Origin of the sequence: Ectopseudomonas oleovorans, from assembly GCF_003052605.1 — a bacterium.
In the GTDB taxonomy this organism is placed as follows: domain Bacteria; phylum Pseudomonadota; class Gammaproteobacteria; order Pseudomonadales; family Pseudomonadaceae; genus Aquipseudomonas; species Aquipseudomonas oleovorans_A.
In genome coordinates this window covers 1-50,823 of the sequence record NZ_QASO01000018.1, presented here as the reverse complement: position 1 = coordinate 50,823, position 50,823 = coordinate 1, and the positions used below count along the sequence as shown (strand labels likewise).

Sequence of the window (50,823 nt, the reverse complement as noted above, 5' to 3'; positions counted from 1 at the left end):
CGGGCTTTGGCGATTATGGCCACCTCACCCCGCTGCGCCGCCTCATCCGCTTCCTGTTCGTCAGGCCAGCATTTTGCCTCGGGCTTCCTTCAGATTCGCAGTCGCCCGCGACACCCTTGCCTTCAGCTAACACTTCCCCTTGCCGGGTGTGTAGAGGACTTTCACCTCCAAGTCGCCAGGCTCACCACCACAGTGAACCCGACAGCGCCAGTCACGGCGCTACGCGCCATGCCTGGCGCACCATAAAAAAACGGGAGACGAAGCTCCCGTTTTTGCGACCTTGACGCTTAGCGCGGGAAGGCCGGCGGGTTGACCCCGGCCATGTCCTCCATCACGCGCACCACCTGGCAGCTGTAACCGAACTCGTTGTCGTACCAGACGTACAGCACAACGCGGTTATCGTTGGCGATGGTGGCTTCGGCATCGACCACGCCGGCATGGCGCGAACCGACGAAGTCGGTCGATACCACTTCCTGAGAGCTGACGAAGTCGATCTGCTTCTGCAGATCCGAGTGCATGGCCATCTGGCGCAGGTACTCGTTGATCTCTTCGCGGGTGGTGGCCTTCTCCAGGTTCAGATTGAGGATGGCCATGGACACGTTCGGCGTCGGCACACGAATGGCGTTGCCGGTCAGCTTACCCTTCAGAACCGGCAGTGCCTTGGCCGCAGCGGTAGCCGCGCCGGTTTCGGTGATGACCATGTTCAACGCAGCGCTACGACCACGACGACTGCCTTTGTGGAAGTTGTCGATCAGGTTCTGGTCGTTGGTGTAGGAGTGAACGGTCTCGACGTGACCGTTGACGATGCCGTACTGATCATTGACCGCCTTGAGCACCGGCACGATGGCGTTGGTGGTGCAGGAAGCCGCGGAGATGATCTTGTCCTCAGCGGTGATTTCGCTGTGGTTGATGCCGTGCACGATGTTCTTCAGCGCGCCCTTGCCAGGTGCGGTGAGAACAACGCGATCAACGCCCGGGCAGGCCAGGTGCTGACCCAGACCCTCGGCGTCACGCCATACACCGGTGTTGTCCACCAGCAGTGCGTTCTTGATGCCGTACTGGGTGTAGTCGACTTCCTTCGGGTCCTTGGCGTAGATCACCTGGATCAGGTTGCCGTTGGCCGTCAGGGTGTTGTTCTCTTCATCGATGGTGATGGTGCCGTTGAACTTGCCGTGCACCGAGTCACGACGCAGCAGACTGGCACGCTTAACCAGGTCATTGCTAGCGCCCTTGCGCACGACGATGGCACGCAGACGCAGGCCGTCACCGCCACCGGTCTTCTCGATCAGGATGCGCGCCAGCAGGCGGCCGATGCGACCGAAGCCGTACAGCACCACATCAGTGCCTTCACGGGCCGAACCATTCTGCTTGCCAACCACATCGGCCAGCTCGTCCTTGACGAACTGCTCGACGCCGCGACCTGCGCCTTCAGCCTTGAACTTGGCAACCAGCTTGCCCAGATCCACGGAGGCAGCGCCCAGCTTGAGCTCGCTCATGGCCTTGAGCATGGGGAAGGTGTCGTGCACCGACAGCTCGGCTTCGTCAGCCAGGCGGTGACGGGCAAAACGGTGAGCCTTGAGGATGTCGATGACCGAACGGTTGATCAGGCCACGGCCGTAGATCGAGGTCACCACATTGTTGTTGCGATAGAGCTGACCAATCAGCGGAATCATTGCTTCCGCAAGGGCTTCACGATCGATCCATTCACCGAGACACTGGTCGGGCTTCTGAGTCACGGGCAGTACCTTCCACATGTAGGGGCTGAAAAAAGGGGCTACATTATGACGGTGCGCGCGAGCATGAGCAATGCGCGCCTGTCGCGACTGACATTGACCAACAAGCCCCGCTACAATTCACGGCCTTCCTTCACGACCGTGAGCCGCCCGTGTCCGTACTGCGTCTTCCGTCTCTGCCGGCCAACGCCGGCAAACAGCAATGGGGCAACTTGCCCGGTGCTGCCCTGTCCTTGGCCATCGCCGAAGCAGCCAGCAATGCCGGGCGTTTCACCCTGGTTCTGACCGAGGGCAGCCAGAGCGCGGAACGCCTGCAGGAAGAGCTGGCCTTCTTTGCCCCGAACCTGCCCGTACTGCATTTTCCCGACTGGGAAACCCTGCCCTACGACGTGTTCTCGCCACACCAGGACATCATCTCCCAACGCATCGCGGCCCTTTACCAACTGCCGCAACTGAGCCGTGGCATTCTCGTAGTGCCCATCGCCACGGCCCTACACCGCCTGGCGCCGAAACGCTTTCTGCTCGGCAGCAGCCTGGTGCTGGATGTCGGCCAGACGCTTGATGTGGAACAGATGCGCACGCGCCTGGAAGCGGCCGGCTATCGCTGCGTCGATACGGTGTACGAGCACGGTGAGTTCGCCGTACGCGGCGCGCTGATCGACCTGTTCCCAATGGGCAGCGACACGCCCTACCGCATCGACCTGTTCGATGACGAGATCGAAACCCTGCGCACCTTCGACCCGGAAACCCAGCGCTCGGTGGACAAGGTGGAGTCGATACGCCTGCTGCCGGCACGCGAGTTCCCCCTTGAGAAGAAGGCCGTCACCGATTTCCGCGGGCGCTTTCGCGAGCGCTTCGACGTGGATTTCCGCCGCTGCCCGATCTATCAGGACCTTTCCACCGGTATCACCCCGGCCGGCATCGAGTACTACCTGCCGCTGTTTTTCGAGGAAACCGGCACCCTGTTCGACTACCTGCCGGGCGATACCCAGGTGTTCTCCCTGCCCGGCATCGAGAAGGCCGCCGAGCAGTTCTGGCAGGATGCGCGCAACCGTTATGAAGACCGCCGAGTTGACCCCGAGCGTCCGCTGCTGCCACCTGCGGATATTTTTCTGCCGGTGGAAGACTGCTTCGCCCGCCTGAAGAGCTGGCCGCGTGTGGTGGTCAATCAGGCGGATATCGAGCCAGGCGTCGGCCAGACCCGCTTCGAGGCACGCGCCTTGCCCGACCTGGCGATCCAGGCCAAGGCCGGCGAGCCGCTGGCGGCGTTGCGCCGCTTTATCGAGGACTACCAGGGCCGCGTGCTGTTCTGTGCGGAATCCGCCGGTCGCCGCGAAGTGCTACTGGAACTACTCGCCCGCCTCAAGCTCAAGCCGAAGGAAGTCGACGGCTGGCCGGCGTTCGTCGAAAGCAGCGAACGCCTGAACATCTGCATCGCGCCCCTGGATGAAGGCCTGCTGCTCGATGACCTGGCGCTCATCCCGGAAAACCCGCTGTTCGGCCAGCGCGTGATGCAGCGTCGTCGGCGCGAGAAGGGTCGTGACGGCGGCGACAACGTGATCAAGAACCTCACCGAACTGCGCGAAGGCGCACCGGTGGTGCATATCGATCACGGTGTCGGCCGCTACCTGGGCCTGGTGACCATGGAGTTCGACGGCCAGGCCGCCGAATTCCTGACCCTGCAGTACGCCGACGAGGCCAAGCTCTACGTGCCGGTAGCCAGCCTGCACCTGATCGCCCGCTACAGCGGCAGCGACGATGCCCTGGCTCCACTGCACCGCCTCGGTTCGGAAGTCTGGCAGAAGGCCAAACGCAAGGCCGCCGAGCAGGTGCGCGACGTCGCCGCCGAACTGCTCGATATCTACGCCCGCCGCGCCGCCCGCGAAGGCTTCGCCTTCCAGGACCCGGCCGTGGACTACGCCACCTTCAGTGCCGGCTTCCCCTTCGAGGAAACCCCGGACCAGCAGGCCGCCATCGATGCCGTGCGCAGCGACATGCTGGCCGGCAAGCCGATGGATCGCCTGGTGTGCGGCGACGTCGGTTTCGGCAAGACCGAGGTGGCCATGCGTGCCGCCTTCATTGCCGTGCACAGCGGCAAGCAGGTGGCGGTGCTGGTGCCCACCACCCTGCTCGCCCAGCAGCACTACAACAGCTTCCGCGACCGCTTCGCCGACTGGCCGGTGAAGGTCGAGGTGATGAGCCGCTTCAAGAGCGCCAAGGAAGTCGAGGGCGCCGTGCAGCAACTGGCTGAAGGCAAGGTGGATATCGTCATCGGCACGCACAAGCTGCTGCAGGAGGACGTCAAGTTCCACAACCTGGGCCTGGTGATCATCGACGAAGAACACCGTTTCGGCGTGCGCCAGAAGGAGCAGCTCAAGGCGCTGCGCAGCGAGGTGGATATCCTCACCCTCACCGCCACGCCGATCCCACGCACCCTGAACATGGCCGTGGCCGGCATGCGCGACCTGTCGATCATCGCCACGCCACCGGCGCGGCGCCTGTCGGTGCGCACCTTCGTCATGGAGGAGAACAAGCCGACCATCAAGGAAGCGCTGCTGCGCGAGCTATTGCGTGGCGGCCAGGTGTATTACCTGCACAACGACGTGAAGACCATCGAGAAATGCGCCGCCGATCTGGCCGAACTGGTGCCCGAGGCGCGCATTGGCATTGGCCACGGGCAGATGCGCGAACGCGATCTCGAACAGGTGATGAGCGACTTCTACCACAAGCGTTTCAACGTGCTGGTGGCCTCGACCATCATCGAAACCGGTATCGACGTGCCCAGCGCCAACACCATCATCATCGAGCGCGCCGACAAGTTCGGCCTGGCCCAGTTGCACCAACTGCGCGGCCGCGTCGGCCGTAGCCACCACCAAGCCTACGCTTACCTGCTCACGCCGCCACGCAAGAGCATGACCGAAGATGCACAGAAGCGCCTGGAGGCGATTGCCGGCGCGCAGGATCTCGGCGCCGGCTTCATCCTCGCCACCCATGACCTGGAAATCCGCGGCGCCGGCGAATTGCTCGGTGACGGCCAGAGCGGGCAGATCCAGGCCGTCGGCTTCACCCTGTACATGGAAATGCTCGAGCGCGCGGTCAAGGCCATTCAGAAAGGCGAACAACCCAACCTCGACCAGCCGCTGGGCGGCGGCCCGGAGATCAACCTGCGCGTGCCGGCACTGATCCCCGAGGACTACCTGCCCGACGTGCATGCGCGCCTGATTCTCTACAAACGCATCGCCAACGCCAGCGACGAGGAGGGCCTGAAGGAGCTGCAGGTCGAGATGATCGACCGCTTCGGCTTGCTGCCGGAGCCAACCAAAAACCTGATGCGCCTGACCCTGCTCAAGCTGCAGGCGGACAAGCTGGGCATCACCAAGGTCGACGCCGGCCCGCAGGGCGGGCGCATCGAGTTCGCCGCAGAAACCTGCGTCGACCCGCTGACGCTGATCAAGCTGATCCAGGCCCAGCCGAAACGCTACAAGTTCGAAGGCGCCACCGTCTTCAAGATCCAGGTACCGATGGAGCGCGCGGAAGAACGCTTCAACACCCTGGAAGCCCTGTTCGAGCGCCTCGCGCCCACCACCTGAAGGACTCTCCCATGACGCGCCCATTGCACCTGATCGCCCTGCTGCTTTGCCTGCTCGCCCCGAGCGCCTTCGCCGAACGCCTGTACCAGGTCGAACTGCTGGTATTCCGCCAGGCCGGCGAACCCGTCTTCGCCCCCAAGGTGGCACCGGACGACTGGGCGGGCACGGCATTGCCGATCACCGGCAACGAACGCCCGACAACGCTCGATGGCGAGGCGGCCAAGCTCAATCCGGGCAGCGGTTATCAGGTATTGCTGCACAAGGCCTGGAGCCAGACCATCGGCAGCTCGCCGAGCCGAGTGGCCGTCAGCAGCGGTGAAGAGCGCTTCGGCCATCATGTGATCGAAGGCACCCTGAGCTTTACTCAGGAGCGCTTTGCCGACCTGGACCTGGAGCTGTGGATCAACCAATTCAGCGGCGACGGCCTGCTCGAGAGCAGCGAGCACATGAAAGTGGCCCAGCGCCTGAAGGACAACAGCCTGACCTACCTGGACCATGGCAGCCTGGGCGCACTGGTACGCATCAGCCCGCTCTGAGCGGAAACCTGATGCCGCCAGCCTTTCGTAGGAGCCCCAGGGCGAAGTTTTTCAAGTGCGCGCCGCCCTGATTCGCGGCGGGGCGCTGCTCCTACAGATTCGGCGCGTCGACGCCTGACTGACGGGCATTGAGCGCTGTCTTTGTAGAGCAGCTAGTTACTCAGCACGCGTGCCAACACCGCCTTGACCGTCCCCATGCCCTGCTCGATCACTCGCTCGATCTCGGCCATGGTGATCAAGGCGCTGGATTTACCCGCCGCCGGATTCACCACCAGCGCCAGGCAGGCATAGGGCAGCGCCAATTCGCGCGCCAATACCGCTTCGGGCATGCCGGTCATGCCTACCAGGTCGCAGCCATCGCGCTCCATGCGGGCGATTTCCGCCGCCGTTTCCAGTCGCGGCCCCTGAGTGCAGCCATAGATTCCGTGATCGCTGAATGCCGCATTTTCGGCCCGCAGCGCCGCCACCAACGCCTCGCGCAGTTGCTTGTCGTACGGCTGGCTGAAATCGACGTGGGTCACGTGCTCCAGATCGCCTTCGTAAAAGGTGTGCGCACGCCCGGAGGTGTAATCGATGATCTGATGTGGCACGCAGAAATGCCCATCGCCCATGGCAGCATGAATCCCCCCCACCGCATTGACCGCGACAATGGCCTTGGCGCCGGCCTGCTTGAGCGCCCAGAGGTTGGCCCGGTAGTTCACCTGATGCGGTGGAATCCGGTGCGGCTGGCCATGGCGGGCGAGAAACAGCACTTCGCGCCCGGCGTAACTGCCCCGCAGGATATCGGCGGAGGGCGCCCCGTAGGGGGTATCCAGCGGCAGCGCTTCGTGAATCGTCAACCCTTCTAGCTGAGTCAGGCCGGTGCCGCCGATAATGGCGTAGACAGTCATAGGCAGGTCCTCAGTCGAGCAACTGGGCAGCTCTCAGGGCCGCCACAGCAGTAAGCCAGCGTGGCGCCTGGCGGTATTCGGTAGTGGCGTGACCACGGCCACGCATGCGCTCGAGGCGCGCAGGCGCTGTCACTCGCAGACGCTGCAAGGCGCTGAGCGCCAGCTCGGCCGAAGCGCGGTCATTGCACACCAGCCCCATATCGCACCCCGCAGCCAGTGCGGCCTCAATACGCTTGCCGGCATCGCCGACCACATGGGCGCCGGCCATGGACAGATCGTCGCTGAAAATCACACCCTCGAAGCCCAGCTCACCGCGCAAGATGTCCTGCAGCCAGCGACGGGAGAAGCCAGCCGGGTGCTGGTCAACCTGAGAATAGATGACATGCGCCGGCATCACTGCATCGAGCTCGTGCACCAGATGCTTGAACGGCTGCATGTCGCAAGCGCGGATATCATCGAGACAGCGCTCGTCGAGCGGGATGGCGACATGAGAGTCCGCCTCGGCCCAGCCGTGCCCGGGGAAGTGTTTGCCGGTAGCGGCCATCCCCGCCTGATGCATGCCGCGGATGAAAGCGGCCGCCAGCGTGGCGGCCCGCTGCGGATCACCCTCGAAGGCGCGACTGCCAACCACCGCACTGCGCTGGTGGTCGAGATCCAGTACCGGCGCGAAACTCAGATCCAGGCCAACCGCCAACACCTCGGTGGCCATCAGCCAGCCGCAATGCTCGGCGAGCACCTCGGCATTGTCGTTGTCGGCGATGGCGCGCATCGCCGGCAGACGCAGAAAGCCCTGGCGCAGACGCTGTACCCGGCCACCTTCCTGATCCACCGCCAGCAGCAGATCCGGGCGCAGGGCACGGATACTCTGGCATAGCTCGCGAACCTGGCGCGGCGATTCGATATTGCGGGCAAAAATGATCAGACCGCCCACTTCGGGCTGGCGCAGCATCTGGCGATCCTCGGCGGTCAACCAGGTGCCAGCGATGTCCATCATCAAAGAGCCTTGCATGAGAGTATTTCCTTACGTGAAGTCTTGGTCTGCAGCCCACTGCGGGCAGGGCGCCTCATCGATACGTACCTTGCAGTGCGGCGGTACGCGCTCGAAAAGCGCCAGCATGTCGGCGTTACGCAAACGAATGCAGCCATGGGACAACGGCGTCCCCATGGGTTCCGTATCCGGCGTGCCATGCAGATAAATGTAACGGCGAAAGGTATCGACCTCGCCCAGGCGATTGCGCCCCGGCTCAAGACCGCTTAGCCAGAGAATACGGGTGAGAATCCAGTCGCGGCCAGGAAACTGCTCGTGCAGCTCAGGTGACCACACCTCCCCTGTCCAGCGACGACCGCGCAATACGGCGGCCAGAGGCAAACCTGCGCCGATCTTCGCGCGTACCTGATGCAGCCCGCGCGGCGTACAGCCTGAACCGTTAAGTTCACCCACCCCATTGAACGCCGTGGAGACAGGCAAGCTCAGCAGCAGCCGCCCAGCACGAAAGCCGTAAAGCGCCTGGTCGGCAATGGAGATATGGAGTAAATCGAGATCGGACATGGGCCGCTAGCTTAGCAGGCCGCAGGGCGAAGCCAAGCCCACCTGCCGTCAGGTCAAACCTTGGGCGCGGCGCTCGGTGTCTTGCTGCGCGGTTTGAGTTGCGCGCCAGCCAAGGCGGGGTCGGCAACCCCAGTCTCAGAACGCATGCCTGCAGCCAGGAACGGCACCATCATGCGCATCACCTGCTCGATCGAGGTGTTGACGCCGAAATCGGTCTCGGCCATCGCCCGCAGCGCCTTGATACCGGACATACTGAACGCAGCGGCGCCGAGCATGAAGTGCACGCGCCAGAACAGCTCAAGCGGCGGAATGCGCGGCGCAGCCTCATGCACCAGCAGCATGTAACGACGGAAAACCTTGCCGTAGACCTCTTCCAAGTACTTGCGCAGGTGTCCCTGACTCTGACTGAAGGCCAAACCGAGCAGGCGCATGAAGATGGACAGGTCATTGCCGCTGCGCGGCTTAACGGCCAGGGCCTGCTCGACCAGCAATTCGAGCAGCTCTTCCAGGGAAACCTGGGTTTCGGACTTGGCCTGACGGCGATCAAGTTCCTTTTCCAGACTGGCACAGAACGGCCCGAGGAAACGCGAGAAGACCGCCTGAATCAGCGCCTTCTTCGAACCGAAGTGGTAATTGACGGCAGCCAGGTTGACCCCGGCCTTGCTGGTGATAAGACGCAGGGATGTCTCGGCGAAGCCTTTTTCCGCGAACAGCTGTTCCGCAGCATCGAGAATGCGTTCAACGGTTTCCGACTGAGCCATGAGTGATCACCTGACAAACACTTGTTTGAAACATACGTTTCATCCCACTGAATTGTCAAGCCGCATGAGCCGTCTTTTGGCCGGCTGGTCACAGCTTACAACAAGCAGAGACGCAGATTACCCGGCATGGGTAACAAGCCGGACGGCAGTCATTCAAAAAATGGACATTGCCAAGACTCGATTACTGTATATAATTCCAGTCACTGTATAAAAAGACAGAGCCCAGCCATGCTGAAACTGACGCCACGCCAAGCCGAGATTCTCGCCTTCATCAAACGCTGCCTGGAAGACAACGGCTACCCACCCACCCGCGCGGAAATCGCTCAGGAACTGGGGTTCAAATCGCCCAACGCCGCAGAAGAGCACCTCAAGGCCCTCGCCCGCAAGGGGGCTATCGAGATGACTCCAGGCGCTTCACGCGGCATTCGCATTCCCGGCTTCGAGGCAGGTGCCGCGAACGAGGATGCGGGCCTCCCGGTAATCGGCCGTGTCGCCGCCGGCGCACCAATCCTTGCGCAGCAACATGTCGAGGAATCCTGCCAGATCAATCCGGCGTTCTTTCAGCCCAAAGCCGACTATCTACTGCGTGTACGCGGCATGAGCATGAAAGACATCGGCATCTTCGATGGCGATCTGCTCGCCGTGCACACCACCCGTGAAGCCCGCAACGGCCAGATTGTCGTCGCCCGCATCGACGATGAAGTGACGGTCAAACGCTTCAAGCGCGAGGGCAACAAGGTCTGGCTGATTGCCGAAAATCCTGAGTTTGCCCCGATCGAAGTGGATCTGGAACACCAGGATCTGGTCATCGAAGGTTTGAGCGTCGGTGTAATCCGCCGCTGAGGAGACACCATGTACGTGCAGCAGTCGTTCGAGCGCCCACAACTCCCTCTTTTCGACGCGTTCCTTGGCCGAACGCCTGAAGAGCCGCTGCTAGCCACAAATCATATCCCGCGTGGCGAGGATGATCAGACGTTCAGTGAACTGGCTCTGCGTGGTGCCGCCGGCCACTGCCTGCACCTGCTGGCGCCGATTCTGCGTGAGCTGAGCCAGAATCAGGATGCACGCTGGCTGACTCTGGTAGCACCGCCGGCCAGCCTCACGCAAAGCTGGCTGCGCGATGCCGGGCTGAACCGTGAACGAATCCTGCTGCTGCATCCGCGACAAGGGCAGAATGCCGTGGAGCTGGCCGAAGAAGCTCTCAAGCTGGGGCGTAGCCATACCGTGATCAGTTGGTTGCATCCGGTCGAGAGCAGCACTCGTCAGCGCCTTGCACAGGCCGCCAACACCGGTGGCGCGCAGAGCCTGAACATCAGCCTGGGTTGAACTCGCCACGATTTCATCTGCACAAATGAAAACGGGGCGCCAATGGAGCCCCGTTTTCGTCGAGTCGTAGCGACTCAGTGGAGAACGCGCGAGCCTTCTTCTTCACCACTGAAATCACCCTCAGCCATTCGGCCAGCCATCTGCACACCAACATTGAGCATGGCCTTGGCCACCTCGATGTGTTGCCCCTGCAGGAAAGCCTTGGCATCAGCGGAGAAATCCAGGGTCACCAACGCCTCTTCATCCTCTGCGCGACGCAGGGCAATGCGCCCATCGGGCAGTTCGACGATTTCCAGGAAGGATGTAGGCATGGCTCAGTCTCTGTGTAAAAACACGACATTGTAACAGCCAGCCGGGATCATCCCCAGCCCACTGGTCCAGTTAAACCCAATCAGCACTCGCTCAGGCCTTCGCGGAAACGCAGCACCAGCGCCTTGAGCTGCTGCCGCCAGGCATCGACATCATCGATGCTCAGCTCGGCCGGCTCCTCGCCAACACTGACGGCGGTGATCAACGGCATGGACGGATCGACCTTGGCCTTGCGCTCCTCACGCGGCGGCTGGAACAACGCAGCATAGGCCGCCAGCAACTCGGCCAGCCAGGTTTCGCGCTGCTGCGCCAATTCGACCAACTCGGCCAACTCAGGGCTGGGCGAGCCGTCGAGCACCGCCTGCTGTACGAATGAGTCGACACGCGAAGGCGTAACGTCGTTCATGCGGTAATAGCCGGCAATCTCATGACACAGCCCGAGCAGTCCACCGTACAGGTGAAACAGCGCGGCTTCTCGCTCGGCCTGCACCAGCGCCTGCACATTGAACGCGGAGGACGCTTCGGCCTTGCGCCAGTTATCCAGGGCAATACCGGCGAAGAAAATCTTCTGGTTGGTACGGGTATAGATTTCTTTGGCCATTACGGCGACCTCCACAGCAGATCGGGTCATGATACGCGCGTCAGCCCTGCCTGACGCGCATCTCGTCAGGCATTCAGGGCGCCGCAGTTACGCCGCCTGGCCGACGCGCGGCAGATCGTGACCAAACGCTAGCGCTTGTCCTCGACCTTCCATTTGCCGCCATCGTAGAACGCGCGCCAGCCGGTGGGTTTGCCATCGACCTCGGACTGCACGTACTGCTCCTTGGTCTTGCGGCTGTAGCGAATCACGGCCGGACGCCCATCCGGATCCTTCTGCGGGGCATCGCAGAGGAAGTGGTACTTGGGATCGATCTCATGCTTGTGCGGGAGGATTTCCAGTACCAGCGGCGCACGCGTCTCACGGTTCTTCGGGAACTGGCTGGCAGCGAGGAACAGGCCCGATGCGCCGTCGCGCAGCACGTAGGTGTCGTCCACCTTCTCGCATCTGAGTTCGGGCATCTCCACCTTGTCCATCTTCGGCGGCGCCGCTTCACCGTTCTTGAGCAACTTGCGGGTGTTCTTGCAGCTGGCATTGGTGCAACCGAAGAACTTGCCGAAACGGCCGGTCTTGAGCTGCATCTGGCTGCCGCACTTGTCGCACTCCAGGCTCGGCCCTTCATAGCCCTTGATGCGGTACTGGCCCTGCTCGATCTCGTAGCCGGTGCAATCGGGGTTATTGCCGCAGATGTGCAACTTGCGGGTTTCATCCAGCAGGTAGGCATCCATGGCCGTGGAACAGATCGGGCAGCGATGCTTGCCGAGCAGTACCAGAGACTCGGACTCACCCTCGACATCGGCGGCGATCTCATCGCCCGGCACCAGGTTGATGGTGGCCTTGCAGCGCTCCTTCGGCGGCAGCGCATAGCCGGAACAGCCGAGGAACACGCCAGTGGAGGCGGTGCGGATCATCATCGGCCGACCGCAGTCACGGCAGGGAATGTCGGTCAGGGTCGGCTGGTTGGCGCGCATGCCGCCCTCGCCTGCTTCGGCAGCCTCAAGCTTCTTCTTGAAGTCGCCGTAGAACTCATCGAGCAGGTGCTTCCACTCACGCTCGCCTTGGGCCACATCATCGAGATGCTCCTCCATGGTGGCGGTGAAGCTGTAGTCCATCAGGTTGGCGAAGCTCTCGTCGAGACGCTCGGTGACGATCTCGCCCATTTTCTCGGCATAGAAACGGCGGTTGTGCACCGTGACGTAGCCGCGATCCTGGATGGTGGAGATGATCGCCGCGTAGGTGGACGGGCGACCGATGCCGCGCTTTTCCAGTTCCTTGACCAGGCTGGCTTCGGAGTAGCGCGCCGGCGGCTTGGTGAAGTGCTGGCTGGGGTCGAGCTGGATCAGCTTGAGGCCCTCGCCTTCCTTCATTTCCGGCAGGACGTCGTCCTCGCCTGGCTTGCTCTGCTGCGGCAGCACGCGGGTGTAACCGTCGAACTTGAGGATGCGCCCCTTGGCGCGCAGCTCGAAATCGCCCGCGGCCACGGTGACACTGGTGGACAGGTATTCGGCCGGTGGCATCTGGCAAGCGACGAACTGGCGCCAGATCAGGTCATACAGGCGCTCGGCATCACGCTCCATACCGGACAGCTGGGTCGGACGCAGGTTGACGTCGGACGGACGAATCGCTTCGTGCGCCTCCTGGGCGCCTTCCTTGCTCGAATACAGGTTGGGCTTGCCCGGCAGGTACTTGTCGCCGTACTCGCTGCCGATGAAGCCACGCACCATCTCTACCGCGTCGTTCGACAGGTTGGTCGAGTCGGTACGCATGTAGGTGATGTAGCCCGCTTCGTACAAACGCTGAGCCATCATCATGGTTTTCTTCACCCCGAAGCCCAGGCGGTTGCTCGCTGCCTGCTGCAGGGTGGAGGTAATGAAGGGCGCCGAGGGTTTGCTGCTGGTCGGGCGGTCTTCGCGCTTGACCACGCTGTAGCTGGAAGCCTTGAGCTTCTCCAGCGCGGCCATGGCCTGCGCTTCATTGACCGGCTTGAAGGCTGCGCCACTTTCGCGCACTACCTCGAAACGCACCTTGGCGTTCTTCGCGGTGCCGAGGTCAGCGTGCACTTCCCAGTATTCTTCCGGGACGAAGGCGCGAATCTCTTTCTCGCGTGCAACGACCAGCTTCACGGCCACCGACTGCACACGACCGGCAGACAGGCCACGGGCGATCTTGGCCCACAGCAGCGGCGAGACCATGTAGCCCACCACGCGGTCGAGGAAGCGCCGCGCCTGCTGGGCATTGACGCGGTTGATGTCCAGCTCGCCCGGCTTGGAGAAGGCTTCCTGAATCGCCTTCTTGGTGATCTCGTTGAACACCACGCGCTTGTAGCGGCTGTCATCACCACCGATGGATTCGCGCAGGTGCCAGGCAATGGCTTCCCCTTCGCGATCCAAGTCGGTTGCGAGATAGATGGTGTCGGCATCCTTGGCCAGGCGGCGCAGTTCTTCGATCACCTTTTCCTTGCCGGGCAGGATCTCGTACTTGGCCTTCCAGCCGTGCTCGGGGTCGACGCCCATACGGGTGAACAGCTGGCGTTTGGCCTTTTCCTTGGGCGACAGCGCAGGCGCTTCACCAGCAGCAGCCTTGCCGCGCTTGGCAGGCTCCTTGGTGGCACTTGCCGAGCCGCTGGTAGGCAGGTCACGGATGTGGCCGATGCTCGACTTCACCACGTACTGGCTGCCCAGATACTTGTTGATGGTCTTGGCCTTGGCCGGGGATTCCACGATGACCAGCGATTTGCCCATGGATCAGAAAATTCCTGAATTGCGAAATATAGAAGGCACGAAGCCGGAGGTGTTTACAAAGCAGCGAGCGAAGGTCAGGCAAGGCGAAAACAGTCGAAAAAGCGCGCTGTACGAGCTGTACATGAGCATTTTGAGGCTGGTTTCAACGCAGCATGGCCGAGAGCAGCAATTTGTAGACGCCCTCTAAGGCCCCGCTATATATAGTGGCGACCAAGCGAAGGTCAAGCGCAGGGAGCTGCGCAGTCAGACTTGCGAAGCGCCGATGGGGCTGACTTCGGCCTGAATCAAAGCAAAGCGTGGAACGCGCTCGCCGTCCACTTCGATCTCTTCACAGAACATGCTCAGCGGTCTTACCCACAAGCCAAACTCGCCGTACAGCGCCTGGTAGACGACCACCTCTTCCTCGCTCTCGGAATGGCGTGCCACACCGAATACACGGTACTGCGGGCCTTTGTAGTGACGATAAAGTCCTGGCTGCAACTGCATGAGCGGTTCCCGAAATAAAAAGCCGTAAAAAGCAAAACCGGGGCACGGGGCCCCGGTTTCTGTCCGCTAACGCTTAAACGCGCTCGAAGACGGTGGTGATGCCTTGGCCAAGGCCCACGCACATGGTGGAAACACCCAAGGTGCCGCCGTTCTGTTTCATGACGTTGAGCAGGGTACCGGAGATACGGGCACCGGAACAACCGAAGGGGTGACCCAGGGCGATCGCGCCGCCGTGCAGGTTGACCTTCTCTTCCATCTTGTCGAGCAGTTTCAGGTCCTTCAGCACAGGCAGGGCCTGGGCGGCGAAGGCTTCGTTGAGCTCGACGAAATCGATGTCAGCCATGCTCAGACCTGCACGCTTGAGCGCCTTCTGAGTGGACGGTACCGGGCCGTAACCCATGATCGCCGGATCGACACCGGCAACGGCCATGGCGCGAACCACCGCCATCGGCTGGATGCCCAGATCCTGGGCGCGCTGGGCGCTCATGACGATCATGCAGGAGGCGCCGTCGGTGATCTGCGAGGAAGTACCTGCAGTCACGGTGCCGCCTTTCGGGTTGAACGCAGGTTTCAGCGCAGCCAGGCTCTCGAGGGTGGTTTCCGGACGAATGGTTTCGTCGAAGTCGTACACCTTGAGGAAGCCGTTCTCGTCGTAGCCTTGCATCGGGATGATTTCATCCTTGAACTTGCCTTCGACGGTGGCCTTGTGCGCCAGACGGTGCGAGCGCTCACCGAAGGCGTCCTGCGCCTCACGGCTGATGCCATGCATCTTGCCCAGCATTTCTGCGGTCAGGCCCATCATGCCGGACGCCTTGGCGGCGTACAGCGACAGGTGCGGGTTCGGGTCGACACCATGCATCATGCCGACGTGGCCCATGTGTTCCACACCGCCGACGACGAACACGTCACCGTTGCCGGTCTGGATCGCCTGCACGGCAGTGTGCAGGGCGCTCATCGACGAACCGCACAGACGGCTGACGGTCTGGCCGGCACTGGTGTGCGGGATCTGGGTCATCAGCGACGCCATGCGCGCGATGTTCCAGCCCTGCTCCAGGGTCTGGTTGACGCAGCCCCAGATCACGTCCTCGACTTCAGCCGGGTCGATCTTGGCGTTGCGCTCCAGCACTTTGCTGATCAGGTGCGCGGACATGGTCTCGGCGCGGGTATTGCGGTGCATGCCGCCCTTGGAACGACCCATCGGGGTACGACCGAAGTCGACGATCACTGCATCTCTAGGATTCAGGCTCATATTTCTACTCTCGCTCTGTTCGCTGCACGATTAACCGAAGAACTTCTGGCCCTTGGCGGCCATCTCGCGAAGTTTTGCGGTCGGGTGGTACAGGGCGCCCAGCTCGGCATATTTGTCAGCCAGGGCGACGAATTCAGCCACACCGATGGAATCGATGTAGCGCAGCGCACCGCCACGGAAGGGAGGGAAGCCGATACCGTAGATCAGGCCCATGTCGGCCTCGGCTGCGGTTTCGACGATGCCGTCTTCCAGGCAACGAACGGTTTCCATGCACAGCGGGATCATCATGAAGTTGATGATGTCCTCGTCGGTGACTTCGCGCTCTTCGACCACGATGGACTTGAGCAGCTCATAAGCCGCCGGGTCGGAGACCTTCTTCGGCTTGCCGCGCTTGTCGGTTTCGTAGGCGTAGAAGCCTTTGCCATTCTTCTGGCCCAGGCGGTTGGCTTCGTACATCACGTCGACGGCGGTCTTGCCTTCCACGGCCATGCGATCCGGGAAGCCTTCGGCCATCACGTCACGGCCGTGGTGGCCGGTGTCGATGCCGACCACGTCGGAGAGGTAAGCCGGGCCCATGGGCCAGCCGAACTTCTCCATGACCTTGTCGATGCGCACGAAGTCGACGCCGAAGCCCAGCAGTTTGGAGAAGCCGCCGAAGTACGGGAACAGCACGCGGTTGACCAAAAAGCCCGGGCAGTCGTTGACCACGATCGGGTTCTTGCCCATTTTCTTGGCGTAGGCAACGGTGGTGGCCACGGCCACTTCGCTGGACTTCTCGCCACGGATGACTTCCACCAGCGGCATCATGTGTACCGGGTTGAAGAAGTGCATGCCGACGAAGTTTTCCGGACGCTTGAGCGCCTGGGCCAGCAGGGAGATGGAGATGGTCGAGGTGTTGGAGGCCAGGATGGCGTCTTCACGCACGACTTCTTCCACTTCGGCCAGCACGATCTGCTTGACCTTGGGGTTCTCGACCACGGCTTCGACGACGATGTCGACGTTGCCGAAATCACCGTAGGACATGGTCGGACGGATGGCGTTGAGCGCCTCGGCCATCTTCGCCGGGGTCATGCGACCCTTCTCGACGCGCTTGCCGAGCAGCTTGGAAGCCTCGTTCAAGCCCATCTGGATACCCTCTTCACGGATATCCTTCATCAGGATCGGCGTACCTTTGGAGGCCGACTGGTAGGCAATACCACCGCCCATGATGCCGGCGCCGAGCACGGCAGCCAGTTTCACGTCACGGGCGATTTCGTCGTGCTGCTTGGCTTTCTTCTTCAGCTCCTGATCGTTGAGGAACAGACCGATCAGGCTTTCAGCGACCGAGGTCTTGGCCAGCTTGACGAAGCCGGCGGCCTCGACTTCCAGCGCCTTGTCGCGACCGAAGTTGGCGGCTTTCTGAATGGTCTTGATCGCCTCGACCGGAGCCGGGTAGTTCGGGCCGGCCTGGCCAGCGACGAAGCCCTTGGCGGTCTCGAAGCACATCATCTGCTCGATGGCGTTGAGCTTGAGCTTTTCCAGCTTGGGCTGACGCTTGGCCTTGTAGTCCAGCTCACCGGAGATGGCGCGTTTGACCAGATCCAGCGCGGCGGCCTGCAGTTTATCTGCGCTGACCACGGCATCGACGGCGCCCACTTTCAGGGCTTCATCGGCACGGTTTTCCTTGCCCGAAGCGATCCACTCGACGGCGTTATCGGTACCGATAACGCGCGGCAGGCGCACGGTGCCGCCGAAGCCCGGGTAGATGCCCAGTTTGACTTCCGGCAGGCCGATCTTGGCACTGGCGCTCATCACGCGATAGTCGGCGGCCAGGCACATCTCGAAACCGCCACCCAGGGCGATGCCGTTGATGGCGACGACGGTCGGCACGGCGAGGTCTTCGAAATCACTGAAGATCTTGTTGGCTTCCAGGTTGCCAGCCACCAGCTCTGCGTCGGGCAGTTTGAAGTTGTCGACGAACTCGGTGATATCGGCGCCGACGATGAACACGTCCTTGCCACTGGTGACAATCACGCCCTTGATCGAACCGTCAGCCTTGATCGCGTCGACGGAGGCGCGCAGCTCGTTGAGGGTAAGACGGTTGAATTTGTTGACGGACTCACCCTTGAGGTCGAACTTCAATTCGACGATGCCGCTCTCAAGAGCCTTAACCGTGATGGCTTTACCTTCGTAAATCATCAACTGATCTCCACGGTATGGAAGCTGAACAGTACACATCGGAGCCAACCGGCAGGCCAGCCCGCGGCAGCGCCGCACGAGCATAGCCCCAATCGGTACGACACACCCACCGACGCGATATTCGGGCTGCATATGGCGCGCCTAACAAGGCAAACGCTCAATTCATACGCCCGTTTGATTTGGGTGTGCACACCTTCACGGAAAAGCCTGCACTTGTCAATTGGCCTCTTTTCGTCGATTTCCCGACGATTTCTGCAGGCCTGGTCATTCGTGGCTTCCAGCCGGCTCCGATAAACAGCGTCAATAACGCACCATTGCGAGGGTTTTCCTGCTTGGTATAGACACGCCGAGGCGCCTAGCCAAATCGCCCCGCTGCGGGTACAGTCGTCTCACTTTCAGCTGGCACAGCGCCACCTGAGGGCAATACAAAAACAAATCGAGCCCCACGATGGGCCACACGGAGTCGCCAATGTCGAGCCGCCGTTCGCTTGCATTTCCCCTGAGCGCCCTGCTCCTTTTCGTCTTCACGTCGCTCTCCTCCTCCTTGCTCAGCGCTGCGCCAGCCGATGATCTGCTGCGTCTGCACCAGCTGCGCCTGGCAACCCAGAAAAGTCTGGGCGACTTCTACATGTATAACGGCATGGAAGGCGATCAGCGCTACGCGCGAATGATTGGCGAGTCCCTTCAGGAAGGCCAAGCGCACCTGGACGGCCTGGGCGAAATGCCCGGCGATGCAAGCAAGGCGCTACGCGCGCAGCTGCAAACCAATTGGCAAAGTTACCGCAGCGGGCTCCAGGCACTGATGGAAGCCATGCGCAGCCAGGGTTTCACCGACCTGCAACCCGTCGCCGATCTGGCTGAGAACAACCAACGCATCATGGCCATTGGTCAGGAGCTGTATCAGAAGATTCAGCAAGAAAGCGGTTTCAGCGTACCGCAGCTGACGCAGAAGAGCCGTGAGCAGAGCCTGCTGATGCAGAACATCGCTCTGGACTACGCTTCACGCAGTGCCTCGGTCGGCGCCAGCTTCTTCGGCGGCGGCGAAGAACGCGCCATCGACGAGCTTGCTGGCGAATTCGCCAGCAAGCTGAACAACCTCAGCGCCGCCCAGCAGAACACCCCGGAGATCAATGCGGCCCTGAACTCCATCGGCACCAAATGGCGTTACATCGAGAAATCCCTGCGCAACTACAACGAAAACACCGTACCTTTCCTGATCAGCAAGTATTCCGACAGCATCATCGAAGGCCTGGAAGCCGTTGCCGCCCAGTACGCCACCAGCCAACACTGATGCTCCATGTTTCCGGCCTGCCTGGCCCAACTCTTGCCCGGTGCTAGCACCGGGCTTTTCTTTGCCTTTTTCACGACCAGTCGCCCTATCCCACACAATGGGGCCATACTTGAGACAGAGCCATTTGCCCCCCTTTAAGGAGGATTTCACCATGCCCTACCAGCACATTCTGGTCGCCGTCGACCTGACCGAGGAATGCGACCCTGTCGTGACACGTGCGCAGAAGCTGGCGAAGGCCAGTGGCGCCAAGATGTCTCTGGTGCATATCGTCGAACCCATGGCCATGGCCTTCGGTGGTGACGTGCCGATGGATCTGTCGATGCTGCAGCAACAACAGTTCGAGCAGGCACGCGAGCGCCTGGACAGCTTTACCGGCAAGTACCCGGAACTCACCGCTGATCAGCGTCACCTGGCCTACGGGCAACCGCGCCAGGAAATTCACCGACTGGCCGAAGAACAGGGTTGCGACCTGATCGTGGTCGGCAGCCATGGCCGCCACGGCCTGGCGCTGTTGCTGGGCTCGACTGCCAATGACGTACTGCACGGCGCGCCCTGCGATGTACTCGCAGTGCGCCTGAAGAAAGGCGAAAAAGGCGCTTGAGATCGCGTCGCGGCTGAAGCCCCTCCCACAGTAGCCGCGTTGGCTCTGCCCGCGGGAGGCGCTTCAGCGGCGAGCTTTTTTGGCTTCAGCCCTACTCGAACGAATCGCCCGCGCTCATGACCAGCGGGCGAATCTTCTGCAGCTGGGTCTCCAGCGACACCGTCATGCTCGATGACATCGAGAAGAAGGTGAGGAAGGCCTTGAGGTTGGAGTCGCCTTCACAGGTGTCGTGAATGCGCTGCCAGAAAGCCTGATTGACCAGCTTCAGTTGCTGGAACAGGCGCACCAGCCCTTTCAGCTCCCAATCGGCCAGACGCCCCTCGCGCATGTTGAAATACTGCCGCGTCAGGTACAGCGATACCGCGCGCAGGATGAATTCCTGATTGTTGGCAAAGGGCAGATGGTGCTGCGCCATGGGTTTCAGGCGCGCCAGCACCGGGCAGGCGCTGGTGGCCATGATCACCCCGAGCAGCGCACGCAGGCCCTCCTCCAGGCCGACCTGCTTGGTGTACTCACGCTCCGGTGTGCGCACCCAGACGCTGGCCTTCTTGAAGGCTGGCAGGCCACGAAAATCCTCGATCACCCGATGCAGATCGACCGCTGCCGGACAATGGCTGAACTGCTCGCGACTCAGCGGACAATTGCTGCATTGCTGATGTTCAAGGCGCGTCCAGGCGGGGGCCTGTTGCGCCTGGACGGGGTCATATTCGCGGTTCAGCTCGATCCGGTAGCTGAACTGATGATTGTCGTCGAGAGTAATACGGTACTCGATGGCCATTGTCCGTTCCTTCGTCAGCCTTCCAGCTCTGCCCAGCGCTCGAGCAACTCGTCCATTTCCTTCTGCAAGCCCTCGAGACGCGCCAATACTTCCGTGGTGACCTGCACCGGCTGCTGGTAGAAGGCAGGATCGGATACCTGCTCCTGTACCGCGGCCATTTCCTGCTCCAGGGCATCGATCTGCCCGGGAATCGCTTCCAGCTCGCGCTGTAGCTTGTAGCTTAGTTTCTTCTTCGCCGGCTCGACGCTCTCTTGCACGGCAGTCACTGCGGCCGCGGCCGGCGCTTCGACGATGGCCGTGGCCAGTTCGGCCTTGCCGGACTTGCTTTCACCCACACCGAGCAGGCGCGGTGAGCCGCCCTGGCGCAGCCAATCCTGGTAGCCGCCGACGTACTCGCGCACCTTGCCTTCACCCTCGAACACCAGGGTGCTGGTCACCACGTTGTCGAGGAAGGCACGGTCGTGGCTGACCATCAGCACGGTGCCAGGGAAGTTGAGCAGTACTTCTTCGAGCAGTTCCAGGGTTTCTACGTCCAGGTCGTTGGTCGGTTCGTCGAGCACCAGCAGGTTGGCCGGCTTGCTGAACAACTTGGCGAGCAACAGTCGTGCCCGTTCGCCGCCCGATAGCGCTTTGACGGGCGTACGGGCACGTTGCGGGCTGAACAGGAAGTCGCCCAGATAGCTCAGTACATGACGGTTCTGGCCGTCGATAGTGATGAAATCGCGGCCTTCGGCGACGTTGTCGATTACCGTCTTCTCCGGCTCGAGCTGGTGACGTAATTGGTCGAAATACGCCACTTCCAGTTTGGTGCCGACCTCGATCTTGCCGCTGCTCGGTTGCAGGTCGCTGAGTAACAGCTTGAGCAGAGTGGTCTTGCCGGTACCGTTGGCGCCAAGCAGGCCGATACGGTCACCGCGCTGCAGGACCATGGAGAAATCCTTGACCAGGAAGGGTCCGCCGGCATGGGCGAAACTGACGTTCTCCGCCACCATCACCTGCTTGCCGGACTTGTCCGCAGTATCGAGCTGGATATTCGCCTTGCCCTGGCGCTCGCGTCGCTCGCTGCGTTCGGCACGCATCGCCTTGAGCGCACGTACACGCCCTTCGTTACGGGTGCGACGGGCCTTGATGCCCTGACGAATCCACACCTCTTCCTGGGCCAGGCGCTTGTCGAACAGCGCATTGGCGGTTTCCTCGGCAGCCAGTTGCTGCTCTTTGTGTACCAGGAAGCTGGCGTAGTCGCCGTTCCAGTCGATCAGGCCGCCACGGTCCAGTTCGAGGATGCGCGTGGCCAGGTTCTGCAGGAAGGAGCGGTCGTGGGTAATGAAGAGTACGGCGCCGCCAAAGTCTTTCAGCGCCTCTTCCAGCCAGGCGATGGCGCCGATGTCCAGGTGGTTGGTCGGCTCATCGAGCAGCAGCAGATCCGGCTCGGACACCAGTGCCTGCGCCAGCAGTACGCGACGACGCCAGCCCCCGGAGAGCTCGGCCAGGGTCTTGTCGGCCGGCAACTGCAGGCGGCTCAGGGTGCTGTCGACCAGTTGCTGCAGGCGCCAGCCGTCTTTGGCTTCCAGCTCCTGCTGCACGTGCATCAGTTGCTCGAGGTCGTCGTCGCCGTGAATGTTCTGCGCCAGATGGTGATAACGCGCCAACAATTCGCCAACGCCGGCAAGGCCTTCGGCGACCACATCGAACACCGTGCGCTCGTCGGCGCGCGGCAGCTCCTGCGGCAGCTCGCCGATCTTCAGCCCTGGTGCACGCCAGATTTCGCCGTCGTCGGGCATCTGGTCGCCCTTGACCAGACGCAGCATGCTCGATTTGCCGGTGCCGTTGCGGCCGATGATGCACACACGCTCGCCCCGCGCGATCTGCCAGGACACTCCATCGAGCAGGGGCATGGCGCCATAGGCGAGGGATACGTCGGCAAACTTGAGCAGGGTCATGGGCATCTCCAGAAACAGGGGGCGCATTCTACCCGAGTTGCCGGCCGGCTGTTGCCGTTTCCACAGACGCAACAGATGCCACCCCTGCTCATCATCTGGCGCAGGCAAAGCGCATCTTTGCTACATGTGTCCATCTGGCCCGACGGCATTCACCGCACCCCGATGAAGCGCTAAGCTAGAGCCATGCAACGACACGGATCGTGTTGCCCCATACCTCTGCTTCTCCTGGAAATGCCATGCGCAGTCGCTTTCTCTCTGTAGTTTCCTGTCTGATTCTCACCGCCACCGGCATCGCCAGTGTCGAAGCTGCCAGCCTCACCCAGCAGCGCCAGTACTATGATGAGGCCAAGCGGGCCTTGGCCAAGGGCGACAGTGGCCCTTATCGCCAGTACGCCAGCGCGCTACGCGATTACCCTCTGACACCTTATCTGGCCTATGACGAGCTGACTAACCGACTCAAGTCGGCCAGCAATGCCGAGATCGAGAAATTTCTCGCCGAGCACGGTGACCTGCCCCAGGCCAGCTGGATGAAACTGCGCTGGTTGCGCTGGCTGGCCGAGCGTGGCGACTGGAAGCCCTTCCTCGATCACTACGATGCCAAGCTCAACTTCACCGAACTGGACTGCCTCTACGGCCAATACCAGCTCAGCCACGGCCTGACCGCCGAAGGCAACGCCACTGCCGAGAAGCTCTGGCTGGTGGGCAAATCCCAACCCAACGCCTGTGACCCACTGTTCGAGCGCTGGGCCGCCAATGGCCAGCTCACCGAGCAGCGTCGCTGGCAGCGCACCAAGCTGGCGGTGGAAAGCGGCAACTACGGCCTGGCCAACTTCCTGATCAAAGGCATGCCAACGCTCGGCGAGCGCGGCAAGCTGATGGTCGAAGTGGCGCAGAAACCGCAGCTATTGAAAAACACCGCGCGCTTCGCCCCCGCCGATGACGCCATGAGCGACGTGGTCGGCCTCGGCTTGCGTCGCCTGGCTCGGCAGAGCCCGGAAGATGCCCTGGCCCTGCTCGACGGCTACGCCCAACGCATGAAGTTCTCCGCCGACGAGCAGGTCGCCATCGCCCGGCAGATCGGCCTGCGCCTGGCACAACGCTTCGACCTGCGCGGTCTGCAGGTCATGGCCAAGTACGACCCGCAACTGCGTGACAACACCGTCAGCGAATGGCGTGCGCGTCTGCTGCTGCGTCACGGCCGCTGGGAAGAGGCCTACCAGCTGACCCAGAACATGCCGTCCGACCTGGCCAGCAGCAACCGCTGGCGCTACTGGAATGCGCGCAGCCTGCAATTGGCGCAACCCAACAGCCAGCAACCGGCGGTGCTGTTCCAGGCATTGGCGAAGGAACGCGACTTCTATGGTTTCATGGCCGCTGATCAGGTCAAGGCGCCTTACGCCCTGAATAACCAGCCGCTGGCGCTCGATCCCAAGGTGGTGCAGAAGGTACGCAATACCGCCGGTATCAAGCGCGCCATGGAGTTCCATGCTCGTGGCCAGATCGTCGACGGTCGCCGCGAGTGGTATCACGTCAGCCGCCTGTTCAGCCGTGATGAACTGGTGGCCCAGGCGCGCCTGGCCTACGAAATGGAATGGTACTTCCCGGCCATCCGCACCATCAGCCAGGCCCAGTACTGGGACGACCTGGAAGTGCGCTTCCCCATGGCGCATCGCAACGAGTTGGTACGCGAAGCCAAGCGCCGTGACCTGCATTCGAGCTGGGTGTTTGCAATTACCCGCCAGGAAAGCGCGTTCATGGCCGACGCCCGCTCCCACGCCGGCGCCATGGGCCTGATGCAACTGATGCCGGCCACTGCCAAGGAAACCGCGCGCAAGTTCGGCATTCCCCTGGCTTCACCGCAGCAGGTACTCAACCCGGATACCAATATCCAGCTGGGCGCTGCGTACCTGAGCCAGGTTTATGGCCAGTTCAACGGCAACCGCGTACTTGCGTCGGCCGCCTATAACGCCGGCCCCGGCCGCGTGCGCCAGTGGCTGCGCGGCGCCAATCACCTCAGTTATGACGTCTGGGTGGAGAACATTCCGTTCGATGAGACCCGCCAGTACGTGCAGAACGTGCTGTCCTACTCGGTGATCTACGGCCAGAAACTCAACGCGCCGCACCCGCTGGTGGCGTGGAACGAGCGTTTCTTCGACGATCAGTAAAACTGCGTTAAGTGTTGGGGATTGGTGCAAAGACCCGTAGGGTGGGCCGGGCGGTGCTCCGTTTTAGCCCACCACCGACGGTCTACGTGAGCTAAAGCCCACCCTACAAAGCTCCGAGCCTTCCCGGAACTGCTTGACAACAGATAACGCAGACATAGCCAGCATCATAGGGACGCAGGGCAGCACTACGCTTTAACGCTGGGCTCAGCCCACTGCAGACACGAAGATTGCAGCGCGCACCCTACTCCAGCACTTCGACCGTCATTCCGACCTGCAGCTCACCAACGCCTCGTGGCAGCAGATTCTGTCCGAAGTACACATCGCCATCACGTTCCCGATAAGTTTTGAGCGTTGCCAGCGGTTCGCGCAGTGCGTTGCGCTCGCCGCTCTGCGGATCGATGGTGGTGAGAATGCAGCGCGAACAACCCTTGGCTACCTCGAACTCCACTTCACCGATGCGAATGCGCTGCCAGTTGTCTTCGGCATAGGGCTCGGTGCCGGTGACGACCAAATTGGGGCGAAAACGCAGCATTGACAGCGGCTGACCCACACGCTGAGACAGATCGTCCAGCGAGGCCTGGCTGATCAGCAGCAACGGGAAGCCATCGGCAAAGGCCACGCGGTCACCGGGCCGGGCATAGGCAGTATCGACCTGGCGGGTACGCCCTTCCGGCACCTGCACCAAGCGACAGGGCTTGCCGAGCAGAGCGCTGAGCCACTCAGCTGCTTCATCACCGGCATCCGGTACGCGCAGGGTGTCGCGCCAGACGATGACGCCACGCAGGTTTTGCTCGGGGTCAGGCAGCGCCACGGACAAATCGTCACGGCCAGGTGCGCTGAGCGTCAGGCCACCACGCGCATCGTACAGGGCGCTCAACTGGCTCATCTGCGGCAACAGGCGTTGGGTGATGAAACGGCCGTTGTCGGCGTCGACCAGCATCCAGCGCCGATCGCCATGCAGCCCTAGTCCGTCGACCGCGCTACGCTGCAAGGCCTCGCCGCGGCCGGACTTGAGCGGGTAACGGTACAGCCCCGAGAGCCTCAGCATGGGTCAGCTTCCTGTCGGCAAAACGCCGTTATACGAGCTGACGGCGATGCTCACAAGCACCGAAACCCAGGAAATATGCTGCGGTTCGACGGCAACGCCCGCCAGGTTTCACCCGCCCTGCAGCGACTTTAGCGAGGTTCGTCCAACTCAAGACGTTGACGAATCACATCGACCAGCTTGTCCGGCTGGAACTTGGAAAGGAAATTGTCGCAGCCGACCTTCTTCACCATCGCCTCGTTGAAGCTACCCGACAGCGACGTGTGCAGCACTACGTAGAGATCCTTGAGGCGCGGGTCATTGCGAATTTCGCTGGTGAGACGATAGCCGTCCATTTCCGGCATCTCGGCATCGGTGAAGATCATCAGCAGCTTGTCGGTCATCACCTCGCCGGTGTCAGCCCACTTCTTCAGCAGGTTGAGGGCCTTCAGGCCGTCGCTGGCCATATGCAGGCGAATTCCTAGTTGCGACAGGGTATCGCGCAGTTGGCTTAGCGCGACGCTGGAGTCGTCCACCAAAAGCACCTCGCGTCCACGCGCCTTTTCCAGCAGTGGATCGGCGAGCTTTTCTGCGGAGACCTTGGTGCTCATCGGCACGATCTCGGCGAGCACCTTTTCCACGTCGATGACCTCGACGATCTGCTCGTCGACCTTGGTGATGGCGGTCAGGTAATGCTGACGGCCGGCGCCACCGGGCGGTGGCTGGATCGACTCCCAGTTGAGGTTGAGAATGCGATCGACGCTGCCGACCAGGAAAGCCTGTACCGAGCGGTTGTACTCGGTGACGATGATGGTGCTGCGCTCATCCGGCACCAGCGGACGCATGCCGATGGCCTGGGACAGGTCGATCACCGGCAGAGTCTGACCACGCAGGTTGACCACGCCGCAGACGAAGCGATGGCGCTGCGGCATCAACGTCAGCTTGGGCAGTTGCAAGACTTCCTGCACCTTGAACACGTTGATGGCGAACAGTTGTCGACCGGCCAGCCGGAACATGAGGATTTCCAGGCGGTTCTCGCCGACCAGTTGCGTGCGTTGATCTACTGAATCGAGGATGCCGGCCATCATGTGCTCCGAGGGATATAGGGTGATTCTAGTCTGCCGTTTCGGGTTATCGGCGGACTGCCGGCAGACTGAAGCATTGCTGGCGCGCAGCCATCATGCCTTAGCCCTGTGTACCTGACCAGCGAGCAGCGACGAATGCTTGGGCAGATGCAGACGCAGGGCGCCGGGTTCGGCACGAAAACGCAGACCTGTACTTTCCATCGGTTCGCCGTCGAGATTCAGGTCCAAGCCCTCCAGCGCTTCCACCTCCAGCCAGGGCAGCCGTGCGCTGACCGCAACGCTCTGCAGGCCAAGAATGCCCCCGGACAACAACGTGCCCAAGGTGCCGACGACATCCTGCGCCGCCGGCACGATGCAGACATCGAGCAGACCATCGTTGATGCTCGCCTCCGGACAAAGCAGATGCCCGCCACCGGCCTGTCGCCCGTTACCGATGCCCAGAGCCAGAAACTCGCCCTGCCATTGGAAATCCGGCCCATGAAAACGACCGGCTGCCGCGCGCACTTCGGAAAAACGACTGAGCCCGGTGAGTAGATAGGCGGCGCCACCCAGGACTTTCTTGAGTTCTTCCGGAGTATTGGCGGTGACGTTGGAGCCAAAACCACCGGTGGCCATGTTCAGAAACGCCCGCTCGCCCGCCATGCCCACGTCCACAACCACCGGCTCGCACTCGAGCAGGGCCAACGCCGCAGCAGGTGTCAACGGAATACCGGCTGCGTGGGCGAAATCATTGGCCGTACCCAGCGGCAGCAGAGCCAGGCTGGCATCGCTTTGCGCCTTGACCAGCGCCTCGACCACATCGCGCAGGGTGCCATCGCCACCGCCAGCGATCAGCGTTGAATAACCGGCGGCCAATCCTTCCCCGACCAGCCGCTCGGCGTCGCCACCTTCCCAGGTCAGGCGCACGGCCAGATCCCAGCCGCGCTCACGCAGGCCGTTCACCGCTGCCCTCACCTCTTCGTTCAACGCCTGCTTGCCATGCAGGATCAACCAGGCCTTGCGTTCGCGCATTGCGCGTCCTCCTTGAAAGGATCAGCGAAAGCCTAGTGCCTGGCCCTCGTGAAAATTAATCAAATTAATCGATATCAAAACTGTATAAATTGCGCTTTTAAATCGATCAATCCAAATGGATCATTCACCCATCAACGCTGCACGGGACTGAACTCGTGCATGACTGGAGGATTGACCATGATCGATGTACGTCCGTTCGAACAACTCGGTGGTGCTCACCATGGCTGGCTCAACGCCCGTCACCACTTTTCCTTCGCCGAATACTACGACGCCGAGCGGATGAACTGGGGCCGCCTGCGCGTGTGGAACGACGACGAGATCGCTCCACATTCAGGCTTCCCGCCGCACCCACATCGCGACATGGAGATCATCACCTACGTTCGCGAAGGTGCCATCAGCCATGAGGACAACCTGGGCAACAAAGGTCGTACCGAGGCCGGCGACGTGCAGGTAATGAGCGCCGGTACCGGCATCGCCCACAGCGAGTACAACCTGGAGAATGAAACCACCAAGATCTTCCAGATCTGGATTCAGCCGAACCAGGCCGGCCTGCCGCCATCCTGGGGCGCCAAGCCTTTCCCCAAAGGCGACCGCTCCGGAGCCTTCGTCACCCTGGCCAGCGGTTACGAGGACGATGTCGACGCCCTGCGCATCCGTACCGACGCGCGCCTGGTGGCTGCCACGGTCAAGGCGGGAGAGAGCGCCGAATACGCCCTGCAACCGGGTCGCAAGGCCTATCTGGTGGGCGCGACTGGTGTCTTCAGCGTCAACGGTGTGGCCGTCAAGGCACGTGATGGCGTGGCCATCGCCGATGAAACGCTGATCCGCATCGAGGCGCAGGCAGACAGCGAGATCGTGCTGGTGGATGTCGCCTGATGCACAAACCATCGCCCTCCACTACGGAGGGCGATCTTTTTTGTAGGAGCCGGCTTGCTGGCGATCATTGATTAACGGCATCGCCAGTGACGTAGGGCGTACTCGGCTTTGGCTTCCTGCGTCGCTCTACCTCCTGCATCCATGCAGTTGTCGCGAAGCAGTACGCCGCTGGACTTGTGTAGCACCGAGGAACGGCGGACTGTTCGCTGGCGCTATGAGCGGCCGGCGTCCCGGTCCGCCCTACGCCACCATGCCCTACGCCGGATAACCGGTAATCTTGCGAATGCGATGGTACAGCGGCTTGAGCTGGCGGTACATGCGCTGATAGACCTGCCCGTAGAGCTGCTGGTAAACGCGCTGGGCCTCCGGGTTCGGCTGGAACACCTGACCAACCCGAGTCATGGCGGCGATGGCGCTCGGGTAATCAGGGTGCAAACCCAGACCTACCGCGCAATTGATCGCCGCGCCCAGGCCGCTGGTTTCGTACAGGTGCGGACGCTCGGCCGGCAGGCCAAAAATGTCGGCGGTCAGTTGCATCGCCGCATCGCTCTGCGAACCGCCACCGGACACGCGCAGGCGCTCGATACGGGTGCCGGAGCGCTTTTCGATACGTTCCTTGCCCTGACGCAGGGCGTAGGCCAAACCCTCCAGAATCGCCCGATACAGATGCGCGCGGGTGTGTACGTCGCCAAAGCCGATGATCGACCCCTTGGCCTCCAATCCCGGCTCGCGAATGCCCGGCGTCCAGTACGGCTGCAGCATCAGGCCCATGGAACCCGGCGGTACGGCGTTGACCAGCTCGTCGAACAGCGCCTCGGGGGACACGCCCAGCGCCTCGGCCCGCTGCATCTCGCGCAGGCCGAATTCGCGTTTGAACCAGCTGACCATCCAGAAGCCGCGATAGATCATCACCTCGGTGTTGAAGTGATCCGGCAGCGCCGCCGGATAGGGCGGAATCAGGCGTACGGTTTCCAGATAACGGCTGCGTGTGGTGTTGATGGTCGCCGTGGTGCCATAGGACAGGCACGCCGTGCTGGGCTCCAGCGCACCGGAACCCAGCACCTCGCAGGCCTTGTCGGCGCCAGCAGCAATCAGCGGCAGGCCTTCCGGAATACCGGTATGGCGGCTGGCCTCGGCGCTGATCTGGCCCAGTCGCTCACCCGGCTTGAACAGCTCAGGCAGTTGCTCACGGCGCACCTTCAGCGCCTGCCACTTCCAGTCGCCAGGGGAGGCCCAACGCAGGCGCTTGTAGTCGAACGGCAGGTAGGCCACGCAACTGCTGGTGGAATCGACGAAGCGGCCGCACAGGCGATGGGTGAGAAAACCCGAAAGCAACAGCACCTTGTGCGTGCGCGCTGCTATCTCCGGCTGGTGCTGGGCGACCCAGTTGACCTCGGCCTGGCCACGAAAGTGATCGACCGCCTCTTCGGCGCGCACCAGCTTGAACAGCCAGCCCCACAGGCCCTTTATCCGCCCGGCTACTTCGGCACGACGCTGATCGAGCCAGAGAATCGCCGGGCGCAGGGGCGTGCCCTGCTCATCGACATGAATGATGCTGCCGCGCTGGGTGGTCACGGCGACGCCGCGGATCAGGCTGCGGTCGATGTCCACCTGCTGCCACAACAGGCGGAAGGCCTCGCCGAGGCTGGCCCAGTAGTACTCGGGGTCCTGCTCGGCCCAGCCTGGTTGGCTGGAGAAATAGGGATCCAGCTCGACCTTGCCCTTGGCCAGCAGGTTGCCCTGAGTATCGAACAGCAGCGCCCGCACGCTCTGGGTGCCGTTGTCGATGCTCAGCAGGTAGCTTGGTTCGCTCAAGGTGTGATCCTTCTTGTTATGTCTCCCCTCTCCCATTTATGGGAGAGGGGCCGGGGGAGAGGGTGGTTCGTCTGGCGCAGAGTGGCCGGCAGATAAACGCTTTCCCTCTCCCCAGCCCTCTCCCGCAAGCGGGAGAGGGGGTTGTTCAACCACCGTTCCCGGCAGGCTGTAACAGCGCTGCCACAGAGCCAGATAATCCGTCTCTTCCTGCTGCCAGCGTGCATCGCTCCAACCCAGGCGCGGCTGGCATAGTGCGCGGATACGCGGCAGCTCGGCGCGGCCGCCGCCAGCCAGTAGCAGGCCCAGGCGCGTGCGCCTTAGCAGCAAGTCGTCCAGGTGCAACACCAGCTCGCCTTCGGCAGCCCAGGCCAGTTCGGCCCACAGGGTGTTCGTACCCGCGACGCAATCGCTGCCCACCTCGTCGATAAGACGCAGCACCTCGCCCAGCTGGCGGCCATGGCGACCGGCCAGACGGCGTTGCTGCGCCGGGCTCAATGCCGGCATCGGTGTCGGCGTATTCGAAGCGAAGACCGCGCCGCCCTGATCATCCACTGGCTTGCCGACGAAACCCGCGCACGCACGCAGCACCTCCAGCGCCAGCAGGCGGAAGGTGGTCAACTTGCCGCCGGCCAGCGTCACGCTGCCCGGCTCGATCCACAGAGCATGCTCGCGCTTCTCGTCGGAGGGTTTCAGTGCGCTGCCACCATCGCTCACCACCGGGCGCACGCCGGCCCAGGTCGACAGCACGTCGGCACGGCTCACCTGGGCGGTCGGGAACTGCTGGGCGCAGGCGGCCAGCAAGTAGTCGACCTCCTCGTTACTGATCGTCGCCTCGGCGTCCAGATCGTCCGCATGATCCAGATCGGTGGTGCCGATCACCGTTGCGCCTTCCCAGGGGAAGACGAACACCGGCCGGCCATCGGCCGAGTGCATAAAGCTGAAGGCATGCGCCACCGGCAGGCGCCAGCTCGGCAGTAGCAGGTGACTACCACGCAGCGGACGGATGCGACCATTGCCAGGCTGGCGCAGGCGATCGGCCCAGACACCAGTGGCTTGTGCCACGGCTCGGCTGCGCAGGCGGTAGCGGTTGCCCGTTTCCACATCCTCGGCGAGCACACCGACCACCTGCCCCGCCTCACGCAGCAGCTCGACCACGCGCATGCCATTTAGCGCCTCACCACCTTCGGCGCGCGCCTCGCCCAGCACGCGCTGAACCAGGCGGGCATCGTCGGTCACCGCATCGAAAAAGCGCGTGCCACCGAGCAGGCCGTCCTCGCGAATGCCCGGCGCCAGGTAACGCAGTTGCTGCAGCGGGTAGAACAGGTGATTGCGTTTGCCGGCCAGGGCGTCGTACAGGCTGAGCAGGCAGCCGAATACCTTCGGCCCGGGAAAGCCGCCGCGATAGTGCGGCATGACGAAGCTCAACGACTCCACCAGCCCCGGCGCCTCGCCGAGCAGGCGCCGGCGCTCGCGCACCGAGTCGCGAGTCAGCCCCAACTGGCCCTTGGCGACGTAGCGCAGGCCACCGTGCACCATCTTCGACGAGCGGCTGGAGGTGCCCCAGGCGAAGTCACGTTGCTCCAGCAGCAGGCAGCGCCAGCCGCGCCGCGCCGCCTCACGCAGGATGCCAGCGCCGCAGATGCCGCCGCCGATCACCAGCAGATCCCAGTCGCGCGCGGCCAGTTCAGGCAGCGCGTGCGTGCGCCAGGTGGCGTTCCAGGGTTTCATGCTCAGTCCTGCAGCAACACGCCAGGCGCCAGGCGCTGGTCAGGGTCGAAATGCGTGGCCAGGCTGCGTAGCGTGGCCATGCCCAGCTCGCCCTTCTCTGCCGCCAGATAAGGTGCGTGGTCACGACCGACGCCGTGCTGGTGGCTGATGGTGCCGCGATTCTCTGCGATGGTGCGGCTGGTCGCTGCTTTCAAGCGTTGCCAGCGCGCCATGGCCTCGGCGTAGTCGCTGCCGGGGCGGAATACGTAGGTGGTGTAGATGCTCGAACCTTCGCCGTAGACGTGCGACAGGTGGGTGAACACGTGCACCCGCTCGCCCTCGCCGACCAGCTCGTCACGCAGGCTGGCTTCGACCTTGTTCAACAGGTTGTCGACGTTGGACCAGTCGGTGGCGGTCTCCAGGGTGTCCACCAGGTAGCCGCGCTCCCACAGACCATGACGCAGGTAGGGGAAGCGGAAACGGTTCTGCTCCCACTTCTTGCCCAGCAGGGTGCCGGTGAACACACCGTCAAAACCTTTCAGCAAGCGCCGTGCCTGTTTCAGCGAGGCGGCGTTCTGCACCCGGCTGCCGGTAACGCCGAAGGTCAGCATGCACTTGCCGTCGCGGGCGCCGCGCAGAGCCAGGTATTTCTCCAGCAGAGCAATCTGCTGCGGGTGACCGGCCAGGGCCAGTTGGGTACGGGTTTCGATGGCGTTGGACAGGCGCAGCATGGACAGCGGCACGCGCGCCTGGGCCAGGCTGCGAATGGCGCTCAGCGCCTGCTGCCAGTTGGGCAGGAACACCGCGTAGAAACGCTCCTGCTCGGCCAGGCGACTGATGCGCACGCGCACCTCGGAGATCACCCCGAAGCGCCCTTCCGACCCCATCACCAGCTCGCGCAGATCAGGCCCGGCGGCCGAGGCCGGAAAGGTTGGAATCTCCAGGGTACCGGCGAAAGTTTCCAGCTTGCCGCCGGCGAACAATTGCTCGATGCGCCCGTAGCGCAGCGACTGCTGGCCGCTGGAGCGACTGGCGACCCAACCGCCAAGCGTCGACAGCTCCCAGGACTGCGGAAAATGGCCCAGCGTGTAGCCACGGGCGCGCAGTTGGCTTTCGACTTGCGGGCCATTGGCGCCAGGGCCGAAGGTGGCGATCAGGCTGTCCTCGTCGATATCCAGCAGACGCGTCATGCGCTCCAGCGACAGGGTCAGCACCGGGCGCTGGCCGGCCTGCGGGTTGATGTGGCCGGCCACCGAGGTGCCGCCGCCGTATGGGATCAGGGTGACGTCATGCTGTTGCGCCCAGGCCAGCAGCTCGCGGATCTGCTCGGCGCTTTCCGGGCAGGCGACGCCATCGGGAAACAGGCCGAACTCGCCGGAGCGCATGGCCAGCCAGTCCGGCAGGCTCTGGCCACGGGCGTGACGCACTCGTACCTCGGCGTCCTGGCTGATCAGCGGGTTGGGAGCCAGACGTGAGGCCGGCACACGCGCCAGCACGTCTTGCAGGCTGGCGTCGACCAGACGCTGGCCCGGCCCGACCAGTTCAGCGAGAAAGGCCTCGCCATGGGCCGGCAGTTCAACCTCGGTCGCTTCGTCACCCCATCCGTTCCAGCGTCGCATCGCATCCCCCATTCCGATCAGCACTTATGGCTGCCTATACTAGCCAGCCGCCGATTTCCGTCACTGTCGAATCGGGACAAGCGCTATCGCCAATCAAGACAGGCATCGCAGAACAAGAATAATCCATGGAAAACCTCGGCTATACCTCGGTTCCCGCCCTGCTCAAGTACCTGCGCCAGGCCGAACAGCTCGGTCTGGATATCGACCGTGCGCTCGCGGCAGCCGGTGTCCAGGCGCAGGATCTGGCCGACAATGGCAAGCGGATGCCCAGCGAGGTGCATGAGCGCCTGCTGGCGCATCTGATCGAGGTGTCCGGCGACCCCCTGTTCGGCCTGCACTCGGCGCGTTTCGTCCAGCCCGGCTCGTGGAGCGTGCTCGGCTACATCGCCATGAACTGCGCCACCCTGGGCGAAGCCATGGGCCGCATCGTGCCCTACGAGAAACTGGTGGGCGACATGGGCACCAGCCGTATCGAGGCGGCTGAGGATCACGTGCGGCTGATCTGGAGCTGCCGCCATCAGGCGCCGGACGTGCGCCGCCATATGGTCGAGAACGTGCTCGCCTCCTGGCTGCTGTATGCCCGCTGGATCGCCGACTCCGAGCATTCACCGCGTGAGGTGTGGTTCGAACACGCGCAACCGGCCGCCACCGACCTGGCCGAATACCAGCAGCTGTTCGGCTGCCCGGTGCGGTTCGAACAGCCCTGCAACGCCCTGCTGGTGCCGCTGGACTACCTTGGCGTGCCGCTGCGCCAGGCCGATGCCAACCTGCTGCGCACCCTGGAAGAACATGCCCTTACCCTGATGGCCGGGCTGGACGACAACGAGCCGCTGCCGCGCCGGGTGAAGAACGCCCTGCGCCTGCTGCTCAAGGACGGCCTGCCGCGCAAGGAACGGGTGGCGGAGAAATTCGACATGACCGTGCGCACCCTGCAGCGCCACCTGCAGCAGGCCGGCACCAGCTATCAGCAGATACTCGACGAGCTGCGTCAGGAACTGGCCGAGCATTACCTGCTGCGCAGCGACCTGGCGATTCAGGACATTGCCTGTTATCTCGGTTTCACCGAATCACGCTCGTTCCACCGCAGTTTCAAGAGCTGGACCGGGCAGACGCCGGGCGAGTTTCGCGAGAGCCGGCGCCGGGATAATCCGCTGGGCTAGCGCGATATGGCCGGAAACGCCGTGCCAGCCAGTAGTCGAGACTCAACCATCGCCCTGCCCCGCTGATGAAAAGCGCCACGGCGCAGCCACGGCCGGCACCGGTGAGGTTTGCCAATGGCATATCAGTCCTCCCGGCGCCCTTACTCGTTCTTATCGCCACTGCACGTGCCTTCAATACGGGAGCCTTCCTGCGCCTTCTCGGCAGCGGTCAGGCTGTAGCCGCCGGCCAGTTCCTGCTCAGCGAAGGGGATGCTGGTGGCGTGGGCAGTGAACGCCATGTAACTCGGCAGTGCAGCGCCCTAGGGTCTGTTGCCGTTTCGCGCACGGCCGCGTCGAAACGGCAAAAGACCCTAGGTGGCAGTCAGGGTATTGGCATCTCTCCATCGGTTTCGAATACGGCGCCAGGTTGGCGCCCTCGCAGCAATGGACGAGGCAGGGATGCGGGCGTTACAGCGGGCCAATAAGATTTCTCGTAGCCCATATCCGGATGAAATCCGGGGGCGCTTTGCTCGCCAGCAATCGCGGCTACGACTGCATGGACGCAGGAGGTAGAGCGAAGCAGGATGCCAGAGCAGAAAGCCTCTCCCACAGACACAGAAACATCCACCGCACGGTAGGAGGTGATTCAAATGATCAGGCATCTCCTCTGGTTGGACTGCATGGCCGCTGCGAGCGCGGGCGTTGTGGTTCTGTTGCTGGCCCCCTGGTTGAGCGGCTGGTATGCCCTGCCCGGCGAGCTGCTGAGCTTCATCGGCGCGGTCAATATCGCCTACGCCTGCTTTTCCATTTCGCTGGCGATTCGCCTGCGACGCGCCGAAGCGCTAATCAAGCTGCTGGCAGTGGCCAACGGACTCTGGGCGTTGGCATGCCTTGGCATCGCTACGATCTTTGCCCCGCTCATGACGCTACCGGGGCTTTGTCATGTGCTCGGCGAGGCTGCATCCGTCGCAGGCCTGGGCATGCTGGAGTGGAAATGGCGCAGGCAGCTGCTGGTGGCTGGCGAACAGGGCGTTTCGACTCAGCTTGTCGCGGTCCAGTAACCGTCACAGGTATTCAGGCGAAGATCCGGCGATGGCCGTTCAGGCCATCATCAGCCCTATCCTTCAGCCCTGTGAAAGCGGTTCTTGCCCGCGTGCTTGGCCGCGTACATGGCCTGGTCCGCACGTTTCAGCAGGTCCTGGCCGCCTTCAGCGTGCAGCGGAAACAGAGCGGCGCCCACGCTCGCCGATATCCGCACCATGCAGCCGTCCAGATCGAACGGCTTGGCCAGCACATCCAGAACCTTGAGCGCCACGGTCTCGCACTCCTGACTGCCGTGCAGATTGCCGAGGACGATGCCGAACTCATCACCGCCGAAGCGTGCGACCGTGTCGGTGCTGCGCACACAACCTTCCAGCCGCCTGGCGGCCATCTGCAGCAGGCTATCGCCGGCCGTATGACCGTGGCGGTCGTTGATTTCCTTGAATCCATCCAGGTCGATATAGAGCACGGCGCACAGCTGCTGGTCGCGCACGGACTCCAGCGCCTGGTCGAGTCGCTGGTGGAACCTGACGCGGTTGGCCAACCCGGTGAGGGCGTCATGCTCGGCGTCATGACATAGGCGCGCTTCCAGGTGCTTGCGCTCGGTGATGTCCTGCGTGACCAGCACCAGGAACTCCGGGTGACCATGGCGGTTGCGGACGACGCTCGAGGCCTCGCATACCCAGATCAGCGAGCCATCCTCACGCCGATAGGTTTTCTCGATTTCCGGGGAAAGCGCACGAGCCTCGCTGACCAGTTGCTCACTCAGAAAGCTGCGGGCGGCGGCAGCTACTTCGGCGTCGCTCAGGTCGAAAATGTTGGCGCCTTGCAGCGCCTCGGGCGGGCGCCCCAGCATGCGCGCGAATTTCTCGTTGACCCGCAGTATCCGACCCTCGGGGCTGATGTGGGCGATACCCATGGCCGCCTGGTGAAAGGTGGCGCGAAACAGCGCTTCGCTGCCTTGCAGGGCATCGGTGGCCGCACGTTGGCGAACCAGCATCAGCGCCAGCAGGCCAACGAACAGCATGACCACCAGGGTGACGCCGACTGCGGCCATCAGGTAGGTGGAGCGCCGCTGCAAGGTCGTGCCCATCTCCTCGTCATAGGCGGTGGCCACGGTAATCATCAGTGGATAACCGGTCATGGTGCGGTAGCTGACGATACGGGCGACGCCATCGAGCCCCTCGCCACTGTCGTGGAAATCATCGGCGCCGTGCAGCTTTTGCCGCTGGAACCAGGCCAGCGACTCGGCACCCAGGCCAAATTCGCTACGTGCGCCGATCTTGCGCGCACGTATCACGCCGTCGAGGCCGGCAAGCTCCAACAGCCCCTGCGGGCCCAGATCGACCTGCTGGAAGAAACGCGTGACGTCCTCTGGACGCACGGCCATCACCACGACGCCGGCGAAGCTGCCGTCATCGCGCTCGATACGCAGCGACATGGGGATCAGCCAACGCCCGGAAACCCGCCCGAGTACCGGCTGATTGATGAACAGGTGATCGATACGGGCATCGCGCTGCGCCGTGAAGAACTCGCGGTCGGCGTAGTTGACCGGGCCAGTGTCCTGGCTACTGCTGACGATATCGCCCTGCTCGTCCACCACGCTGACGATGGTGAACATCTCCTCGCGGATTATGCCCTCCTCGACCCAGCGGCGCAGGTCGATGGCCTTACCCTGCCGGCGGTACTGCTCGCGCACGAAAGCCGCCACCTGCTCGGCCGCCTTCAGCGCGCGGAACACCTGCTGCTCGAAAGCGATGGCCAGACTGGAGTTGGCTTTCATTTCCGCAGTCAGCGCCTGCTCACGTTCGAAGGCGATGCGTTGCAGGGTGATCAGCCAGACAACGGCAACGAATACACTCGCCAGAACGATAAGCAGGTTCAAGGGTGTTGCGATTCGAGGGTGTCGAGCGACGGCGTCATGCGCGTCAATCGGCGTGCTGGGCGGGGTCATCGCCTTGTTCTCCAAGCCTTTCACGGGCGGGCTGTTTTCTAGCTGTCGGGGCCAGGGTCTGTTGCCCTTTGGTTCAGCGTCGCAGAGCGTGATCCATCGCCTTGCGTTGAATCATAGGCATTGTTGCGCCACTGTGCTGCCATCATGCGGTAACGGGTTTTGGCCGAAAATCGAGCTTGCGCCAGACTGACGACCGACACGGCGCCTCAGCCACGTCACGTCGAGTCGAGCGGCATCCGCACGGCTCCTGCTCAATTTCTTCGATAACCGCCTGTCTTCGAGGCCCGCCTTGGAAACCACGGTCTTTCTCGCCGTCATCGCCGCCGCTGCCCTGCATGCCGGCTGGAACGCTCTGCTCAAGATTGGTCTGGATCGCTTCCTCACCGCCACGCTGATCCAGATCGGTGCTGGCCTGGTGGCGCTCTGCGCCCTGCCGCTGGTGGCGCTGCCGCAAGCCTCGGCCTGGCCGTGGATCGCGCTGTCGGCGTTGCTGCATATCGGCTACAACTTCTTTCTCGCCCGCGCCTACCAGTACGGCGACCTGGGCCAGGTCTATCCGATTGCGCGGGGCAGCTCGCCGCTGATGGTCGCCTTGCTGTCACTGCTGTTATTGCATGACGGGCTCGGTGCCCTGCAGTTGCTGGGTTTGCTGGTGTTGGTGCTGGGCATCTGGCTGATGGCGCTGCGCGGCGGGCAGCACAAGGCGCCGCAAGGGGCGATGCTGGGCTGTGCGTTGATGACGGCGCTGTTCATCGCCGGCTACACCCTCAGCGATGCCATGGGCGCGCGTAGCAATGGCGATGCGCTGAGTTATTCGCTGTGGCTGTTCACCGTCAACGGCGTGGTGATGGCGGTGGTATTGGCCATCAGCCGTGGGCCGCGCGCCTTCCTGCAGCTGGGCCCGCACTGGCGTGGCGGGCTGGCTGGCGGGGCGATGTCGATGGCAGCCTACACCATCGTTATCTGGGCCATGACCCAGGCGCCGGTGGCATTGGTTTCGGCCCTGCGCGAGACCAGCGTGGTGTTTGCCGTGCTGCTGGGGGTGGTGTTGCTCAAGGAGAGGTTGCGACCGATTCGCCTCGTGGCGTGCGCGGTGATCGCGGCCGGTGTGGTGGTGATGAAGTTGGCGTGAGGGGTTCGCGTTGCAGCAAGTGGATTGCGAAATCACAACTTGGTGGGCTGAAGCCCACCCTACAACGCTGAAGCGGATCGCCGCCCGCCCACCGTACAAGGACATCTGTAGGAGCGAGCTCTGCTCGCGAATCCTCAAGCACAAAAGCTTCGCGAGCAGAGCTCGCTCCTACCCGGTACACCAACGCAACCAGCAGGTCAGGAGGCGATCCGCACCATCGGGTCAGTCTGACTCGGCATTCTGATCGGGAACCCGAGACCCGCTTTACGGTTCTGTTGATCAACGGGTGCTGAGTCATCGACCGTTTTTTCGTCATACGCTGCCTGCATGCTGGCCGGGCTGACCGCCTGGACGCGAGAGTTTTTGTGTCCTGCCATCCATGGCGGCCACCTCAAGGGCCGTCGCGGAGCGACGTCAAAAACTTCTCCCGGAAGTTTTTTGCCCGCCATATGCGGCTTGCGGCACACTAGCGCCCTTCCCGAGCATCCGCTCGTTTAACTGTTCAAGAGTCCGTATGACCCGCTCCCCCTTCCGCCGCATGGCCTTTAGCGCGCTGCGCCGCCTGCTGTACCTCTGGGTACGCTCGGAAACCATCAACCAGTCCGCCTTCACCCTCAAGCTAGACCGCAGCAAGCCGGTGTTCTACGTGCTGCAGCAGCCGTCGGTGAGCGACCTGGCGGTGGTCGACCGCGAGTGCACCAAGGCCGGCCTGCCGCGCCCGGTGCTGCCGGTGGCGGTGGGGGAACATGTCGAGCCGGCGGCCTTCTTCTACCTGACGCCGGAGCCGGACTGGTTCGGCCGCCAGGACAAGCGCGGCATCTCGCCGACCCTGGATCGGGTGATCGCCGTCCTCTCCCGCCACGCGGTGGACGATGCGCAGATCGTGCCGGTCAGCGTGTTCTGGGGCCAGTCGCCGGATCGCGAGACCAGCCCCTGGAAACTGCTGTTCGCCGACAGCTGGGCGGTGACCGGACGCCTGCGCCGGCTGGTGAGCATCCTGATTCTCGGGCGCAAGACCCGCGTGCAGTTCTCCACGCCGATTCACCTGCGCGAGCTGGTCGAGCAGGACAAGGGCCAGGAGCGCACCCTGCGCATGGTCCATCGCATCCTGCGCGTGCATTTCCGCAACCAGAAGGCGGCGGTGATCGGCCCGGACGTGTCGCACCGGCGCAACCTGGTCAAGGGCCTGGTGCACGCCCCGCTGGTGCGCCAGGCGATTGCCGAGGAAGCCGAGCGCGAGAAGATCAGCCTGGAGAAGGCCGAAGCCCAGGCGCTGCGCTACGGCAACGAGATCGCCTCGGACTACACCTACACGGTGATCCGCTTCCTCGAACTGGTCTTGAGCTGGTTCTGGAACAAGATCTACGACGGCATCAAGGTGCACAACATCGAAGGCGTGCGCGATATCGCCCAGGGTCACGAGGTGATCTACGTGCCCTGCCACCGCAGCCATATCGACTACCTGCTGCTGTCCTATCTGCTGTTCACCAACGGCCTGACGCCGCCGCATATCGCCGCCGGCATCAACCTCAACATGCCGCTGATTGGCGGCCTGCTGCGCCGTGGCGGCGCCTTCTTCATGCGCCGCACCTTCAAGGGCAACCCGCTGTATACGGCGGTGTTCAACGAATACCTGCACACCCTGTTCAGTAAGGGCTTCCCGGTCGAATACTTCGTCGAGGGCGGGCGCTCGCGTACCGGGCGCATGCTGCGGCCGAAGACCGGCATGCTGGCCATCACTCTGCGCAGCTTCCTGCGCAGCAACCGCCTGCCCATCGTCTTCGTTCCGGTGTACATCGGCTACGAGCGGGTGCTGGAGGGCCGCACCTACCTGGGCGAGCTGCGCGGCGCGAGCAAGAAGAAGGAATCGATCTTCGACCTGTTCAAGGTGCTCGGCGCGCTCAAGCAGCGCTTCGGCCAGGTCTCGGTGAACTTCGGCGAGCCGATCAAACTGGCGGAATTCCTTGACCAGCAGCAGCCCGGCTGGCGTGAGCAGGAGTTGGCCCCGCAGTACCGCCCGGCCTGGCTCAACGACACCACCAACCGCCTCGGCGAGCGGGTGGCGCGCCACCTCAACGAGGCGGCCTCAATCAACCCGGTCAACCTGGTGGCCCTGGCGCTGCTGTCCACCAGCAAGCTGGCCCTGGATGACCGCGCCCTGGCGCGGGTGCTCGACCTGTACCTGGCCCTGCTGCGCGCGGTGCCCTACTCGCCGCACACTACCTTGCCGGACGGCGACGGCGCGGCGCTGATCGAGCACGTCAAGGGCATGGACCTGCTGGCCGAGCAGAAGGATGCGCTGGGCAAGATTCTCTATCTGGACGAGCAGAACGCCGTCCTGATGACCTACTACCGCAACAACGTGCTGCACATCTTCGCCTTGCCGGCGCTGCTGGCCAGCTTCTTCCAGAGCAGCGCGCGGATCAGCCGCGAGCAGATCCTGCGCTACGCCGGTGCGCTGTATCCCTATCTGCAGTCCGAGCTGTTCATCCGCTGGGAGCAGAGCGAGCTGGAAGGCGTGATCGACCAATGGCTGACGGCCTTCGTCGAACAGGGCCTGCTCAAGGTCGAGGGCGACGTGTACCTGCGCCCGGCGCCGAGCTCGCGCCAGTTCGTGCTGCTGACGTTGCTGTCACGCTCGGTGGCGCAGACCCTGCAGCGCTTCTACATGGCCATCGCCCTGCTGCTCAACGCCGGGCAGAACGCGATCAGCGCCGAGGATCTGGAAGACCTGTGCACGGTCATGGCCCAGCGCCTGTCGATCCTGCATGGCCTGAATGCGCCGGAGTTCTTCGACAAGAGCCTGTTCCGCCACTTCATCCAGAGCCTGCTGGATCAGGGCGTGCTGCGCCAGGACGAGGCCGGCAAGCTCAGCCATCATCCGCTGCTTAGCGAACTGGCCGAAGGCGCCGCCAAGCGCGTGCTGCCGGCCGAGATTCGCCTGTCGATTCGCCAGGTGGCGCTGGATCGCAACGAGGACCAGCCGGCCGCGCCGTGATGTGTTTAGGGTGCGCTGTGCGCACCTTCGAATCACCGTAGTCACCGGTGCGCACAGCGCACCCTACCGTCCCCGCCACTGCCTCGGATGGATGTCGCGTGTTACATCCACCGCGGCGCAGGCTCGATGCAACCAGACGAACCTGTCACGGCTTTGGTAGTCAGTCGATAAGTCACACACCGGCAGGAGGCCCTGGCATGATCGATTCCCTGATGTTGAGTGCTGCACGCATCACCACGCTGGCGACTGGGCAGGTACTGACCAATGCCAGTGGTTTCTTCTTCCGCCGGGATCAACGGCTGTTCCTCGTCACCAGCCGTCACGTGATGCTCGACGAGCCGAGCGGCCATCAGCCTGCAGATCGAGTTGCATACCGACGCAGACAACCTGGCCAGCACCGTCAGCTTTTCCATCCCGCTGTATGACGGCGACCAGCACCTGTGGCGGCAAGGTATGGATGGCGCGGGCGAGATCGACGTGGCGGTGATCGAGCTGGATCAGGCTGCCCTGCCCGACAACGGCGCTTACCAGGCCTTCACCCCGCTGCACCTGCTGCAAGCCGACGAGCATGTTGAAATCGGCTCGACGCTGCTGGTGATGGGCTTCCCACTGGGTTTTCAGGACACCCTGCACCGCATGCCGGTGGCACGCTATGCCGGGCTGGCGTCGTCCTTCGGTTTGCGCTTCCACGGGCTCGGCTACTTTCTCACCGACGGGCGCACCCATCGCGGCCTCAGTGGCGCGCCGGTGGTCAAACGCGCCAGCGTCGAGGGTGAACTGCCCTGGCATCTGCTCGGCATCCATTCCACGCGCCTGTTGGGCAATCGAGACGAGGATCAGGACGAGGCCCTCGGTCTGAACTGCACCTGGTATGCCGATATTCTGATGACGCTGACGGAGTGATAGCCCGGCGTCATCGCCTGGGATGATTGCCAGGCTCGCCGGCAAGCCGGCTCCTACAGAACAAACCACGCCCCGTAGGAGCCCGCTTGCGGGCGATAATCAATGAGTAGCCCGGATGAAATCCGGGGAACCACTCAATGTCCAGTCGCGGCTAAAGCCCCTCCCACAGAACCCATCGTGCCGGTGGGAGGGGCTTTAGCCGCGACAGCTTTTTCTGGCGCTCGAACGGCCCCGGATTTCATCCGAGCTACGAAACGTGGATGCCGGGGCGTACCAGAACATCGCGGCTAAAGCCGCTCCTACAGGTATTCACCTGTCCCGTAGGAGCGGCTGGGCGGCATTGCGCTTCAGCCGCGATAAGCCTGGCCATGTGCTCGAACTACAGCCCCTCCCACAGTTCCACGTGGGCTTGTGGGAGGGGCTTTAGCCGCGACAGCGTTGTCAGGTGCGCGAACTGCCCCCGGATTTCATTGGGCTACGATTCTGGTGGCCCATTCGCCGCGGGGCGCGGCTCCTACACGGATATCTGTAGGAGCCCCGCCTCGGGGCGAAGCGCTAGCGCAGCGGCGCGAGGAAGGTGCTCTTGGTGCTCACATGGCTCTGCGAATCGGCCTGGTCGCGTACCTCGAAACGCAGGGTCTGCGGCCCGGCAGCGTTGTGCGTGGCCGTCAGCGCGACGCTTACCGGCAGATCGCGAATCTCGCCCGGGGCCAGGTTCAGTGTGCGCGGGCCGTGCAGTTCGAAGTCGCTGGCGTCGACCAGGGCGATGGCGTAGCTGCGCGCTTGCTGGGTCTTGTTGATGATCTTCAGGCTGTAGATGTTCTCGATCTGGCCCAGGGCATTCTCGCGGAACAGGCCACGGTCACGGGTCACGTCCAGGGAGATCAGCGGGCGCTCGGCCAGGGCCCAGACGAAGGCGCCGATCATCACCGCCAGCATCGCCGCATAGCCGATCAGGCGCGGGCGCAGCCAGTGGGTCTTGCCGCCGGCCAGCTCATTCTCGGAGCTGTAGCGCACCAGGCCGCGGGCATAGCCGAGCTTGTCCATCACGCTGTCGCAGGCATCGATGCAGGCGCCGCAGCCGATGCATTCCAGTTGCAGACCATCGCGAATGTCGATGCCGGTGGGGCAGACCTGTACGCACATGGTGCAGTCGATGCAGTCGCCCAGACCTTCGGCCTTGTAGTCGGCGTCCTTGCGGCGCGGGCCACGGTTTTCGCCACGGGCGGCGTCGTAGGAGATGACCAGCGTATCGCTGTCGAACATCACACTCTGAAAGCGCGAGTAGGGGCACATGTCGCGGCACACCTTTTCACGCAGCCAGCCGGCGTTGATGTAGGTGGCAGCGGTGAACGACAGCACCCAGAACGCGGTGGTCGCGCCCATCTCCAGGGTCAGCAGGTCGCTGGTCAACTGACGCACTGGGGTGAAGTAGCCGACGAAGGCCAGTGCCGTGACCAGGCTCACCACCAGCCACAGGCCGTGCTTGGCGCTGCGCCGGGCCAGCTTCTGCAGCGACCAGGGCGCGGCGTCGAGCTTGATGCGCTGGCCGCGGTCGCCCTCGGTGATCTGCTCGACACGCATGAAGATCCAGGTCCACACGCTCTGTGGGCAGGCGTAGCCGCACCACACCCGGCCGGCCAGCACGGTGATGAAGAACAGGCCGAAGGCGGCGATGATCAGGATCGCCGAGAGCAGAATGAAATCCTGTGGCCAGAAGGTCGCGCCGAAGATATGGAACTGGCGGTTATCCAAGTCCCAGAGCACCGCCTGGCGGCCATTCCAGTCGATCCAGGCGGTACCGAAGAACAACAGGAACAGCAGGCCTGCACCGAGCAGTCGCAGGTTGCGAAAGCGCCCGGTGAAACTGCGCGTATGGATCGGGCCGCCGGCCTGGGCCGGCGTCAGGCGAGTGGGTTTGGCGGGGTCGATGCTCTCGACGGCCCGCACGGGGATCAGCTCGGTCATGTCGTTGCCCTCATCAGGCGTTTATTCAGGCTGGCGCCATGATCCGAGTGGGGCTGTTTACAAAACAGACTCAGGTTTTTGATAAAAAAGCGGATCAGATGATTGCGTCGAGCGCAGGGAAAAGTGCCACGCAGGCCGCCAGGCCTCGCCATTGCTGAGGCCAGGAGCCTTAAGGTCGAGCGGTGCAGATACCGCCCTGCGACATCGCGCCGCGCCAATCGGTGCCCTGTGCAGGTCACTGTCGTACCCATCTGATCTGGTTTTTTAAGGCTTTTCTGGCGCTGTTCTCGGTACACGCCCGGCAGGCATAGTTGACACCCCGTGATCAGGAGGCCTGCCTGTATGTACCAATACGATGATTATGACCGCGCGCTGGTGCGCGAGCGCGTCGCCCAGTTCCGCGACCAGGTACAGCGGCGCCTGGCCGATGAACTGAGCGAGGAGGAGTTTCTGCCGCTGCGCCTGCAGAACGGCCTGTACCTGCAAAAGCATGCCTACATGCTGCGCGTAGCCATTCCCTACGGCACCCTCTCGGCCAAGCAGATGCGTGCGCTGGCGCATATCGCCCGCGAGTACGATCGTGGTTACGGCCACTTCACCACGCGGCAGAACATCCAGTTCAACTGGGTCGAGCTCGAGCGTGTGCCGGACATCCTCGACTGGCTGGCCGATCACGACATGCATGCCATCCAGACTTCCGGCAACTGCGTACGCAACGTCACTACCGAGGCTTTCGCCGGCGTCGCTGCCGACGAGTACCTCGACCCACGCCCGCTGGCCGAGATCCTCCGTCAGTGGTCGACGGTCAACCCGGAATTTCTCTTCTTGCCGCGTAAGTTCAAGATCGCCCTGTGCGCGGCGGAGCAGGACCGCGCAGCCGTTCAGGTGCATGACATCGGCCTGCAGCTGTACCGTGACGAAGCAGGCGAGTTGCGCCTGCGTGTGCTGGTCGGCGGCGGCCTTGGGCGTACGCCGATCATCGCCCAGACCCTGCGCGAGGGTCTGCACTGGCAGGACTGCCTGTCCTACGTCGAGGCCATCCTGCGCGTGTACAACCGCCATGGCCGGCGCGACAACAAGTACAAGGCGCGGATCAAGATTCTGGTCAAGGCCCTCGGCATCGAGGCCTTCGCTAATGAGGTGGAGCGCGAGTGGCAGCCGATCAAGGATGGCCCGGCGCAACTGACCGAGGACGAGTACCAGCGCGTCGCCGCCTCCTTCCACAAACCGGCCTACGTGCCGCAGGACGCCCTCGACCTCGACTTCGGCACCCACCTGGCGCGCGACGAGGCCTTCGCCCGCTGGGTCTCGCGCAACGTCATGGCGCATCAGGTGCCTGGCTACCTGAGCGTGGTGCTGTCGACCAAGCCGGGCATCAGTGCACCGCCCGGCGACGTCACCGCCGAGCAGATGGAGATGCTGGCGGACTGGAGCGAGCGCTACGGCTTCGGCGAGATTCGTGTCGCCCACGAACAGAACCTGGTGCTGCCCGATGTACGCAAGGCCGACCTCTACGCGCTATGGCGGGAGGCCGAAGCGGCGGGGTTGGGCACGGCCAACGCCGGTTTGCTCACCGACATCATCGCCTGCCCCGGTGGTGATTTCTGCTCGTTGGCCAACGCCAAGTCGATCCCCATTGCCCAGGCCATCCAGCAGCGTTTCGACGACCTCGACTATCTGCATGATCTGGGCGAGCTGAGCCTGAACATCTCCGGCTGTATGAACGCCTGCGGCCATCACCATATCGGCAACATCGGCATCCTCGGCGTCGACAAGAACGGCAGCGAGTGGTACCAACTCACCCTCGGTGGTAGCCAGGGCCAGCAGGCTGCGCTGGGCAAGGTGATCGGCCCGTCGTTCGCTGCCGAGCAGGTGCCCGAAGTGATCGAGCGTATCGTACGCACCTACGTCGATCAGCGGCAGGTGAACGAAGGCTTTCTCGACACCTTCCAGCGCATCGGCCTGGAGCCATTCAAGGCGAGCGTTTACAGCCGCGAGGAGGTGGTATGAACAACCTGATTCGCCTGGTCGAGGGCCAGGCCTGCATCGTCGACAACGATCCCTGGGAGCTCGATCTGGAGGCTGACGCGCCGTTGATCCTGCCGCTTGCGGCCTGGCGTGAGCGGCAGTCTGTGGAGGTGCTGGAGGGTAGGACGATGAGCGCCGATGGCCTGCTGCTGCAGGTGGATGACGATCCAGAGGCGCTGCAGCCGTTTCTCACCAGTCTGCCGTTGATCGCCATCGATTTCCCCAGTTTTCGCGATGGCCGTGGCTACAGCCAGGCCTACCTGCTACGTACCCGCCTGGGCTGGCGCGGTGAGTTGCGCGCGGTGGGTGATGTGCTGCGCGACCAGTTGGCGCACATGCGCCAGTGCGGCTTCGATGCCTTCGCCGTGCGCGCCGACAAATCGCTGGAAGATGCACTCAAGGGCCTGCAAGGGCTCAGTGTGTTGTATGGTCGCTCGGTTATCGAGCCGCTTCCGCTGTTTCGTCGGGGGCGCCATAAGGAGGAGTCGAGATCATGATGGTGCGTGGCCTGTTCTGGCTGGTATTGCTGCAGTTGTTCGGCGTGGCGCTCAATCACTGGCTGTTGCCGATGCTGCCAGCCTCGATCATTGGCCTGCTGCTGCTCTCGGTCTGGCTGATGTGGCGCGGCGCCGTGCCCGAGCCGCTGCAGCAGGCTGCCGGTGGTTTGCTGCCTTACCTGCCGCTGCTACTGGCCGTGCCGGCCTCGGGGATCATGACCAGCAGCGATCTGCTGCTTGGTGAACTACCGGTGATCGCCACGGCGCTGGTGCTGTCGCTGCTGGTCACCGTGCCGTTCTGCGGCTGGCTCTTGCAGACGCTGATCCGCCGTCAGGAGCGCAAGGGATGACGCTGCTGACTCATCATCCGCTGTTCGCCATCGCCCTGACCCTGGCCGCTTTTCTGATCGCCGCCTGGCTCTATCGCCGCAGCGGCTGGCTGCTGCTGCTGCTGCAGCCGGTGCTGGTATCGGTGACGCTGATCGTCGCCACCTTGCTGCTGTGCGGCGTGGATTACGCCACCTACCGCGCCGGCGCCGAGCCTGTTGCCTGGCTGCTGGGGCCGGCCACCGTAGCCCTGGCGGTGCCGCTGCAGCACAACATCAAGCGCATCCGTCAGTTGTTCTGGCCGGTGCTGATCACCCTCACGGCCGGCGGCGTGCTGTCGGTGGCGCTGACCCTGGCCATCGGCTGGGCGCTGGGCGCCGACTGGAGCGTGGTGATGAGCCTGGCACCGAAATTCGTGACCATGCCGATTGCCATGCCGGTGGCCGAGCAGATCGGCGGCGTCGCTTCCCTGGCTGCGGTGATGGTCATGCTCACCGGGGTGATCGGTACGGCCATGGGGCCGCTGCTGCTGCGCTGGGCTGGCGTCGATCACCCCGCGGCCCGTGGCCTGAGCTACGGCATCAATGCCCATGCCATCGGTACCGCGCACGCCTTGCAGGAGAGTGAGGAGTGCGGCGCCTTCGCCGCCCTGGCGATGAGCCTGCTGGGCATCGGCACCGCCTTGCTGTTGCCACTGCTGCTGGCCTGATTCGGGCGGGATTCCGCCATTTCCAGGGGGCTCCTCCCGTGGATCTGGCGAGTTCCCGCCAGCCCCGTGCCGGCTGTGTGGCAGAAAGCCGCACAGAGTCTGCTGAATCCTTTCAGCGGCACGCATATTGCTCCAGCATGCGGCGCGATCGGAATACGCCCGCCAAGAGGCCTGGAAACACCCTTCCTCCCGCCGCGCCGCAGATCTGCGGCTATCGCCCATGTGCGGCCCAAACGGCCGCTGCCCGAAACCTTGCCTGCACGGCTGTTGTCGTCGTGCGATGAACTGGACTGCCCCATGAAGAAAATCCTGCTGACGCTGCTTTGTCTCAGCGTGATCGGTTGCTCCAAGCCCCGCGAGCCCGAGAAAACCGTCGACGTGCTGCTGATCGGCGCTGGCGTGATGAGCGCTACCCTCGGCACCTACCTCCACGAGCTGCAGCCGGACTGGAGCATCGAAATCTACGAGCGCCTCGACCAGGTAGCCGCCGAAAGCTCCAACGGCTGGAACAATGCCGGCACCGGCCACTCGGCCTTTTGCGAGCTGAACTACACCCCGGAAACCGCCGACGGTGGCATCGATATCAGCAAGGCGATCGCGATCAACGAGTCGTTCGAGATCTCCAAGCAGTTCTGGGCCACCCAGGTCGAGCGCGAGGTGCTGAGCAAGCCCAAGAGCTTCATCAACATCACCCCGCACATGAGCTTCGTCTGGGGCGACGACAACGTCGAGTACCTGCGCAAGCGCCACGCCGCCCTGCAGCACAGCAACCTGTTCCGTGGCATGGAGTTCACCGAAGATCACGCGCAGATCGCCCAGTGGGTACCGCTGGTCATGCAAGGTCGCGATCCGCAGCAGAAGGTCGCCGCCACCCGTATGGCCATCGGCACCGACGTCAACTTCGGCGAGATCACCCGTCAGCTGATCGACTCGCTGATTGGCAAGGAGCAGGCCAGCCTGCACCTGGAGCACGAAGTTCGTGACCTCAAGCGCAACGATGACGGCACCTGGCGCGTGATCGTCGCCGACCTGGCCAAGGGCGGCGCCGAGCAGAGCATCAACGCGCGCTTCGTCTTCATCGGCGCCGGTGGTGGCGCGCTCAAGCTGCTGCAGAAATCCGGTATCGAAGAAGCCAAGGGCTACGCCGGCTTCCCGGTCGGCGGCCAGTTCCTGATGACGCGTAATCAGGACGTGGTTGCCCAGCACCTGGCCAAGGTCTACGGCAAGGCTTCGGTCGGCTCGCCGCCCATGTCCGTGCCGCACCTGGACACTCGCGTGATCGACGGCGAGAACGTGCTGCTGTTCGGCCCGTTCGCCACCTTCTCCACCAAATACCTGAAGAACGGCTCGCTGCTCGACATGTTCAGCAGCATGACCACTGACAACTTCATGCCGATGGTCAACGCCGGCATGGACAACTGGTCGCTGAGCACCTACCTGATGGGTCAGCTGATGCTCAGCCAGGAAGACCGCATGGCCTCGCTGCGCGAGTACTTCCCGGAGGCGCAGGACGCCGACTGGGAGCTGATCAATGCTGGCCAGCGCGTGCAGATCATCAAGAAGGATGCCGAGAAGGGCGGCGTGCTGCAGTTCGGCACCGAAGTGGTGACCTCGGCCGACGGCAGCATCAGCGCACTGCTGGGCGCCTCGCCGGGTGCTTCCACCGCTGCACCGATCATGCTGCAACTGATCGAGAAGGCCTTCGCCGACAAGGTCGCCACCCCTGAGTGGCAGGAGCGCCTGAAGGAGATCATCCCGTCCTACGGGCAGAAGCTGAATGACGACCTGGCACTGACCAACCGCATCCGCCAGTGGAGCAGCGAGCGTCTCGAGCTGCAGCACATCGAAGTGGCGCCGGACGTGGAAATGGCCGCCGAGCCCGAGCCGGCTGCTGTGACTCTGTAAGGCTTTAACCGCTGTAAAGAAACCCGCCCTGCGTGATGCGCACGGCGGGTTTTTTCTTGGGCCCGGATTACATCCGGCTACTGGCTATCGCCCGCAAGCGGGCTCCTACGGGACGGGTGAATACCTGTAGGAGCGGCTTCAGCCGCGATGTTCTGGTCCGACCCCGGCATCCACGTTTCGTAGCCCAATGAGATGGACTCCTCCCTCCTACGGCGTCATTGCGCCAGACTGTAGGTTACGAAACAAACAATCCCGGAGGGGGAGCCCGCATGAAACTTAAACGCATAGGCGTGGATTTGGCAAAGCAGGTTTTTCAAGTTCATGGTGTCGACAGCCATGAGCAGGTCAAATGCCGCAAGCAACT

Annotated in this window: 43 protein-coding genes; 21 read left to right on the top strand and 22 right to left on the bottom strand. The window is 63.1% G+C overall.

The window, feature by feature from the left end; all coding sequences use genetic code 11:
* Positions 1-287: 287 nt before the first annotated feature.
* On the bottom strand, positions 288-1,754 hold the full coding sequence (locus DBO86_RS03205; RefSeq protein WP_003462043.1) for a glyceraldehyde-3-phosphate dehydrogenase: 1,467 nt from the start codon (positions 1,752-1,754) through the stop codon (positions 288-290).
* 131 nt (positions 1,755-1,885) lie between these two features.
* Between DBO86_RS03205 and mfd the strand changes: the two genes are divergently transcribed.
* Both mfd and DBO86_RS03195 read left to right on the top strand, forming a co-directional pair.
* On the top strand, positions 1,886-5,323 hold the full coding sequence (mfd, locus tag DBO86_RS03200; protein WP_108232962.1) for a transcription-repair coupling factor: 3,438 nt from the start codon (positions 1,886-1,888) through the stop codon (positions 5,321-5,323).
* Positions 5,324-5,334: 11 nt separating this feature from the next.
* Entirely contained in the window at positions 5,335-5,859 is a 525-nt protein-coding gene (locus tag DBO86_RS03195) for a peptidoglycan binding protein CsiV (protein WP_108232961.1), read from the top strand.
* 152 nt (positions 5,860-6,011) lie between these two features.
* Here the strand turns inward: DBO86_RS03195 and DBO86_RS03190 are convergent, their stop codons facing one another.
* Genes DBO86_RS03190 through DBO86_RS03175 form a run of 4 tightly spaced genes read right to left on the bottom strand, consistent with a single transcriptional unit; the run spans position 6,012 to position 9,059 of the window.
* Positions 6,012-6,749: an S-methyl-5'-thioinosine phosphorylase gene (locus tag DBO86_RS03190; RefSeq protein ID WP_108232960.1), complete on the bottom strand. Its 738-nt coding sequence runs from the start codon at positions 6,747-6,749 to the stop codon at positions 6,012-6,014.
* A 10-nt stretch (positions 6,750-6,759) separates the two neighbouring features.
* On the bottom strand, positions 6,760-7,758 hold the full coding sequence (gene nagZ, locus DBO86_RS03185) for a beta-N-acetylhexosaminidase (RefSeq protein WP_084341489.1): 999 nt from the start codon (positions 7,756-7,758) through the stop codon (positions 6,760-6,762).
* A gap of 12 nt (positions 7,759-7,770) precedes the next feature.
* Positions 7,771-8,298 carry a L,D-transpeptidase gene (locus DBO86_RS03180; RefSeq protein ID WP_075746486.1) on the bottom strand — a complete coding sequence of 176 codons (528 nt, stop codon included), beginning with the start codon at positions 8,296-8,298 and terminating at the stop codon, positions 7,771-7,773.
* A 53-nt stretch (positions 8,299-8,351) separates the two neighbouring features.
* Positions 8,352-9,059, bottom strand: a complete 708-nt coding sequence (locus DBO86_RS03175; RefSeq protein ID WP_003462062.1) for a TetR/AcrR family transcriptional regulator — start codon at positions 9,057-9,059, stop codon at positions 8,352-8,354.
* A 228-nt stretch (positions 9,060-9,287) separates the two neighbouring features.
* Here DBO86_RS03175 and lexA point away from each other — a divergent pair, with 228 nt between their 5' ends.
* Together lexA and sulA are read left to right on the top strand one after the other, a co-directional pair.
* Positions 9,288-9,902, top strand: a complete 615-nt coding sequence (gene lexA / locus DBO86_RS03170; RefSeq protein ID WP_021488554.1) for a transcriptional repressor LexA — start codon at positions 9,288-9,290, stop codon at positions 9,900-9,902.
* A 9-nt stretch (positions 9,903-9,911) separates the two neighbouring features.
* Entirely contained in the window at positions 9,912-10,385 is a 474-nt protein-coding gene (gene sulA / locus DBO86_RS03165; protein ID WP_108232959.1) for an SOS-induced cell division inhibitor SulA, read from the top strand.
* A 74-nt stretch (positions 10,386-10,459) separates the two neighbouring features.
* Here the strand turns inward: sulA and DBO86_RS03160 are convergent, their stop codons facing one another.
* From DBO86_RS03160 to topA, 3 genes are all read right to left on the bottom strand, one after another.
* Positions 10,460-10,696, bottom strand: coding sequence for a hypothetical protein (locus DBO86_RS03160; RefSeq protein WP_003462072.1), 237 nt, complete (start codon positions 10,694-10,696; stop codon positions 10,460-10,462).
* 80 nt (positions 10,697-10,776) lie between these two features.
* Entirely contained in the window at positions 10,777-11,295 is a 519-nt protein-coding gene (locus tag DBO86_RS03155) for a DUF6586 family protein (protein ID WP_108232958.1), read from the bottom strand.
* A gap of 128 nt (positions 11,296-11,423) precedes the next feature.
* Positions 11,424-14,033, bottom strand: coding sequence for a type I DNA topoisomerase (gene topA / locus DBO86_RS03150; RefSeq protein ID WP_108232957.1), 2,610 nt, complete (start codon positions 14,031-14,033; stop codon positions 11,424-11,426).
* Between topA and DBO86_RS03145 the strand changes: the two genes are divergently transcribed.
* Complete coding sequence (locus DBO86_RS03145; protein WP_139204266.1) at positions 14,014-14,220, top strand: hypothetical protein; 207 nt, start codon at positions 14,014-14,016, stop codon at positions 14,218-14,220. The two genes, topA and DBO86_RS03145, sit on opposite strands and share 20 nt — an antisense overlap.
* A gap of 56 nt (positions 14,221-14,276) precedes the next feature.
* On the opposite strand, the gene DBO86_RS03140 is transcribed toward DBO86_RS03145, so the two are convergent.
* From DBO86_RS03140 to fadB, 3 genes are all read right to left on the bottom strand, one after another.
* Positions 14,277-14,519, bottom strand: a complete 243-nt coding sequence (locus tag DBO86_RS03140) for a DUF1653 domain-containing protein (protein WP_017677650.1) — start codon at positions 14,517-14,519, stop codon at positions 14,277-14,279.
* A 73-nt stretch (positions 14,520-14,592) separates the two neighbouring features.
* The gene (fadA, locus tag DBO86_RS03135) at positions 14,593-15,768 is read right to left on the bottom strand and encodes an acetyl-CoA C-acyltransferase FadA (RefSeq protein ID WP_045734553.1); all 1,176 of its coding nucleotides are present in this window, start codon (positions 15,766-15,768) and stop codon (positions 14,593-14,595) included.
* Positions 15,769-15,798: 30 nt separating this feature from the next.
* Complete coding sequence (gene fadB, locus DBO86_RS03130; protein ID WP_108232956.1) at positions 15,799-17,946, bottom strand: fatty acid oxidation complex subunit alpha FadB; 2,148 nt, start codon at positions 17,944-17,946, stop codon at positions 15,799-15,801.
* A 469-nt stretch (positions 17,947-18,415) separates the two neighbouring features.
* Between fadB and DBO86_RS03125 the strand changes: the two genes are divergently transcribed.
* Together DBO86_RS03125 and DBO86_RS03120 are read left to right on the top strand one after the other, a co-directional pair.
* Positions 18,416-19,237, top strand: coding sequence for a hypothetical protein (locus DBO86_RS03125; RefSeq protein WP_090337351.1), 822 nt, complete (start codon positions 18,416-18,418; stop codon positions 19,235-19,237).
* 151 nt (positions 19,238-19,388) lie between these two features.
* The gene (locus DBO86_RS03120; RefSeq protein WP_017677654.1) at positions 19,389-19,838 is read left to right on the top strand and encodes a universal stress protein; all 450 of its coding nucleotides are present in this window, start codon (positions 19,389-19,391) and stop codon (positions 19,836-19,838) included.
* 91 nt (positions 19,839-19,929) lie between these two features.
* Here DBO86_RS03120 and DBO86_RS03115 read toward each other — a convergent pair whose 3' ends face one another.
* Both DBO86_RS03115 and DBO86_RS03110 read right to left on the bottom strand, forming a co-directional pair.
* Positions 19,930-20,616, bottom strand: coding sequence for a DUF6901 family protein (locus DBO86_RS03115; protein ID WP_003462081.1), 687 nt, complete (start codon positions 20,614-20,616; stop codon positions 19,930-19,932).
* Positions 20,617-20,630: 14 nt separating this feature from the next.
* Entirely contained in the window at positions 20,631-22,556 is a 1,926-nt protein-coding gene (locus DBO86_RS03110) for an ATP-binding cassette domain-containing protein (RefSeq protein ID WP_090337353.1), read from the bottom strand.
* Between the two features lie 236 nt (positions 22,557-22,792).
* On the opposite strand from DBO86_RS03110, the gene DBO86_RS03105 reads away from it, so the two are divergent.
* Complete coding sequence (locus DBO86_RS03105) at positions 22,793-24,721, top strand: transglycosylase SLT domain-containing protein (RefSeq protein ID WP_075746474.1); 1,929 nt, start codon at positions 22,793-22,795, stop codon at positions 24,719-24,721.
* 241 nt (positions 24,722-24,962) lie between these two features.
* Here the strand turns inward: DBO86_RS03105 and DBO86_RS03100 are convergent, their stop codons facing one another.
* The 3 genes from DBO86_RS03100 to yegS form a co-directional block, all read right to left on the bottom strand.
* Positions 24,963-25,769 (bottom strand): MOSC domain-containing protein, encoded by an 807-nt coding sequence (locus DBO86_RS03100; RefSeq protein ID WP_108232955.1) that lies wholly within the window; start codon positions 25,767-25,769, stop codon positions 24,963-24,965.
* Between the two features lie 128 nt (positions 25,770-25,897).
* Entirely contained in the window at positions 25,898-26,830 is a 933-nt protein-coding gene (locus DBO86_RS03095; protein WP_104727006.1) for a chemotaxis protein CheV, read from the bottom strand.
* 93 nt (positions 26,831-26,923) lie between these two features.
* Complete coding sequence (gene yegS / locus DBO86_RS03090; RefSeq protein ID WP_108232954.1) at positions 26,924-27,841, bottom strand: lipid kinase YegS; 918 nt, start codon at positions 27,839-27,841, stop codon at positions 26,924-26,926.
* A gap of 177 nt (positions 27,842-28,018) precedes the next feature.
* Between yegS and DBO86_RS03085 the strand changes: the two genes are divergently transcribed.
* Positions 28,019-28,717 carry a pirin family protein gene (locus tag DBO86_RS03085; protein WP_003462087.1) on the top strand — a complete coding sequence of 233 codons (699 nt, stop codon included), beginning with the start codon at positions 28,019-28,021 and terminating at the stop codon, positions 28,715-28,717.
* A 255-nt stretch (positions 28,718-28,972) separates the two neighbouring features.
* Here the strand turns inward: DBO86_RS03085 and DBO86_RS03080 are convergent, their stop codons facing one another.
* Genes DBO86_RS03080 through DBO86_RS03070 form a run of 3 tightly spaced genes read right to left on the bottom strand, consistent with a single transcriptional unit; the run spans position 28,973 to position 33,858 of the window.
* Positions 28,973-30,568 carry an FGGY-family carbohydrate kinase gene (locus DBO86_RS03080; protein WP_425266779.1) on the bottom strand — a complete coding sequence of 532 codons (1,596 nt, stop codon included), beginning with the start codon at positions 30,566-30,568 and terminating at the stop codon, positions 28,973-28,975.
* Entirely contained in the window at positions 30,569-32,260 is a 1,692-nt protein-coding gene (locus DBO86_RS03075) for a glycerol-3-phosphate dehydrogenase/oxidase (RefSeq protein ID WP_244185504.1), read from the bottom strand. It lies immediately after the preceding gene.
* Between the two features lie 2 nt (positions 32,261-32,262).
* Positions 32,263-33,858 carry an FAD-binding oxidoreductase gene (locus tag DBO86_RS03070; protein ID WP_003462090.1) on the bottom strand — a complete coding sequence of 532 codons (1,596 nt, stop codon included), beginning with the start codon at positions 33,856-33,858 and terminating at the stop codon, positions 32,263-32,265.
* Positions 33,859-33,983: 125 nt separating this feature from the next.
* Here DBO86_RS03070 and gliR point away from each other — a divergent pair, with 125 nt between their 5' ends.
* Positions 33,984-35,018 (top strand): AraC family transcriptional regulator GliR, encoded by a 1,035-nt coding sequence (gene gliR / locus DBO86_RS03065; protein WP_108232952.1) that lies wholly within the window; start codon positions 33,984-33,986, stop codon positions 35,016-35,018.
* Positions 35,019-35,158: 140 nt separating this feature from the next.
* On the opposite strand, the gene DBO86_RS25980 is transcribed toward gliR, so the two are convergent.
* The gene (locus DBO86_RS25980; RefSeq protein ID WP_003462092.1) at positions 35,159-35,296 is read right to left on the bottom strand and encodes a hypothetical protein; all 138 of its coding nucleotides are present in this window, start codon (positions 35,294-35,296) and stop codon (positions 35,159-35,161) included.
* Positions 35,297-35,647: 351 nt separating this feature from the next.
* Between DBO86_RS25980 and DBO86_RS03055 the strand changes: the two genes are divergently transcribed.
* A complete protein-coding gene (locus DBO86_RS03055; RefSeq protein ID WP_003462093.1) occupies positions 35,648-36,058 on the top strand; it encodes a hypothetical protein in 411 nt (136 codons plus the stop codon).
* A gap of 56 nt (positions 36,059-36,114) precedes the next feature.
* Here the strand turns inward: DBO86_RS03055 and DBO86_RS03050 are convergent, their stop codons facing one another.
* Complete coding sequence (locus DBO86_RS03050; protein ID WP_108232951.1) at positions 36,115-37,992, bottom strand: sensor domain-containing diguanylate cyclase; 1,878 nt, start codon at positions 37,990-37,992, stop codon at positions 36,115-36,117.
* Positions 37,993-38,281: 289 nt separating this feature from the next.
* On the opposite strand from DBO86_RS03050, the gene DBO86_RS03045 reads away from it, so the two are divergent.
* From DBO86_RS03045 to DBO86_RS03030, 4 genes are all read left to right on the top strand, one after another.
* On the top strand, positions 38,282-39,124 hold the full coding sequence (locus DBO86_RS03045) for an EamA family transporter (protein ID WP_108232950.1): 843 nt from the start codon (positions 38,282-38,284) through the stop codon (positions 39,122-39,124).
* Between the two features lie 514 nt (positions 39,125-39,638).
* Entirely contained in the window at positions 39,639-42,122 is a 2,484-nt protein-coding gene (gene plsB / locus DBO86_RS03035; protein ID WP_108232948.1) for a glycerol-3-phosphate 1-O-acyltransferase PlsB, read from the top strand.
* Between the two features lie 197 nt (positions 42,123-42,319).
* Positions 42,320-42,547 (top strand): hypothetical protein, encoded by a 228-nt coding sequence (locus DBO86_RS26425; RefSeq protein ID WP_244185503.1) that lies wholly within the window; start codon positions 42,320-42,322, stop codon positions 42,545-42,547.
* Positions 42,489-43,025: a S1 family serine peptidase gene (locus tag DBO86_RS03030; RefSeq protein ID WP_244185502.1), complete on the top strand. Its 537-nt coding sequence runs from the start codon at positions 42,489-42,491 to the stop codon at positions 43,023-43,025. The genes DBO86_RS26425 and DBO86_RS03030 overlap by 59 nt, the downstream gene beginning before the upstream one ends.
* A 555-nt stretch (positions 43,026-43,580) precedes the next feature.
* Here the strand turns inward: DBO86_RS03030 and ccoG are convergent.
* A complete protein-coding gene (gene ccoG, locus DBO86_RS03025; protein WP_108232947.1) occupies positions 43,581-44,993 on the bottom strand; it encodes a cytochrome c oxidase accessory protein CcoG in 1,413 nt (470 codons plus the stop codon).
* Positions 44,994-45,335: 342 nt separating this feature from the next.
* Between ccoG and DBO86_RS03020 the strand changes: the two genes are divergently transcribed.
* The 6 genes from DBO86_RS03020 to DBO86_RS26420 form a co-directional block, all read left to right on the top strand.
* Positions 45,336-47,003 carry a nitrite/sulfite reductase gene (locus tag DBO86_RS03020; RefSeq protein WP_108232946.1) on the top strand — a complete coding sequence of 556 codons (1,668 nt, stop codon included), beginning with the start codon at positions 45,336-45,338 and terminating at the stop codon, positions 47,001-47,003.
* Complete coding sequence (locus DBO86_RS03015; protein ID WP_108232945.1) at positions 47,000-47,518, top strand: DUF934 domain-containing protein; 519 nt, start codon at positions 47,000-47,002, stop codon at positions 47,516-47,518. Before DBO86_RS03020 ends, DBO86_RS03015 begins: the two co-directional genes overlap by 4 nt.
* Complete coding sequence (locus DBO86_RS03010; RefSeq protein WP_017674822.1) at positions 47,515-47,868, top strand: CidA/LrgA family protein; 354 nt, start codon at positions 47,515-47,517, stop codon at positions 47,866-47,868. Before DBO86_RS03015 ends, DBO86_RS03010 begins: the two co-directional genes overlap by 4 nt.
* Positions 47,865-48,554 carry an LrgB family protein gene (locus tag DBO86_RS03005; RefSeq protein WP_108232944.1) on the top strand — a complete coding sequence of 230 codons (690 nt, stop codon included), beginning with the start codon at positions 47,865-47,867 and terminating at the stop codon, positions 48,552-48,554. The genes DBO86_RS03010 and DBO86_RS03005 overlap by 4 nt, the downstream gene beginning before the upstream one ends.
* A 297-nt stretch (positions 48,555-48,851) precedes the next feature.
* A complete protein-coding gene (locus tag DBO86_RS03000) occupies positions 48,852-50,459 on the top strand; it encodes a malate:quinone oxidoreductase (protein ID WP_108232943.1) in 1,608 nt (535 codons plus the stop codon).
* 269 nt (positions 50,460-50,728) lie between these two features.
* On the top strand, positions 50,729-50,823 hold a 95-nt coding region (locus DBO86_RS26420), incomplete at its 3' end, for a hypothetical protein (RefSeq protein ID WP_244185501.1).

Coding starts and splice junctions, on each gene's coding strand:
- DBO86_RS03050 (WP_108232951.1), bottom strand. CDS start 37,992: ATGACCCCGCCCAGCACGCCGATTGACGCGCATGACGCCGTCGCTCGA.
- DBO86_RS03145 (WP_139204266.1), top strand. CDS start 14,014: ATGACCAGCGATTTGCCCATGGATCAGAAAATTCCTGAATTGCGAAAT.
- DBO86_RS25980 (WP_003462092.1), bottom strand. CDS start 35,296: ATGGCGTTCACTGCCCACGCCACCAGCATCCCCTTCGCTGAGCAGGAA.
- fadB (WP_108232956.1), bottom strand. CDS start 17,946: ATGATTTACGAAGGTAAAGCCATCACGGTTAAGGCTCTTGAGAGCGGC.
- gliR (WP_108232952.1), top strand. CDS start 33,984: ATGGAAAACCTCGGCTATACCTCGGTTCCCGCCCTGCTCAAGTACCTG.
- DBO86_RS03110 (WP_090337353.1), bottom strand. CDS start 22,556: ATGACCCTGCTCAAGTTTGCCGACGTATCCCTCGCCTATGGCGCCATG.
- DBO86_RS03180 (WP_075746486.1), bottom strand. CDS start 8,298: ATGTCCGATCTCGATTTACTCCATATCTCCATTGCCGACCAGGCGCTT.
- DBO86_RS26425 (WP_244185503.1), top strand. CDS start 42,320: ATGATCGATTCCCTGATGTTGAGTGCTGCACGCATCACCACGCTGGCG.
- DBO86_RS03195 (WP_108232961.1), top strand. CDS start 5,335: ATGACGCGCCCATTGCACCTGATCGCCCTGCTGCTTTGCCTGCTCGCC.
- DBO86_RS03125 (WP_090337351.1), top strand. CDS start 18,416: ATGTCGAGCCGCCGTTCGCTTGCATTTCCCCTGAGCGCCCTGCTCCTT.
- lexA (WP_021488554.1), top strand. CDS start 9,288: ATGCTGAAACTGACGCCACGCCAAGCCGAGATTCTCGCCTTCATCAAA.
- DBO86_RS03095 (WP_104727006.1), bottom strand. CDS start 26,830: ATGGCCGGCATCCTCGATTCAGTAGATCAACGCACGCAACTGGTCGGC.
- topA (WP_108232957.1), bottom strand. CDS start 14,033: ATGGGCAAATCGCTGGTCATCGTGGAATCCCCGGCCAAGGCCAAGACC.
- yegS (WP_108232954.1), bottom strand. CDS start 27,841: ATGCGCGAACGCAAGGCCTGGTTGATCCTGCATGGCAAGCAGGCGTTG.
- DBO86_RS03015 (WP_108232945.1), top strand. CDS start 47,000: ATGAACAACCTGATTCGCCTGGTCGAGGGCCAGGCCTGCATCGTCGAC.
- DBO86_RS03120 (WP_017677654.1), top strand. CDS start 19,389: ATGCCCTACCAGCACATTCTGGTCGCCGTCGACCTGACCGAGGAATGC.
- DBO86_RS03205 (WP_003462043.1), bottom strand. CDS start 1,754: ATGTGGAAGGTACTGCCCGTGACTCAGAAGCCCGACCAGTGTCTCGGT.
- DBO86_RS03175 (WP_003462062.1), bottom strand. CDS start 9,059: ATGGCTCAGTCGGAAACCGTTGAACGCATTCTCGATGCTGCGGAACAG.
- DBO86_RS03055 (WP_003462093.1), top strand. CDS start 35,648: ATGATCAGGCATCTCCTCTGGTTGGACTGCATGGCCGCTGCGAGCGCG.
- DBO86_RS03160 (WP_003462072.1), bottom strand. CDS start 10,696: ATGCCTACATCCTTCCTGGAAATCGTCGAACTGCCCGATGGGCGCATT.
- DBO86_RS03080 (WP_425266779.1), bottom strand. CDS start 30,568: ATGGGAGAGGGGAGACATAACAAGAAGGATCACACCTTGAGCGAACCA.
- sulA (WP_108232959.1), top strand. CDS start 9,912: ATGTACGTGCAGCAGTCGTTCGAGCGCCCACAACTCCCTCTTTTCGAC.
- DBO86_RS03190 (WP_108232960.1), bottom strand. CDS start 6,749: ATGACTGTCTACGCCATTATCGGCGGCACCGGCCTGACTCAGCTAGAA.
- ccoG (WP_108232947.1), bottom strand. CDS start 44,993: ATGACCGAGCTGATCCCCGTGCGGGCCGTCGAGAGCATCGACCCCGCC.
- DBO86_RS03105 (WP_075746474.1), top strand. CDS start 22,793: ATGCGCAGTCGCTTTCTCTCTGTAGTTTCCTGTCTGATTCTCACCGCC.
- fadA (WP_045734553.1), bottom strand. CDS start 15,768: ATGAGCCTGAATCCTAGAGATGCAGTGATCGTCGACTTCGGTCGTACC.
- plsB (WP_108232948.1), top strand. CDS start 39,639: ATGACCCGCTCCCCCTTCCGCCGCATGGCCTTTAGCGCGCTGCGCCGC.
- DBO86_RS03020 (WP_108232946.1), top strand. CDS start 45,336: ATGTACCAATACGATGATTATGACCGCGCGCTGGTGCGCGAGCGCGTC.
- DBO86_RS03085 (WP_003462087.1), top strand. CDS start 28,019: ATGATCGATGTACGTCCGTTCGAACAACTCGGTGGTGCTCACCATGGC.
- DBO86_RS03000 (WP_108232943.1), top strand. CDS start 48,852: ATGAAGAAAATCCTGCTGACGCTGCTTTGTCTCAGCGTGATCGGTTGC.
- DBO86_RS03100 (WP_108232955.1), bottom strand. CDS start 25,769: ATGCTGAGGCTCTCGGGGCTGTACCGTTACCCGCTCAAGTCCGGCCGC.
- DBO86_RS03155 (WP_108232958.1), bottom strand. CDS start 11,295: ATGGCCAAAGAAATCTATACCCGTACCAACCAGAAGATTTTCTTCGCC.
- DBO86_RS03115 (WP_003462081.1), bottom strand. CDS start 20,616: ATGGCCATCGAGTACCGTATTACTCTCGACGACAATCATCAGTTCAGC.
- DBO86_RS03005 (WP_108232944.1), top strand. CDS start 47,865: ATGACGCTGCTGACTCATCATCCGCTGTTCGCCATCGCCCTGACCCTG.
- DBO86_RS03070 (WP_003462090.1), bottom strand. CDS start 33,858: ATGCGACGCTGGAACGGATGGGGTGACGAAGCGACCGAGGTTGAACTG.
- nagZ (WP_084341489.1), bottom strand. CDS start 7,758: ATGCAAGGCTCTTTGATGATGGACATCGCTGGCACCTGGTTGACCGCC.
- DBO86_RS03010 (WP_017674822.1), top strand. CDS start 47,515: ATGATGGTGCGTGGCCTGTTCTGGCTGGTATTGCTGCAGTTGTTCGGC.
- DBO86_RS03140 (WP_017677650.1), bottom strand. CDS start 14,519: ATGCAGTTGCAGCCAGGACTTTATCGTCACTACAAAGGCCCGCAGTAC.
- DBO86_RS03075 (WP_244185504.1), bottom strand. CDS start 32,260: ATGAAACCCTGGAACGCCACCTGGCGCACGCACGCGCTGCCTGAACTG.